This is a genomic window from Paraburkholderia sp. BL6669N2, assembly GCF_003387275.1.
In the GTDB taxonomy this organism is placed as follows: Bacteria; Pseudomonadota; Gammaproteobacteria; order Burkholderiales; family Burkholderiaceae; genus Paraburkholderia.
Genome location: NZ_QUNA01000002.1, coordinates 1842560 through 1899603 on the forward strand (window position 1 = coordinate 1842560; position 57044 = coordinate 1899603).

Genomic DNA, 57044 nt, shown 5'->3' on the forward strand with positions numbered 1-57044 from the left:
CGCGCGCTTCGGCAACGCGGGCTGCGATGCCGGGGCCACCACGAACGCGCGCACCATCTCATGCGCTGTCGCTCATCGGCGCGCGCGGCAGCGACCGCGCGTTGCTTCGCCTCGCGCGCAATCTACGATCTATACTCGCGACACGTTTTCGCGAACCCTCAGTAGCGGAGCATCGATGCACGATCCACAACCCGCCGTCGCGCGAGGCGGCATGGTCACCAGTCCGCACGCGTTAGCCAGCGAGGCCGGCCGCGAGGTCCTGCGCGCGGGCGGCAATGCCATTGAAGCGGCCATCGCGATCGGCGCCGCGCTGTGCGTGACGTACCCGCATTTCACTGGCCTTGGCGGCGACGCCTTCTGGGTCATCGGCGACCGGCAAGGGACGTTGCGCACGTTATCGGGCATCGGCCAGGCCGCGGCGCAACTGCCGGCGTTCGACGCTGCGATTCCGGTACGCGGTCCGGCTTCTGCGATCACCACCGCCGCGACCGTCGATACATGGCATCAGGCTTACGAAATCAGCCAAAGCGTTTGGGGCGGCGAGCAGTCGTGGTCGTCGCTGTTCGACCGTGCACTCGAACTTGCCGCCGACGGCTTCCCCATCACACCGTCGCAGCATTTCTGGCAAACCCTGCGCGCCGGCGAATTGCAGGCGTTGCCCGGCTTCGCGGCGACCTTCGCGCCGCACGGCCACATTCCCGCGATCGACGAGCGCTTCGTTCAACCCGCGTTGGCAAAGAGCCTCGACCGTATTGCGCGTTTCGGCGCGCGTGAGTTCTATGAAGGTGAACTGGCTGAGCGGATCGCCCACGGTCTCCGGCAGGCCGGTCCGCCACTCAGCGCGAGCGACCTGGCCCGCACGCACGCGCGCAACGAAGCACCGCTGCGGGTCGCCTATCGCGGCGGTGAACTGGTGAGCTTGCGGCCGCCCACGCAAGGCGTCACGACCTTGCAGATCATGGGCACGCTAGAACGTTTCGATCTTGCCGCCATTCCGGAAGGCAGCGCCGATTACTATCACCTGCTGGTGGAAGCGGTGAAATGCGCGTTCGTGGATCGTGACCGCTTCGTCTGCGATCCGGAGTTCAACCTCGTGCCGGTCGACGAGATGCTTTCACCCGCACGCTCGACGCCCACGCCCGCGCGATCCATCCGCGTAAAGCGCGCGCATGGCCGCATGTGTTCCGTCCGGGCGATACCGTGTTCATCGGCGCGACGGATCGCGAAGGCCGCAGCGTGAGCGTGCTGCAAACGGTCTACTTCGATTGGGGCAGCGGCGTGGTGGCGGGCGACACCGGCATTCTGTGGCACAACCGCGGCGCGTCGTTCAGCACGAACCCCGCACATCACAATGCCGTGCAGCCGGGCAAGCGGCCTTTCCATACGCTCAATCCCGGCATGTATGTGAAGGACGGCCGGCCGCAACTGCTGTTCGGCACGCAAGGCGCGGACGGTCAACCGCAAACGCTGGCGGCGATTCTCACGAGGCTGATCGACTACGGCATGGATCCGCTGACCGCCCTCGCCCGTCCGCGTTTTCTGCTCGGCAAGACGTTCTCCGACACGCGCGACGCGCTGAAACTCGAAGCGGACGCCGGCGCCGACGTATTCGCGGCGCTCGCCGCACGCGGACATGAAGTGAGCGCGATTGCGGCGCAAAGTCCATTGGCGGGGCATCCGGGCGTGATCCGCATCGAGGCGGACGGCTCGGCCACCGGCGCGCACGATCCTCGCAGCGACGGCCGGGCGCTCGCGGTGTGATCCGGCATAACGTGTCGTGACGTGGTGCGCGGCTATGTGATGGACGCTGGGGCCTCACCCAAGGGTGAACCGGTCCCGCGTCGTCACATAGTCGCTCGCGCCGAAGCGGCCCACCGGGAAATAATGCTGCAGCCGGACACGCCACGTTTGCGTGTCGATCAACTCGTCGCGCGCGTGCAGCCGATGCACGCGTCCGATGAAAATCTGCCGGCTCGTCGTCTCCAGCGTCTCCCATGTCGTGCACTCGAACGCGACGGGCGCTTCGGCGATGCGCGGCGGCTTGACGTGCGAACTCGGCACCGGCGTCAAGCCGACTTCGGCGAGTTCGCTCACGTTCGGCGGCAATCTTTCTCCGCAACGGTGCATTTTTTCCGCGATGGCTTCGTCCGCGAGATGGACCACGAACTCGCCGGTGCGCACGATGTTCACCGCCGTGTCCTTCAACGTCCCGTCGGCCACGCGGTTGACGCTGATCATCACGATCGGCGGCTCCTCGCCGAGCATGTTGAACATCGAGAACGGCGCGGCGTTGATGGTGCCGTCGGCGCCAAGCGTGGTGACGAGCGCGATCGGGCGCGGCACGATCAGGCTCGCCATCAGCTTGTAACGCTGGTATTCGGTGATCGCTTCGAAATCTATTTCCATGTCGGCGCCTGGTTGGGAGTGACGGATGCGGTAATGCCGAGCAACTGGCCGAGGCTCTTTTCGCCGCGCATCCGCGAGGTTTCGATCCGTTCTTCGAGGTCGCGCAAATGCGCTTCCATATGCGCCATCGCGCCTGCCGCATCGCGGGCCTCGATGCAATCGACGATCGCCGCGTGCTCCGCGTGTTCGCACGGCGCATGCCCCGGCGGTTCATACACGCCGACGATCAGCGAGCAGCGCGACACCAGTTCCTTCAGATAGTTTTGCAGGATCGAATTGCCGGCCAGTGCGGCGATACGCATATGAAAGCCGCTGGCGAGCGTCGCCCAGGAAGGCTGATCGAAGCGATGCATCGCCTCATGTTCGCTAGCGAGCTGTTGACGCAACGCCTTGATGTCCTTGGCGTTCGCGCGCTGCACGGCCAGTTCGACCAGCATGCGTTCGACGGAGCGGCGCGCTTCGAAGATCTCGCGCGTTTCCTCGGGCGTGGGTTCGGCAATCACCGCGCCCTTGTTCGGCCGCAAGACGACAATGCCGTCATACGCGAGCTTTTCCAGCACGCGCCGCACCACCGCCCGGCCCACGCCGAACAGCTGGCACAACTCGGGCTCCGGCAGCTTCGTGCCCGGCGTCAGACGATGATTCAGCACGCCGTCGAAGATCGACTGATAGATGCGCGCGTCGAGATCCGTGTCGTCTTTCAAGGGCTTTTTCGCGGTGGCCGCGCCGGCTTTCGCGTTCATGCGATGACCGGGCGCACCACGCCGTCCCGCTCCAGCACGTCCATATGATCCGCAATGGCGCCCGGCGTGGTGATCCACACGTCGCCGCGGGCGCGCGCCGCGGCGATATGTTCGAGCGCGCGGCGCAGATGCCGCAGGCGATACGGCTGCCCCACCAAATACGGATGCAACGCAATGCCCATCACCAGCGACTGCGGCTGCGCACCGCGATTGGCCTGTTCGAGCATCTCGTCGAACTGGTCGACGATCATGTCGGCGAACGCGCGGCCGTCCATATGGCGGCCCACCATCATCGGCAGATCGTTGAGTTCCTGCGGATACGGAATCGACCAGAGCGGCGCACCGCGTGTGGCCATCCGCACGGGACGGTCGTCGTGACACCAGTTCAGCGTGTAGCGATAACCGGTCTCGGCAAGCAAATCGGGCGTCAGATGCGACTCCGAAATCCACGGCGACAGCCAGCCGTGCGGCGCTATACCGGACACTTCGGCGATCCGTTCCCGGCAATGCAGAAGCAGTTCACATTCGCCGGTTTCGTCGAGATCGCTCTGACGGTGCGCGTTCGTATGGCCATGGCCGATCAGTTCGTCGCCGCGCGCCACGCAGGCCGCGATCAACTCCGGGCAATGATCGTAGAGCGCGGTGTTGATCAGCGTGCCCGCAGGCAGCTCGAGTTGATCGAACAGTTCGATGCAGCGCCACGCGCCGACCCGATTACCGTACTCGCGCCAGCTATGGTTCAGCACATCCGGCTGCGGCGAGATCGGACCGAGCGCGGCGCCCAGCCCTTCGCCAAAGGCAAAGTGTTCGATGTTGAAACCCAGATAGACCGCGAGCCCGCTGCCGCCGGGCCAGCGGTACGCGTCGCTGTCGGTGATCGGGCGATACGCGAAGCGACCATGCGTGGCAAGCAATTGACGCGCGCGACTCGCCGCGGCGGGCATGTTCCGTATGTCGTTCATTTGAAGAAGCCGTGGGTGAGAAAAAGCGCCGCGCCGCGTGAGCGCATGAACCGGAATGGCCAGTTCATGCCCCGCGACGGACCCGGCGCGCACTGCGATCGCGCAAAAGAATCGTTGGAATCGCTAACGATCGACGCTGCGGATCGTTTGCAATATGTGAGCCAACTCGTAGACGTTAAGCACACTGGCGCGTCGGCAATCAATCGGCTACCGCAATGCAAACGATGGCACATGTCTTGCATTTGCCTAGTCTCGTTCAGGCGCCGCGTTGCTTTTTGCGTCCCTCGCTTTATCGTCGCTCACGAGGACACCCCTTCATGATTCAGCCTGCTTCAACGGTGCTCGAAACCAAAGCCGCCGATATCGAACTGGTGCACGTGTCGAAGCAATACGGCGACTCGCTTGCCGTCGACGCGATCGATCTGCGCATCGACGGTGGCCAGTACTGCTGTCTGCTCGGGCCGTCGGGGTGCGGCAAGACCTCGACCTTGCGCATGATCGCCGGGCATGAATCGGTCACCGACGGTGACATTCTGATTGCCGGCCGCAATGTCACGCGCGCCGAACCCGCTGCGCGCGGCACAGCCATGGTGTTCCAGAACTACGCGCTGTTTCCGCATCTGAGCGCGCTCGACAACGTCGCGTTCAGCCTGAAAATGCGCGGCGTCGCCAAGGACGCACGGCGCAAACGCGCCGCCGAATTGCTCGAACTGGTCGCCATGTCGGCGTACGCCGAACGCAAACCGGCTCAGTTATCCGGCGGCCAGCAGCAACGGGTCGCGCTTGCCCGCGCGTTGCTGAATCAGCCGGGCTGCCTGTTGCTCGACGAACCGCTTTCCGCGCTGGACCCGTTCCTGCGTGTGCAGATGCGCGCCGAACTCAAGCGCTGGCAGAAAGAACTCGGCATTACCTTCGTGCACGTCACGCATTCGCAGGAAGAAGCAATGGCGCTGGCCGATCTCGTCGTGGTGATGAGCCATGGACGTATCGAGCAAAGCGGCACGCCGCACGAAGTGTTCAACCGTCCGCGCACCGAGTTCGTGGCGCGCTTTCTCGGCGGTCACAACGTCTTCAATACCAATGGCCGCGCGTTCACCGTGCGCGCCGATCATCTGCGTGTCGTGCCGCATGGCGTTACTCCGGTGCAGAACGCGAGCGGCGACAACGGCATGACGCGCATCGGCGGCGTGCCCTGCACCGTGCGTGAAGCTGAATATCAAGGCACGCATCTGCGCGTGACGCTCGACCCGCTCGACGGTTCGCCCGAACTCGTCTCGCTGGTGAGCGACGGCGATTACGATCCGGCGCGGCTCGGCCCCGAGGCGCGCGTGGTGGTCTGGTGGGAAGAGCGGGACGCGCATCCGCTCGCGGCGTGAGTAACGAACCGAGTCGTCCAGACGTGGCTGCAACTTCGAACAAGCGATAACCACACGCCAACCAAACGTCAATCGAACGTCAACTGAGGAGAAAGCAATGAGTGAAGCGAACGAAAGCCCGGCAGCGGCCGCAACGGATGTGAAGGAAAAAGGCCTGTCGCGCCGCACGTTCATCAAGGGCGCGGTGGCGGCGGCCGGCATTGCCGGTTTTCCGTACGTGCACGCGCAGGAAAAAATCACGTTGCGCTACCTCGGCACGGCGGTCAATCAAAGCGCCGACATCGCGAAGAAGTTCAAGGAAGACACCGGCATCGAAATTCAATACGTGCCGGTGACCACCGACGACGTCGCCAAGCGCATCATCACCCAGCCCAACTCGTTCGACATTGTCGACACCGAATACTTCGCGCTCAAGAAGCTGATTCCGGCCGGCACGCTGGCCGGCATGGACGCGAAGCGTATCAAGCTGGCCGACAAGATCACGCCGGTGCTCACGCGCGGCGAAGTGAACGGCAAGAAGATCGGCGATCAAGGCACCGCGCCGAAGAAGGTGATGTTCCTCACCGGCCCGCGCTCCACGGAATTCTCCGCCACGCCGACCGAATGGATGACGCTGATTCCCACCACCTACAACGCGGATACGCTCGGCATTCGGCCCGACCTGATCAAGCGGCCCATCGACAGTTGGGCGGAACTGCTGAATCCGCAGTTCAAGGGCAAGGCGGCGCTGCTGAACATTCCCGCGATCGGCATCATGGATTCGGCCATGGCGATCGAGGCGATGGGTCACGTGAAATACGGCGACAAAGGCAACATGACCAAAGCCGAGATCGACCAGACCATCAAGATTCTGATCGAAGCAAAACGCGCCGGCCAGTTTCGCGCGTTCTGGAAGGACTTCAACGAGAGCGTGAACCTGATGGCCTCGGGCGAAGTGGTGATCCAGTCGATGTGGTCGCCGGCGGTCACGAAAGTGCGCACCATGGGCGTCGCCTGCAAGTTTCAGCCGCTCAAGGAAGGCTATCGTTCGTGGGCGTCGGGCTTCGGTTTCCCGCGTTCGCTGCAAGGCAAGAAGCTCGACGCCGCCTACGAGTTCGTCAACTGGTTCCAGGACGGCTGGGCGGGCGCGTATCTGATGCGTCAGGGCTATTACTCGGGCGTGCTGGAGACCGCGAAAACGCACATGCAGCCGTACGAGTGGGACTACTGGATCGAAGGTAAACCAGCCGCGCAGGACATCAAGGCACCGGACGGCCAGTTGCTCGAAAAAGCCGGCACCGTGCGCGACGGCGGCTCGTACAACCAGCGCATGGGCGCGATTGCCTGCTGGAACGCCGTGATGGACGAGAACATCTATATGGTCCAGAAGTGGAACGAGTTCATCGCGGCCTGATCGCGGCCGTGGTTCGCCATGACAGCCGGCACGCGACACGCCGGCTGTCACCACCTGTCCGAATGAACGCATAGTCCATTCCTTAGAAATACGCACATGGCAACGATCGACCTTCCCTCGCACGCGCAGGACGAGCCCGTCAAACATCGCCGCGCGCCGGCGTGGTTGCAGGCGACGCCGCTCTCGCTGACCTTCCTGCTGTTTTTCATCGTGCCGCTGGTCATCACGCTGATCGTCAGTTTCTGGGACTTCAACGAATACCAGATCATTCCCGCATTCACGCTGAAGAACTACGCGGCGATCTTCAACGGCTGTTCGTCGCTCACGGACGTTTGCGTCACCTTCAAGACCTACTGGTCGACGCTCAAGTTCTGCGCGATCGTGTGGACAGTGACCCTGCTGCTGGGTTTTTCGATCGCTTACTTTCTCGCGTTCCATGTGCGCACCACGAGCATGCAGACCGTGCTGTTTCTCGTCTGCACGATTCCGTTCTGGACCTCGAACGTGATCCGCATGATTTCGTGGATGCCGCTGCTCGGGCGCAACGGTCTCGTCAATCAGGCGCTGCTCGGCGCGCATCTGATCGACCAGCCGCTGGAATGGCTGCTGTATTCGAACTTTTCGGTGGTGCTCGCCTTCGTTCACCTCTACACGTTCTTCATGATCGTGCCGATCTTCAACGCGATGATGCGCATCGACCGCTCGCTCCTCGAAGCCGCGCGCGACGCCGGCGCGAGCGGCTGGCAAGTGGTGCGCGACGTGGTCCTGCCGCTGTCGAAAACCGGCATCGTGATCGGCTCGATCTTCGTCATCACGATCGTGATGGGCGATTTCCTGACCGTCGGCGTAATGGGCGGCCAGCAGATCGCGTCGGTGGGCAAGATCATTCAGGTGCAAACCGGCTACCTGCAATTTCCCGCCGCGGCGGCCAACGCGATCATGCTGCTCGCCGTGGTGCTGATGATCGTGTGGGGTTTGACGCGGGTGGTCGATATCCGCAAGGAGTTGTGAAGATGCAGGCCATTCGCGTCAAACATCGTGAGCGCCGTCCGGCGAGTTTCTATTGGCTCGCGCTGCTGTTCGGCCTGTTCGTGTTGTTTCTTTATGGTCCTGTGATCACGATTTTCATTCTGTCGTTTCAAGGCCCCGAAGGCGGCCTCACGTTTCCGATGCGCGGTGTGTCGCTGCACTGGTTCGCCATGTTGCGCGATGGTGTGGGCGATGTCGATATCTGGGGTGCGTTCGGACGTTCCGTGCGGCTCGCGCTGGCAGTCACGGTGCTGACGGTGCTCTTTTCCGTCGCGGCGGGTCTCGCGTTTCGCAGAAAATTTCGCGGCGATACCGCGGTGTTCTATGTCTCCGTGGCCAGTCTGATCATGCCGTCCATTATCGTTTCGCTCGGCATCGGCTTGACGTTCCGCCTGCTGGATAACGGCGTGAAGTACTTCGCCACCGCGTGGGGCTATCAGTCTTTCGCCGACAGCTATACCACGTCGATGGGCCTGTTCACCTCGGCACTCGGTGCGCATCTGACGTGGACGCTGCCGTTCGGTCTGCTCGTCATGTTCGCGGTGTTCAACCGCTTCAATCCCGCTTACGAAGAAGCCTCGCGCGATCTGGGCGCCACCCCATGGCAAAGCTTCCGGCACGTGGTGCTGCCGATCATCGGTCCGTCGGTGGTGGGCGTCGCCATGTTCGGTTTCACGCTCTCCTGGGACGAAATCGCCCGCACCTCGCAGGCGATCGGCGACCAGAACACCTTGCCGCTCGAGCTTCAGGGTCTCACCACATCGGTGACCACGCCGGTGATCTACGCACTGGGCACCATGACGACGCTGTTGTCGCTGACCGTGATGGGCGTGTGCCTGCTTGCCGTGCGCATACTCGCGCGCAAGCGCGTGGCGGCGGGACTGAAATAAGCCGCGCGCCTATCGCGGCGCGCGCCACTAGCATTTCACTCCTGCTGCTAAGAATCGGCCAAATACTTCGTTGCTAGCACCCAGCGGCGTCCCTTAACGTTCTCTGATTGCGCCTTGCGCGCACCCGTTTCGGAGAACCCATGTCCGCAGTTCAAGCAACGAATCCCGATCACAGCATCGCCGACGCCGCGCAACTCTTCGGCGACGACCCGCTGACCCGGCGCTTCGCACCGGTTTTCGCGCGTATCGCCGAGGGCGCGGTCGAGCGCGAGCAGAATCGCGAACTCGCTTATGCGCCGGTCGAGTGGCTGCGCGAAGCCGGCTACACCAAACTGCGCGTGCCGAAACAATACGGCGGCGAAGGCATCTCGCTCGCGCAGTTCTTCGCGCTGGTCACGCGCCTCGGCGAAGCGGATTCGAATCTGCCGCAAATCCTGCGCGTGCATGGCGGCTTTATCGAATCCCTGCTGGAACAAGGCGACGAATCGTTGCGCGACCGCTGGCTCACACGTGTCGCGCAAGGTCAGATTGTCGGCGGCGCCGTGTCGGAGCGCACCGGTGTCACCAACAACAGCGTGCGTCTCACGCAAACCGGTGGCGCCTGGCATCTCGATGGCGAGAAGTACTACACCACCGGCACGCTCTACGCGGATTGGGTCGACGTGACCGCGCATGACGGCCAGAGCGACGTGCGCGTGCTCGTTAAAGCCGACACGCCGGGCCTCGAACGTATCGACGATTGGGATGGTTTCGGGCAACGGCTCACGGGCAGCGGCACGGCGCGCTTCACTCGTGTGGCGGTTGCACCCGACAATCTCTATCGGCGCTACAACGCCTCCGAGCCGCGTCGCAACAGTCTGCTCACCGCTTACTACCAGGCGCTGCATGTCGCGAACCTCGCGGGCATCAGCCGCGCGGCGCTGCGCGACGCGGTCGCGTTCACGCAAACCAAAACGCGCACGTTCGGTGTGCCGGGCGAATCGAGTCCGCGCGACAATCCGCTTGTGCATCGCGTGGTCGGGCGGCTGGCGAGCCTGGCGTACTCGACGCAGAGCATCAGCGCGTCGCTCGCGCGCGCGATCGACGAGGTTTCGGTCGCGCGACAGGAAGGCCGCACCACCGAACAGACTTACATCAACCTCGACATCCAGACCTTCCAGGCGCAACAGATCGTCATCGAGCAGACGTTGCAGGCCGCGACGCTGCTGTTCGAAGTGGGCGGCGCATCGGCGACCAGCGAGACGCGCCGTTTCGATCGCTACTGGCGCAATGCCCGCGTGCTGGCGTCGCACAATCCCGCGATCATTCGCGAGGCCGCGATCGGGGATTTTTACCTGAACGGCAACGCGCATAACGAGCGCTTCGGCGTGGCGCGCGAAGCGGTGCCGGCTGCCGAAGCGGCCACGGCAACAGCATAGGACCGCTGTCGCGCGGGCCGCCGGCGTCATGTGGCACAGTATCGTCAGGCGCATGCGCTAAGCTTGCGCAACCGAACAGCCCTGACGAGCGACATGAAGAACCTGCCTGCCTACGAGCCGCCGGTCGACGAGAACCAGCTTCTGCTGAAATGGATCCGGCGCGCGCGCGAATCCCAGATGAGCCACTACGACATGGCCGACCTGCTGTCGGCGCGCGACCGCAAGGTCGGCTGGCTCGTGACCGCCCTGACCGCTTTCGTGGGCACGGCGGTGTTCGCATCGCTGAATCTGTCGGCGGTTTCGCCGGGACTCAGGATTTTCGTCGGCCTCGTGAGCGTGACGGCTGCGGTCTCCGCCGCGTTGCAGACGTTCCTGCGCTACGCCGAGCGCGCCGAAAAGCATCGCGCGGCCGGTGCGCGCTATGGCGCGGTGCGCCGCAGGCTCGAAGCAATTTTCGCGGGCGATGCCGATGCGCGTGACGGCCACTACCTCACGGCAATTCGCGATGAACTCGACCGGCTGGCCGAAGATTCGCCCAATGTGCCGCCGCGCGTTTTCTACCGGACGCAGCGGACGCTGTCCACGGATCCGCAGCGTCAGCGCGGCGACTAATGCCGTGACTTCAACGGGTCGCGCAGATGAGCAGCATGATCGGCCGTTCGCGCTCTTCCGCGGCGTCATTCGCCCGCGGTGAGATCCCCCGCATCGATGCCCAACTCCGCCGCCATGCGCCGGACCACGATCTGCAGGCGGCTCACTTCATCCGCAAGCCGCTTCTGTTCGGCCTTGAGCGCCTCGAACGCGGACAGCGGCACCGAGTCGTCTTCATCGCCCGGCTGCGCCAACTCGCTCGCGCTCACTTCACCGCATAGCAGATGCGTCCAGCGGTTCTCGCGCTCGCCCGGCGTGCGCGCGAGTTTGACGACCCGTGGCGGGTCGTTGGCCGCCAGTTCGTCGAGAAACGCTTCGACCGACGAGATATCCGCAAAGCTATGTAGACGCGCGCTGTTCAGGCGCAATTCGGCCGCGGTTTGCGGGCCGCGCAGCAGCAAGGTGGTCAGCAACGCCGCCGACTGGCTCGGCAGCCCCAGCACGCGATTCATGTTGTGCTCGAAGCGCGGCACGCGGCTGCTGCTGCCTTCCATCACGAGGCTGAGCCGCTTCAGGCCGTCGACGGCGGTCAGCACCTCGGCTTCAGTGGCGTTCATCACCGGCGCGCGGCCGGTTTTCTGGTTGCAACCCAACGTCAGCGCGTTGAGCGAAAGCGGATAGCTGTCCGGCACCGTGTGCTGCTTTTCGACGAGCACGCCGAGCACGCGTCCTTCGAGCAGGGTCAACGCGCGGATCGAAGGACGGGAAGAAGCGTCGGGAGTGGAATTCATAAGTGATGTCGCGGCAAAAGCCGCCGGGTCTCGTGGATGAGGTGCCTTACCGTTGCACAGCCGGACGGCGTTTTCTGGTTTGTGGGCACTATGATAAACGGCCCAGGGCGCGCAAGTGTGCGAATCTCGGCTGCATCGTGGCGCGCGCGGCGTCGCCTGGCATGTCGCGTGCTGCCACAGGAAGTCCTTCATTCATGGAGTCAGTCAATGGCCCTACGCCGACAATCGGTGCTGCGCGTGAGCGCCCTTTCCCTTGCGATAGGCGCGGTGTGCCTGCTCGGCGCCTGCGCGTTCAGCCCCGCCGGCAAGAGCGGCAACGCGCACGTGCCGGAGCCCGCCAAGCCGGTCGACCTGAACCGCTATCTCGGCCGGTGGTACGAACTGGCGCGCTACGAAAACGGCTTCGAGCGCGATTGCGAAGCCGTCACCGCCGACTACGCCACGCGCGAGGACGGCCTGATTGACGTCACCAACAGTTGCCATAAGGGCGGCGTGAGCGGAGCGCTCGACGTGTCGAAGGGCCGCGCGAAAGTGGTCGCCGGCTCGGAGAATGCCAGGTTGAAGGTGTCGTTTTTCGGACCGTTCTTCGTCGGCAACTACTGGGTGCTGGATCACGCGGACGACTATAGCTGGTCGATCGTCGGCGAGCCGAGCGGCCGTTATCTATGGATTCTCACGCGTGAAGCCATTCCTGCTGCGAGCGTCAAAGACGCGCTGATCGAGCGGGTTCGCGCGCTCGGCTACGACACGTCGATGCTGCGCATGACCCGGCACGAGTAAGCGGGCGCGCTGCCGCGGTCGAAGCGCCGCCTTTTTTCCATTTGACGAATTTCCATATTCGAGATAATTTTCCGAATATGGAAACCATACTCGCGCCCTCGGACGACAACGCCATCGACCGCCGCATCGCCCAACGGCTGCGGGCCTTGCGCGCCGAGCGCAACTGGTCGCTCGACGATCTCGCCAAACTCAGCGGCGTCAGCCGCGCGACCTTGTCACGCCTCGAAAACGCCGCAGTCAGCCCGACCGCCAGCGTGCTCGGCAAGCTCTGCGTGGCCTACGGCCTGCCGATGTCGCGCCTCATGCACATGGTCGAGGAAGACTTCGCGCCGCTCGTGCCGCGCGCCGCCCAGCCGCTCTGGACCGACGCCCGCGTCGGCTTCCGGCGGCGCTCCGTCTCGCCGCCCGCGCAGGCGCTGAGCGGCGAGGCGCTCGAATGCGAACTCGACGCGGGCGCGCGCATCACTTACGACGCGTCGCCGCGGCCTGGGCTCGAACATCATCTGATTTTGCTCGACGGGCAACTGCAAATCACCGTCGACGGCCAGCGCCACGACCTGCAACCGGGCGACTGCCTGCGCTATCAACTGTTCGGCGCCAGCGCATTCGTGACGCCCGCGCACAGCGGCGCCCGCTACTTTCTGTTCATCGTGTGAGCCAGAGCATGAGCGAGACCACCATCAGCACCTTCACCGCCGACGACCTCCTGCGTCACCTTCCCGAACTCGGCGCACTGCTGCGTGCCTGCGTGCATGACGGCGCCAGCGTCGGCTTCGTCATGCCCTGCGATGTCGAGGAAAGTGAAGGGTTCTGGCGCGGCAAAGTGCTGCCTTCGCTGCGTGCCGGCGGCCTGGTGCTGTGGTCGCGCGTCAAGGCGAAACGATTGCCGGCACCGTGCAACTCGATTACGACACGATGCCGAACCAACGGCATCGCGCCGAAGTGCGCAAGCTGCTGGTTCATCCTGGCTTTCGCCGTCAAGGCATCGCGCGGGCGCTGATGACGGAGCTCGAACGCCATGCTTCTGCACTGCAACGCAACCTGCTCACGCTCGACACCCGCACCGGCGACCACGCGGAGCCGCTTTATACCGAACTGGGTTATCGAACCGCGGGCGTGATCCCAGGATACGCGCGCGGCACGCACACCCATGAGTTCGATGCGACCACCATCATGTACAAGGCGCTATGAGCGGGTGCCTCTCAAGCCGGCCGTGAATACTTGAAGGTGCCCTGGGCGCTTGCGATCAGCAGCTTGCCGTCCACCCAGGCCTCGCCGCGCGAGAAGAAAATCGAGCGGCCGGCGCGCTCCAGAAACCCCTTCGCGGTGACGGACTCGCCAAGTCCCTTGTCGAGATAGTTGGTGGTCAGCGAGAGCGTGAAAGCATGCCGCGCCGGTGCGCCGCTTTCCGCAAAGATTCCCGCATAGCCCGCCGCCGCATCGAGCAGCGTCGCGATCGCGCCGCCTTGCAGCACGCCTTGGCGATTGAGCTTGCTCGCATCGATCGGCATGAGCAGTTCGGCGTAGCCGTCGCGCCATTGCGTGAGACGAACGCCGAGCGATTCGAGAAACGGGTTGTCGATGGGAAAGTCGGACATGGGTGGGCCTTTGTGTTCGAGACAAGAAATGCGCCGCGCGGATGGCGCGCGGCCGATCATCAGTGCACTCAGCATACCCCGCCCATGGCAACCCACCATTCAGGATGGAATCAGAACCGCGCCGACCGACGTTACCGGCTTGCTCTCTTTGCGTCGCCCGAAAGCCCTCGGATCGGCCGCGCCCTGCCCGCTTCGTCGATCCAGTTGCCCGCTCTCGGGCACAATCGGTTCTTCGCCGCTCGCTGCGGCCCGACGTCATTCGCCCGCTTGCCATCCTGCCTCGATGAGTTCAGCCACTCCCCGCCGACGGTGCGCCGCACTGGCAGCGCAATCTCTATGTCTGCCTGTTCGGCTCGTTCACGACCATCGTGGCAATGACCCTGCTGCTGCCATTCCTCCCGCTCTATGTGCAGCAGCTCGGTGTCGATTCGGCCGCGGCCGCCGTGCAATGGTCCGGCGTCGCGTTTGGCGCGACCTTCCTCGCCGCCGCGCTGGTGTCGCCGCTGTGGGGCCGCATGGCCGACCGCTACGGACGCAAGCTGATCCTGATACGCGCGAGCCTCGGCATGGCCATCGTGATGTCCTTGTTGGGGCTCGCGCAGAATGTCTGGCAACTGGTGGGGCTGCGGTTTCTGGCGGGGCTGGTCGGCGGCTATGCGTCGGGCGCGACCGTGATGATCGCCACGCAGACGCCGCGCTCGCGCACCGGATGGGCGCTCGGCACGCTGGCCTCGGGCGTGATGGCGGGCAGCCTGGTCGGCCCGCTGGTGGGCGGCGCGCTGCCGCCGCTGATCGGTATCCGCAACACGTTTTTCATTGCCGGCGCGATGATCTTCTGCGCGTTCGTCGCGACCACGCTGCTCGTCAAGGAGCAACCGGTGGAACGGACGCGCGGCGGGACGCACCACGCGGACGCGGCAACCGGCCGGGCCAGCGTGCCCGATCTGCGGCCGGTGCTGGCGATGCTGTTCACCTCCGGCTTGCTGATGTTCGCCAACATGTCGATCGAGCCGATCATCACCGTGTATGTCAGCCAACTGGTGCACGACACACGGCATGTCACGCTGGTGTCGGGCTTCGTGATGTCGGCCTCGGCGCTGGGCAGCGTGCTGGCGGCTTCGCGGGTCGGCCGTCTGGCCGACCGCATCGGCGCGCCCAAGGTGATCGTGGCGTGTCTCGCCGTGTGCGCGGCCTTGCTGGTGCCGCAGGCGTTCGTCACGAGCGGCTGGCAACTGGTGGCGCTGCGTTTTTTGATGGGTCTCGCGCTGGCCGGCCTGCTGCCGTCCATCACGAGCGTGATCCGTCACAACGTGCCCGACCGCTCGGCCGGCTACATACTCGGCTATGCGACCTCGGCGAATTACGCGGGACAGGTGGCGGGGCCGCTCGCGGGCGGCTTTGCCGGCGCGCATCTCGGCATGCCTTCGGTGTTTCTCATCACCAGCGCGTTGATGCTCTGCGGGGCGCTGTTCAACGGCTGGGTGTTCAGGGCGCGCAACGAATAGCGCGCCTCGACACAACTCAGCGGCGCGAATCGAGCGCGATGCGTACCGCGAGTCCGGCGAGCACGGTGCCCATCAGCCAGCGCTGCACCTGCAGCCACACCGGCCGGCCGCCGAGAAACACGGCGATCGAACCCGCCATGCTGGCGATCAGCGCATTGATCGTTACGCTGATGACGATCTGCACGCAGCCAAGCGCGATGGACTGCGCAAGCACACTGCCGTGCCCCGGTGAAATGAACTGCGGCAGCAGCGACAGGTACATCACCGCGATCTTCGGATTGGCGAGATTGGTGACGAGGCCCATGGTGAAGAGCTTGCGGCGGCTGTCGTGCGGCAGATCGCGGACCTGGAACGGCGAACGGCCGCCCGGCTTGACCGCCTGCCACGCCAGATACAGCAGATACAGCGCGCCGCCGAAGCGCAGCGCGTCGTACGCGTACGGCACCGTCAACAGCAGCGCGGTGATGCCGAACGCGGCGCAGAACATGTAGAACACGAAGCCGAGCGCGACGCCGCCGAGCGAGATGAGACCCGCGCGCCGCCCCTGGCAGAGCGATCGCGAGATCAGATAGATCATGTTCGGACCCGGCGTGAGCACCATGCCGAGCGAAACCAGGCCGAAAGCGAGCAGCGTTGTGAATGCGGGCACGGCATTCTCCTCTGTGAGCGGAAGTTGGGCAGTGGCGTCGAATATAGCCGATCCAGCCATTCCGGCGCGGCATACGGGTTCGAAAATCCGTAGCGGCGCATGGCCTCTGCCTTCATCTCCATTCAGGCCGTTTCAGACCGCCGCTGCGCCGCGCATCGCACGAAAGACTTGCGGCAAAATATTTTGAACGGTATTGTCGAGCCGTTCTGCAATGCAGCGCGGGAGAGATCGTCAGACGTTCGTGACGACGCCGACGGAGCAACCGCCCCGGAAACTCTCAGGCAAAAGGACCGCGCAGCAGGAACATCTGGAGAGCGGCGCATTGCACTACCCTATGCGCCCACCGAAGGGGATTCCCCGCACACGGCTCGAATCGGGCCCGGCTGGCGCGGGGAAGAAACTCTCAGGTACATGGACAGATGGGGCATCAACGCCGGTTTCGACACGAAATCGACACCGGTGATGCTCAACTACTCTGGACCATGTCATGTCACGAATCGCCATTATCGGCGCCGGCATTACCGGCGTCACGACCGCTTACGCCCTCGCCCGGCGCGGCCATCACGTCACGGTTTTCGAGCGCCATCGCTATGCGGCGATGGAGACTTCGTTCGCCAACGGCGGCCAGCTGTCCGCCAGCAATGCCGAAGTGTGGAACAGCGTGGCCACCGTCATGAAAGGCCTGCGCTGGATGCTCACACGCGACGCCCCGCTGCTGCTCAACCCCGCGCCGAGTTGGCACAAGTACTCGTGGATGGGCGAATTCCTGCGCCAGATTCCACACTACCGGGCCAACACCGTCGAAACCGTACGGCTCGCGATTGCCGCGCGCGAGCACCTGTTTTCGATTGCCGAAACCGAGGGCATCGACTTCGATCTGGAGCGGCGCGGCGTTCTGCACATCTACAAGACCCGCAAGGAATTCGACGCCGCGAGCAAGGTGAACCAGTTGCTGCGCGAAGGCGGCCTCGACCGCAATCCGGTGACGTCGAGCGAACTGCATGACATCGAGCCCACGTTGCACGGCGATTTTTACGGCGGCTTCTTCACCCCGTCCGACTCGACCGGCGATATTCACAAGTTCACGCGCGGCCTTGCTGAGGCGTGCGTGCGGCACGGCGTCGAGTTTCATTACGACGCGCAAATCACGTCGATCGAGCAGCCTGCCGAGGGGCGCTTTACGCTGATGGTCGATCTCGAAGGCGAGTCGCAGCGGTTCACGTTCGAGCGGATCGTCGTGTGCGCCGGGGTGAAAAGCCGGGACTTCGCGTCGATGCTCGGCGACCACGTGAACATCTATCCCGTCAAAGGTTATTCGATCACGGTCTGTCTCGACGACGAACTCAGTCAGCAGCGCGCACCGTGGGCGAGCGTGCTCGACGACAGCGCGAAGATCGTCACGAGCCGCCTCGGCGCGGATCGATTTCGGGTAGCCGGCACGGCGGAGATCAACGGCTTCAACCGCGATATCCGTTCGGACCGGATCGCGCCGCTGGTGGACTGGACGCGGCGTCATTTCCCCGAGGTGTCGACCTCACGTGTGATTCCGTGGGCGGGCTTGCGGCCGATGCTGCCGAGCATGTTGCCCAAGGTGGGCCGTGGCAAACAGCGCGGCGTGTTCTATAACACCGGGCATGGGCATCTGGGCTGGACGTTGTCGGCCGCGACGGCGCAGGTGTTGGCGGGGGCGATTCAGTAGCACCAGGTTCAGGTTGGCGGGCGGCGGCCATTCGCCTCGTCGAGGCAGTCAGAACATCACAAAACCCCTGCAAGTCCAGTTGCTCAGGGGGTTTGTGTTTCTGGCTAATCAATAAACACCGTCTTTTGGTTTTGTTGAGCCGCTCGTCAGTTGCAAATGCATAACGCGCAGTCTGTCCCAATGTGGAACTTCGACGCGACCTTCCGGGAAGGCGGTCTGACCTGGGGCGCGTGATTGCATTGGGCAACCTCAAACTTTATGAAATGCCACGCTATTTTGCGGATAACTCTGATATCCGTATGTGGCACCATGAAGACACGGTACGCGTTAACACTCGTTTCGGAATACACGGAAGAGCCCGTATACATAATCGGACCCGGGATGGCGGACATTTTTTTAAAAATCAATGGTATTGCAGGTGAATCGCAAGATGCTGTGCACACTGGTCATATAGAGGTGAGCAGTTACCGATGGCGGATGGCGCAGCAGTCGTCCATGATGTCAGGATCGGGAGGTGGCGCGGGAAAGGCGACGATTAACGATCTCCATTTCGTCCACCAGATTGATCGGGCAAGTCCCAATCTCATGCGTTACTGTCTGACGGGACGGCACATTCCAGAGGTTATCCTCACTGTACGGAAATCCGGCGGCGTGCCGCTCGACTTCCTCAAGATCACGATGGGCGATGTCGTCATTACTTGCGTCGAGCCTATCGTATGCGACAGCAGCTACCACGAGCACGTCAGTCTTTCCTTTGCGCGCGTAGAACAGGAATACACAGTGCAAAGCCAACTTGGGGCAAGCGCCGGGATGGTAACGGCGAGTTTCGATATCAGAAAGAATGTGGAGCGATGAGGCCCGCGCGCAATTATCTTGCCTTCGTGATAGGTGCCTGCCTTCTGCTCGCGTTGATTTTTTGCGTCACGGCGAAGATCGAGTATCTCACTACGTCAGAAATCACAAAAGGCAAAGTTGTACGCCTTAATTCCGGCGTACATCACCCTGAGGTTTCGTTCGAAGCGCGAGACGGTCAAATTTATGTACTTTCAATGAGCAGCTTGTCGGGAGTCAATCCCGGCGAGTCTGTACGGGTCCGTTATACGGAAGATGATCCGGTTACGTCAGCGAGCATCGACTCATTGGCGGATATTTGGATGGGCATTCTGCTTCTCGCGATTCTTACGGCCTGCTTTATTGTTGGAGGGATGCGTGGCCTGCCATTTAAAGGAGATACGCGGGAATGATCTTAAGGAGAAGTCACTGGCGCTTCAATACCAGCGCGGGGGCGGCGACGGGGCTGGGCCCATTCAATGTGGAAACAGGCATGTTCGCCGTAAAAGATCAGGCCGGTATGTCTCACAAGTACGCCTTCACTGGATTCGGAATGGGGAAGACCTGGGCGCTTTCCTCGGCGCTTCATCTTTCGAAATTCGCTTTGCCGAAGATCATGGTAAAGAAAAACGAACTGGGCGGCGCGGGGGCGACGACAGATTTTCCAAGTTGGGGAACTGTGTTTCTGACGGACGCGTTCAAGGGAACGGACTTGACGGACCCCAAATCACTTAAAGGCGGGTCGGTCTATCTGGAGGGCGCGGGGGGTTATCTGTTCGGCGCTTCTGGCTCGCTTATGATATTAGGCATCAATCGGTCGCTTCTCGTGATGGGTATCGCAAAGCCAGATTTCATTGGTACGGCGATCAGGACCGCACCGGCTGCGCTGATATCCGGCGGCTTCAATGAAGGCTTGCAAGATTCGGCAGGCGGAGCGTACCTATTTGGGCAGGTAGATTACAAGGGCCTTTATTCTGACAACCCAGCGATGGCTGGATCGAACTAAAGACGCGCTCAAGCCATTTGATGCGAAGGGTTCGATCGGGTAATGGGCGAATGTGGCCGACGAGCTCGCGGCGTGCCCTGCGGCTGCAAAATGCAAAATCCTCCGCATCTGCTAGTGTGCTCTCACCCGTACCCTTCTGTGGAGAATCAACCCATGCCTCACGCCCACTCCGCGAAGCACAAAGCGAACAGCGCGCGTTTGAGCGACGCACAAATCGCCGCAGAGGCGACCCGCCGTCTCGCCTGGGACGCCGCGGTCCCCGAACACGCCGTAAAAGTCCATGTCTCGCGCGGCCGCGTCACGCTGCGCGGCGAACTGCAGCGCGATCAGCAACGCACCGCCGCGCTAGAAGACGTGACGCGCCTGTTCGGTGTAACCGGCGTATCGGATCACACCGTCGTCAAGGCCGAATGAAGGTCAGCCCTTCGTTGCCTGGTGCAATAGCGCGCGGCAATGCCGCGCGATCTGCTTTTCCTCTTCCGTGTGAATCGCTCTCACCTTGCTGGCCGGATCACTTTCCGTCAGCCCCATGAAAGCCAACCCGTCGCATACGCGCTTACGGATCTCCTGACTGTGTTCGCCGATACCGCCGGTGAACACCAGCAAATCGATTCCACCCAGCAGCGCCGCGTAGCCGCCAATCGTCTTGCGCACGGCAGTCGCAAACGCATCGAGCGCCAGCGACGCATTCGCATCGCCCGACGCTGCGCGTTTTTCTAGCGCCTGCATATCGCTCTCGCCGTCCGCGTAACCGGCGAGACCGCTCTGGCGGTTCAGCAGCGTCTCCAATGCGTCCGCGTCGAGCTTCTCCACGCGCATCAGATACAGCAGCACGCCCGGATCCAGATCGCCGCTGCGCGTGCCCATCGGCACGCCGCCGGTCGGCGTCAAACCCATCGACGTATCGATCGATTGACCGTCGCGCAACGCGCACACGCTCGAACCGTTGCCGAGATGCGCGAACACCGCGCGCGCCGGCAAGTCGGCGCCGAGCCGCGTCACCAGCGATTCATACGAGAGCCCGTGAAAGCCGTAGCGCATCACGCCGGCTTCCGCGTAACGGCGCGGCAACGCAAGTTGCGCCGCGCGCGGTGGCAGCGTAGCGTGAAACGCCGTGTCGAAACAGGCGAAATGCGGCGCGTCGTCGAAAATCTTCTCGGCCTCGTCGATCAACGCAAGCGCTGGCGGAATATGCAGCGGCGCGAAGTGCACGGCCTCCTGCAATTGACGGCGCACGTCCGCGGTAACGCGCTGATGCGCGCGCAAATGCGGTCCGCCGTGCACCACCCGATGCCCCACCGCCGCAGGTCGCGCATGACGCTGTTCCTTGAGCACCTGCGCGAGCTTTTGCAACGCGTCGATCTGCGATTCGAGCACGCGCTCCTGCTCAACCAGCACGCGGCCATCGGGCGCCTTGATCCGCAGACTGCCGTCGTCGCGCCCGATGCCCTCGGCACTGCCTTCCAGCAGCAGTGATTCGTCACCGCCCGCGTGCCTGAACAGCCCGAACTTCAGCGACGACGAACCGCTGTTCAACACCAGAATCGTTTGATCGTCAGCGCTGTTATCAGTGTGCATGGTCATGCCTCGCTCAGCCTTTCCACGTCCAGTTGCGGATTTCTTCCTTATCGATGCCCTCGGCATGCGCATATGCCAGGTGCTCGATGATCTGGCCACGCAGCCATTCCTTCGCATGGTCGCCGACACCGCGCAGCTTCGGCACGCGGTCGATCACGTCGATCGCCAGCGAAAAACGATCGACCTGATTGATGATCGCCAGTTCGAGCGGCGTGTTGATGTTGCCTTTCTCGTGATAGCCGTGCACATGCAGGTTGTCGTGGTTCGTGCGGTTATAGGTCAGCTTGTGTACCAGCGAAGCATACGAGTGGAAGTTGAAGATCACCGGCTTGGTCGCGGTGAACAGCGAATCGAAATCGCGGCTGGACAGGCCGTGCGGATGCGCATGCTCGGGCATCAGGCGAAACAGGTCGACAACATTGACGAAACGGATCTTCAGATCGGCGAACTGCTCCTTCAGAATTTGCACGGCGGCGAGCGCCTCCATGGTCGGGATGTCGCCGGCGCAGGCCATCACCACGTCGGGTTCGACGCCCTGATCCGTCGACGCCCAGTCCCAGATGCCGATACCCTTGGTGCAATGCGTGACGGCGGCGTCCATGTCGAGATACTGCAGGTGCGGCTGCTTGTCGGCGACGATCACGTTGACGTAATCGCGCGAACGCAGGCAATGATCCGCGACGCTCAACAGGCAGTTCGCGTCCGGCGGCATATAAATGCGCACCACGTCCGGGCTTTTATTCGTGACGACATCCAGAAAGCCGGGGTCCTGGTGCGTGAAGCCATTGTGATCCTGACGCCACACGAGCGACGTGATCAGCAGGTTGATCGACGGCACCGGCTGACGCCAGCCGAGATCGCGTTTGGCTTTCTCCAGCCACTTGGCGTGCTGGTTGAACATCGAATCGATCACGTGGACGAACGCCTCGTACGTGGCGAACAACCCGTGGCGGCCGGTCAGCACATAACCTTCGAACCAGCCTTCGAGCGTATGTTCGCTGAGCATTTCCATCACGCGGCCGTCCACCGCGAGTTCGCCGCCGTCGGCGTCGCTCGGCACGGTTTGCGCGAGCCAGGTTTTTTCCGACGCCTCGTAGATCGCGGTCAGCTTGTTGCTCGAAGTCTCATCCGGGCCGAACACGCGGAAGTTCGTCATGTTGTTGCGCATCACGTCGCGCAGGAACTTGCCGAGCACCTCGGTCGGCGACGTGTACGAGCCGCCTGGCTTTTTCACCGCCACCGCGTAATCGCGGAACGGCGGCATGTCGAGCGTCTTGCAAAGCAGACCGCCGTTCGCATGCGGATTGGCGCTGATGCGGCGCGCGCCTTCGGGCGCGAGTTCGCGCAGTTCTTTCACGAGCCGCCCTGCATCGTCGAACAGCGTTTCGGGCTCGTAGCTGCGCAGCCAGTTCTCGACCAGCTTCAGGCTCTTGCTATTGGTCACCGGGTCGAGCACGGGCACCTGATGCGCGCGCCACGAGCCTTCCACCTTGTGTCCGTCGACTTCCTTCGGACCGGTCCAGCCTTTGGGCGAACGCAGCACGATCATCGGCCAGCGCGGCCGCGACGCGTCGTTGTTCTCGCGCGCATGCTGCTGGATCGCGCGGATTTCGCCGACGCATTGTTCCAGGGTCGCGGCCATCTGCTGATGCATGACGGCGGGATCGTCGCCTTCGACGAAATAAGGTTTGTGGCCGTAGCCGGTCAGCAAGGCTTCGAGTTCCTCGCGGGGGATGCGCGCGAGAATGGTCGGGTTGGCGATCTTGTAGCCGTTCAGATGCAGTACCGGCAACACCGCGCCGTCGCGGATCGGGTTGAGAAATTTGTTCGAATGCCACGAGGTGGCGAGCGGGCCGGTCTCCGCTTCGCCGTCGCCGATCATCACGGCGACGATCAGGTCGGGATTGTCGAACGCGGCGCCGTAGCCGTGCGAAAGGCTATAGCCGAGTTCGCCGCCTTCGTGAATCGAGCCGGGTGTCTCCGGTGTGCAATGCGAACCGATGCCGCCGGGAAACGAGAACTGCCGGAAGAAGCGCTGCATGCCGGCTTCGTCTTCACTGCGGTCGGGATAGATTTCCGAGTAGTGGCCTTCCAGATAACAATTGGCCAGCGTGGCCGGCGCGCCATGACCGGGACCGGCTACGTAGATCACATTCAGATCGAGCTTTTTGATCAGCCGGTTCAGATGCACGAGCAGGAAACTCTGCCCTGGGTCAGAACCCCAATGGCCCAGCAAGCGGTTCTTGATGTGTTCGGGTTTCAGCGGTTCGCGCAGCAGCGGATTGTCGCGCAGATAGATCATGCCGGCAGAGAGATAGTTGCAGGCCCGCCAGTAGCGATCCATGTTGCGCAACGTGTCGGCGTCCAGGGTTTGCGGCGGTGTGGGTGGGGAGGTTGCTTCAGCCATGGTGTCACTCCTCGAAAAGGACTGTCAGGCAGGTTGGCGAATGCGGCAACGGTGGTTCGTCGGGAAAAGGCGCGAAAGAAATCAGCGGCGGCGCTCGTCCTGTCACGCGAACGACACAAGAGAAGCGTACGGGTAGCAACCCGTGTTGGCGGCGGGCTTGAGCGCCCTTGTTCAGCGAGCCCCAGTGTGACAGGAAGCGCGCCGCATGGTTCGACTCGATCGTCAAACCTTGATCCAACTGCGACTTCGCGACGGTGGCAAGCGTCCACCTCACGCCGCATGCGCTAGACTTTAAGCGCATATTAAGTGGATGCCGTTAAGCTTCCGGTGCCGCATGCGCGACGGCGGACCGCATCTGGCGCATCCCGCCTTGCTCGCCTCTTACCTGAACACTCGATCATGCCGACACCCAGCCGCCTCAAAGCGCCGTTGATCCTCGTTCTCACCTGCGTGTTCCTGTTCGCGGGCGTCGCCATCCTGATCGGCGTGTTCGGCTTGCTGGTCAAGCTGTTCGGCCACGCCTGAGCGCCGCCGCGTGGGCGTCGCCGGCGCAAAATGTGTATCCTGAGCAATCTTCCCGGCGCCTTCACACAGGGTCTCCTGACTTCCCCAGACCCGGGGCGCCCGGCTTCATTGCAAGGAGTTTCATTTGACGGACCACGTTGATACTTCCCCGCCCCCCGGCCAGCCGATCGACCCCGAGTTGCTCGAACTGGCGCATCAGGTTTTCGACCTCGCGCGCAGCGGCGACGCCGCCATGCTCGCGGCGGTGATCGAAAAAGGCGTGCCGCCGAATCTGCGCAACGACAAAGGCGATAGCCTCGTCATGCTCGCCAGCTACCACGGTCATGCGGACGCCGTGCGCACGCTGCTCGAACGCGGTGCCGATCCGAATCTGCGTAACGACAACGGACAGACGCCGATTGCGGGCGCAGCCTTCAAGGGCTTCGACAAGGTGATCGAAAGCTTGCTCGCGCATGGCGCGGATGTGGAAGGCGCGTCGCCGGACGGACGCACCGCGTTGATGATCGCCGCGATGTTCAATCGCACGGCGATCATGGAGTTGCTGATTGCGCATGGCGCGGACCCGAAGGCCCGCGATGCAAACGGCGTGACGGCCATGGATGCGGCCGGCCGCATGGGCGCCGGCGAAGCGCAAGCGCGCCTGAAGGAACTCGGCTCATAAAGCGAACCGTGATTGGCGCGCGGCGCTCTCGCGTCTCCTATGCATGACCTTCACATGGAGACGCGCGAGCGCCACCAACCGCTAGCCTTTCTCCGCCACCAAAGATTCGACATCGATCTCCGCCAACTCGCCGATCCTCTCCACCGTCACGTCCGCAGGAGGATTACTGGCGATCTCTTTCGGATCGAGCGCATAGTGCCCCTGGCGGGGAAACACCGTCGTCAGCTTCGCGCCCCAGGCCTTTTTCATTGCCGTGAGAATGCGCAGCTTGTCGTCCACCATCACATAGTGGCGCGCGGGATAACACTCCATCACCTGATCCAGCATCAACTCTTTGTGGATGTAGATCAGCACGCGTCCTTCGACCTCGTCCCACAGCCCCGAGCGGGCGATCTTGCGCGGCTGGAACACCACGTCGCCGTCGGAGAGGATCACCGTGGGGCCGCGCTTGCCCACATGATCGAGCGCATCCAGCGCGCCCGGATACAGGCGGTTCGCAAACGGATACTCGATCAGGAATGACGACATCAACAGCAGCCGCGTGTCCCGCGGACGCTCCGAGCGATAACGCTGCAACGCGCCCAGGTAGTCGGCATAGCCGAGCTCGGCGCGCAGGTTCTCGAAGATTTCCCAGTACCGTGCGCTGTTTTCCGCGCCGAACTCGCGCATCATGTGCGCGCGCAGATCCGCGAGCACATGGTCGTTGTCCAGCAAGGTGTTGTCGCAGTCGAACAGAAAGACGACGTCGTGCGGCGTAGAGGTGGTGGCTGGCATCGCGGCTCCGTGGAATCAGGTTTTCGGCTTGTCGGACGGCGCGGCCGCTTTCTCGGCGTGGCCACCGAAATCAGCGCGCATGGCCGAGAGCACCCGGTTCGCGAAATCCGCCTCGCCGCGCGAGCTGAAGCGCGCAAACAGCGCCGCGCTCAGCACCGGCGTAGGCACACCCTCGTCGATGGCGGCCGCCACGGTCCAGCGCCCCTCACCCGAATCGGATACGCGTCCCGCGTAGTTCTTCAGATCGACGTCGCTCACGAGCGAGCCGGCGATCAGATCGAGCAGCCAGGAGCTGATCACGCTGCCGCGCCGCCAGACCTCGGTGACGTCGGCGAGATTCAGGTCGTATTGATACAACTCGGGGCGGCGCAGCGGCGAGGTTTCGGCGTCGGCCTCGCGCGCGTGCTTGCCGGCGTCGGCGTGATGCAGAATATTCAGGCCCTCGGCATACGCGGCCATCATGCCGTACTCGATGCCGTTGTGAACCATCTTGACGAAGTGCCCCGCGCCCTGCGGCCCGCAATGCAGGAAGCCCTGCTCCGCGGTGCTCGAGCCGGCGACACGGCCCGGCGTGACCGGCTCTGAGCCAGCACCCGGCGCGAGCGTCGCGAAAATCGGTTCGAGCCGCTTCACGATTTCCGGCTCGCCGCCGATCATCAGACAGTAGCCGCGCTCGCGGCCCGCCACGCCGCCGCTCGTGCCCACGTCCACATAGTGAAGCTTGCGCTCGGCCAGTTCGGTGCCGCGGCGGATGTCGTCGTGGTAATAGGAGTTGCCGCCGTCGATCACAATGTCGCCCGGCTCCAGCAAGGGCACGAGTTTCTCCAGCGTCATGTCGACCACGGCGGCCGGCACCATCAGCCACACGGCGCGCGGCTTGTCGAGTTGCGCGACGAGGTCTTCCAGCGATGCCGCGCCCGCCACGCCGTCCTGTTTCAGCTTCTCGACCGCCGCCGGCTGCACGTCGTAGGCGATACACTGCTGACCGCCCTTCGTCAGGCGCCGCACCATGTCGGCGCCCATGCGTCCCAATCCAATCATGCCTAGCTGCATATCTCGCTCCGGAAAGTGCCTCGTTGCGCTGCTGGATGTGCTTCGACGATTTGCTTCGTTCTACTGCCGCTTCGCTACGTTTTCGCTGAGCGCTTCAGTCGCGGCGCCAGGGATCGCGCGTGGCTACGCTCACTGTAGTGGTGTTTTTTCGCGCGCGCCGGACACACGGTAGCAGCCCTGAAGCGCTCTTGCAGCGAAGCGGGCAGCGCCCGCATGCATCGAAAGACGATACGCCCTTTTGCAGAGGTTTTGCGCGGCGTAAAGTTCCTGGCGGTTGCGGTTGCACTGGATTGTCAGGCGTGGCGCGCCCCGGCTTAGATTCGGCCGACTGCCTTCTTACAGTTCGTTTTGCCTTGCCGCCCGCGCGTCTATCGCTGCCGTTGCCGCTGTCTGGCCTGGAGCTTGCCATATTGCGAACGCGCAAAACGCCTGGTGGCGTTCCACATCAACGGATAGCGATCGCCCGGCACGGCGAACAGCACCAGCGCGCACAGCGCCAGCAAGCCGCAGAACAGAAACGTGCCGCGATAGCTGAACGCCTGCACCAGCAAACCCGACAACACGCCCGACAGAATCGAGCCGACGCGCGCCGCGTTGAAGAACAGCGCGGTGGCGCGGCCGGGTGCGTGCGGCATCAGATCCTGCACGTAGGTCATGCCGAGGCACGAGGTCACGGCGACCACGAAGGCGTTGAGCATCTGCATCGGAATCAGCACGTGGACGCTTCCCGCCAGCGACATGCCGACGAAATACACCGCGTGCACCGCGGCGCAGGCGGCCAGCCAGTTGGGCTTGTGCAGCGCCGACGACTTCGCGCCGAGCGCAAGCATCATCGGAATCTCCATCAAGGCGCCGAGGCCGAGCATGACCGACACGTCCAGATGCGTGCCGTTCAGCCCGTGCACGATATAGAGCGGCAGCACGATCATGGTCGCGTTGGCGGCGAGGCCGAGCAACGTGAGCGCGGCGACCGCGCGGCCGATGTCGTTGGCCGAGGCGACGCCCGGCAAATCCTCGTGCGCGTCTTCGCCGGGCGTGGTGAGCGGCGGCACGGTGATCGAAGCCGACGGCTCCGACGCGGTGTCTTCCACCGTGTGATCGCCGAGGTGGCCTTGCGGCTCGCGCATGCGCCAGACGATGGTCGCGCAGGCGCCGAAACTGGCCGCGGCGAACAGGAAAAGTCCGTAAAAGCTGCTGGCGGCGAGCACCAGCGCGCCCACCGACGGCCCGAACACCCACGCCGCCGACAGAATGGTCCGCAAGGTCGCGCTGGCGAACACGCGCTCCGCCGGATCCGCCACCGGCAAGGCGGCGCGGCTGAACGAGAACACCATCGAAATGGCCGAGCCGCCCGCGCCGATAAAGACGATCCCGACCACCAGCAGCAGCCGGTAATCACGCACCACGCATAAACACAAATAGCCGAGCGCCGCGGCGATCAGTGCCGCCAGCAGCAAGGGCCGGTGCCGTCCGCTCGCGTCGCTCCAGCGGCCCGCGAAGGTGCTGGCGAGCACCCCGCTCGCCGCGATCAGCGTCATGAACACGCCGAGCCTGAACGGCGTCATGCCGGCGCGCTCGACGCCGAAGAGTGAGAGATACGGAGCGGTGAACGACATCGCCACGCCGAGCATGAGCGTCGCGGCAGCTAGCGGCTTGAAGCCGGGAATGCGCAGTAGATCGAAAAAACGTGAGGTCTTTAACACGAGGGGCGGTGGGTCAGGGAAAGCGAGTCTGCGACGCGCAATGCACGCCGCACACTTCGTGGCCGGAACGACCGGGGCATTATCGGCTTAGCTCGCGGGCGCGTAAACCCGTGCCACCGCGTCCCAAAATTGCACGCCGCAAGCTTTCCGCACGGCTGACGGCGTGGAGCATTCCCCGAGCGCGCGTTACAGCACGACGTAACCGCGTTTCTCCAAGGTCCAGCGGTGCCATTGATTGCCATACATACCGCACGCGATACCGAACAGCACCGAGAGCACGAGTCCGATCAGGTCGGCGGTTTCGCCCCATAGACCCGAGCAGAAAAGCAGCAGGTTGATCGCCAGCATGACGAAAGCGGCAAACCACATCTTCTTCGACAACGCCCATACGAAGCCCAGCAGACACGCGCCCCAGCTAAAGCCGGTGGCCACCGCGACGGTTTCTTCCTTGCCGGGGCATCGCAGATAAATCTTTTCGCCCATTTCTTCCCTTTCCGACCTCGATGATTCGCCGCACGACGGCGACACCCGGACGAATATTTAACACGCCATGCCGGCAAGACTATGAGTTTGCGTGAAATTCACAGCGACGCGCATTCGGGCAAGGCCACGCTCACTGACGATTCCAGGCATAGCTGCTACTCTTGCCAAATCCGCCCGCAGGGGACGCCACGACGGCGCAAACCCTTGCCCGTAAAGGTTAAACCGCTCCGGAGCACGCATGGCAACCCAGACAGCCTATTCTTCTCACGCCCCCTCGCGAGCCCAACTCGACGCCTTGCCGGGTGCCACCCTCGTCGAATTCGGCACGGACTGGTGCGGCTACTGCCAGGGCGCGCAGGCGTCGATTGCCCAGGCCCTCGAACCGCACGACGGCCTTAGGCATCTGAAGATCGAGGACGGCCCGGGCCGGCCGCTCGGCCGCTCGTTCAAGGTCAAACTCTGGCCCACGCTGATCCTGATGCGCGACGGCGCGGAAGTCGCGCGCGTAGTACGCCCGGCCAACGCCGCAGCAGTCGCCGACGTTCTGACGTCGCTCTAGTTCGCACGGTGCATGCCGCGCTTGATGCGCGGCGCCATCCCAACCCGACACGGATCATGCGACAAGCCATCCATCACCTGAGCGTCAAGGCCCGCAGCCGCGGCCTGGTCGAATTCACCGACGAAGCGCGCCGCTTCGTCGCCGCGCAGGCGATCGACACCGGCCTGCTGACGCTGTTTTGCCGGCATACGTCCGCCTCATTGCTGATTCAGGAGAATGCCGACCCGTCCGTGCAGCGCGATCTGGAGCGCTACTTCGCGAGCCTCGCGCCCGAAGACGCCGAGCGCTACGAACACGGCGCCGAAGGCCCGGACGACATGCCGGCTCATTTGCGCACCGCGCTCACGCAAGTGCAACTGTCGGTGCCGGTCGAGCATGCGCAGATGGTGCTCGGCACATGGCAAGGCTTGTATCTGTTCGAGCATCGCCGTCACACGCAGCAGCGTGACATCGTGCTGCATCTGATCGGCGAATGACGACCCGCTCACCGCCTCACAGCGGCGCTCCGCCGAATGCCTGGCGCTGCGCGAGCGATACGAAGGCCTGCGCGTCGCGCGCCGCCTGCACCACCGCCGCCATGCCGAAGAACTCGTGCGTCGCGCCCCGATAATTGCGATGCTCGACCGGCACGCCCGCGCTGTGCAGTTTCTGCGCGAGCTTCTCACCGTCCGAGCGCAGCGGATCGATGCCCGCCGTCACGATCACGGCCGGCGGCAAGCGTGACAGATCCACGCTCACTACGTCGATTAACGGACTGGTGAGATCGCTCTCGCTGTTGATCACGTTATGCATGAACCACAGCATCATCGGCTTGTTCAAGGGTTTAGCGTTACGGTTCTCTTCATAAGAGATCGACACGATGTTGTTGCTCGCCACCGGATAGATGAGCGCCTGGTGCATCGGCATGCGGACACCGCTGTTGCGCGCGCGGATCGACACGTTGATCGCCAGATTGGCGCCGGCGCTCTCGCCCATGATCGCGATCTTGCCGGGGTCGCCACCGAGGTTCGCCGCGTTCCCGATCAGCCAGTGCCACGCGGCGAACGCGTCGTCATGCGCGGCGGGCAAACGGTGTTCGGGCGCCTGCCGGTAATGCGCGGACACCACGATGGCCCGGCTGAGCGCCGCCATCGAACGCGGCGTGGCGTCGTAGGTATCGAGGTCGGCAATCACCCAGCCGCCGCCGTGAAAATACAGAATGAGCGGGAACGGCCCTTCGCCTTGCGGCGTGTAGACCCGCGCCGGATTGCTGCCGGCCGCGCCGGGAATCATGATGTCCTGGGTGCGCACCGCCTCCAGTTCGAGCGCGGGTCGCGCACTGAATGCGGGGTCCTGCATCAGCTTTTTGACGGCGTCGGCGGGCGTTGGCTGGCGCCTTGCCTCCTCCACCGTGCACTCTTCGATGGGCTTCGGGTTCAGACTCGCGAACGCGTCGAGCACCGCCTTCATGTCGGGGTCGGCATGTCCCGTTGGATCCATGCCGACCATGCCTTTGATCGTATCGCCGAGTGTCATGTCCATGCTCCTGCAAAAAATGAAGGGGCACGGACTCATCGGAGGCTTTCAGGACCGGCGCTCGACAACCGTGCATGCGGTCGAATTCAGCAAGCGCTATACCTATGGACGAAGTGCAATTCGGGCTATGTCTGCGCTACTGCCCCTTTGTATCGCTGCTCGCGTCGGCGCCCGGCATATTGGTCGAATCGGTTGCCGGCTTCGTCTTCGACGACTTCATGTGATGCTTTTTAGTCGACTTTGAATGCGCCATTGCGCCCGATGCCTGCATGTCGCCGCCTTCACGCGTCGCGCCGGCATTGGTGCCCGCGCTCGGGTCGTTGCCTGCCGGACCGCCACCGCCGCCTCCGCTGCCCTGTGCCATCGCGATCGAGGAAGCGGCGAGCATCGCCGAGATAAGGATTGCGCTGCGAGTCTTGTTTCCGAGGTTCATGACTTTCTCCCGTGCGAAAAGAAGCGGGTTGCGCCAACCGGTTCGACCAGATGCGCATACCTCGTCTTTCTCTCAGCAAGGGGTGTGCCGCGAGTCATGGAGCACTTCGAACATCCCACGCGGGGTACCGCCAACAGCGAGCCTATGGTTCACACGCCACCAGCGCGTGCAATTCGTCGATGTTGAATGGCTTGGCGAGTATCGCCACGCCGAGCCGGCGTGCACGTTCGAGTTCGTCGGCGTAGCCGGTCATCAGGGCGATCTTCTGCGACGGCCACGCGCTGCGCACCTTCTCGGCGAGGTCGATGCCGTTGAGCTTGCCGGGCATCTGGATGTCGGACAGCACGAGTTCGAAGCGTGCGCCGCCCGTGAGGACGTCGAGCGCCTGGTCGGCGGTGGGTTCATGGCGCACCTCGCAACCGAAGGTCTCCAAGACCGCCGCCACGCCTGCCGCGACATCTTCGTTGTCTTCGACCAGCAGCACGACGCCGCTCGGCGCCGGCACCGGCGCTGGGACTGTCCCGCTCTGCACCGTCGCCGCCTTCTGGCGTTCGCGATAGCGCGGCAAATATAGCCGCACCGTCGTGCCGCTGCCCGGCACACTGTCGATCTTCGCTGTACCGCCCGCCTGCTCGCACATGGAAAGCACCTGTGCGAGGCCGAGGCCCGTGCCCGAACCGTGCAGCCGGGTGGTGAAAAGCGGCTCGAAGGCGCGCCGCGCGACGGCTTCGGGCATGCCCTCGCCGTCGTCGGAACAGGCAATCAGCACGTATTCGCCGTCGGGCAGCAAGGTATCGCTTGCGACCAGCCGGTTGTTCTGGCAACGAATCACGAAGCGTCCGCCGCGCGGCATCGCATCGCGCGCGTTGACGGCCAGGTTCATGATCGCGAATTCGAGATCGGTCGGATCGGCCAGCACCTGCCAGACCTGATCGACCATGTTCAAGGCCAGCTCCACCTTATCGCCAAGCGCGGCGTCGATCAGTGGCACGGCGGCGGGCAGCCACGTGGCGAGTTCGAGCGGCCGCTGTTTGAGCGGCTGCTTGCGCGCCACGCTCAGAAGGCGTCGCGTGAGCGATTCGGCGGTGGCGGTGGCACGCTCCACCGCCAGCACTTCTTTCTCAACGTTGTTGAAGCGCTTGAGCCGCGCGAGTTCCGTGTTGGCGGACACCACCATCAGCAGATTGTTGAAATCGTGCGCGACGTTGGCGACAAGATTGCCGAGCGCGCCCATGCGCTGAAGTTGCCGGCTCGCGGCTTCGGCGGACAGACGCATCGCCACTTCGCCCTGCCAGCGTTCCCAAGCCCGACGCTCGCCTTCGAGCTGACGCAGTGAGTAGACCACCAGCAGCCAGATGGCGAGGCAAGGCAGCGCAGTCAATGCCGCGATCATGATGAAGTGCCGCCGCCATGCTTCGCCGATCGACGAAGTGGCATAGGCGCTCATCACATAGAGCGGATAGTCGCCGACACGGCGAAACGCCAGCAGCCGCTCCACGCCATCCACGCTGGAATTCAAACGGACATGGCCGGACAGTTGTTTGTCTCGCAACGCCTGCGTGAATTTGCTCTGCGGACTGGGCTTCGCGCCCGCCGGCCACGGCGGGTAGCGCACCAGCAGGTTGCCGTCCTGGCGATACAGGCCGAGCGCCAGCGACGCATCGCCGTTGGTCAGTTCACGATAGAAGCGCGAGAAGTATTCGTTGCGCAACGCCACCGAGACCACGCCAAGAAACTGGCCGTTGGCGTCGGAGCGGCCCGTCGCGGTGGTGAACACATTGGTCTGTGATAGCGGGCCGAACATCGGCAGCGAAAAATACGGCTGCGGGCGCATCGCTTTCGCGCTGGTGAAGTCTTCGCGCTGGGCAATCGACAGGGCGGGCGCGGGAAACGTGCGGCTCGACACCAGTAGGTCGCCCTTCGCGCCGAGCAGATAGATAGACGAGACCTGCGGAAAGTCGCCGCCGATTCCACGCAGACGGTCGTGCAGCATCGCTTCGCGCGCGCGGATTTGCGCGTCGTCGTCGTTGCCGAGCAGTTCGACGATGCGCGATGACATCTGCTGGTTCAGGTCCAGCACCTTGGCGGCCTGTTCCTCCGCGACGCGCGCGAGCCGGTCGATCATGTCGTTCGAATCGGCGATCCGGCGCTGGTAATCGAAGTAGCCGTAGCCCGCAAGGCAGATCAGAGGAAACACAATCGAAACGGCGAGAACGATCAGCAGCATGCGCCGCGTTGCCGCGAAATTGCGCGACGGCATGGGGAAATCGACTGCTGCACGTTCCGCACGTTGCACGGTCACGATCTCCATAAGGTTCAACACAGGTCAGGGACACCATGGCGCGGCACGCTCGCCGCATGTTCGTGCGCTATTTCCTTTTCCCCGAATTTACCGCACTTCGGCCGTTCTCCATAGTGCGGCGGCCGAGCAAGAGCGCGCTTGCAGCGGCGCGTGCGGCTAGGCACATGGATTGCTGCTGCGTAAGAGTTCGGCGGCCTGCAAGGCGTGCTGTATCGCGGCGTGATCCTGCGCTTTGCACGGCTCGCGCTGTTCTACGCTGTGTTTTCTTATTCCATCGTCCGCGAGGAACCGGCCATGCCCACGACACCTCTATGCGTCGCTCAGCTCTCGCAATTGCGAACCGACCGCGCTGAACGTGTCGTGGTGAACGACGAAAAGATTCTGCTGGTGCGCGACGGCGATACCGTGCACGCCTATTCCGCCGATTGCCCGCACGCCGGCGGTCCACTCGAAGAAGGCGCGCTCTGCCACGGCCGGATCATCTGTCCATGGCACAAGGGGACGTTCGACGTCGCCACCGGCAATGTGCGCGAACCGCCCGCGCTGGTCGCGCTCGACCGCTATCCCGTGGTGGTCGCAGGCGACGACGTGATGGTCACGCCGGAAAAAATCCTGCAGCCGGTGCGCAATGCCAGCGACAAACAACCGCATTACGTGGTGATCGGCGCGGGCGCGGCAGGCGCCGCCGCTTGCGCGGCTCTGCGCGAGTGTGGCTTTGGCGGCCGCATCACGCTCGTAGGCTATGAGGCGCATGCGCCCTACGACCGCACTTCGCTAAGCAAATTCGTGCCGTCCGGTGAAATGGCGCCCACGGATGTACCGCCGCTTCTGGCGCCGGACTGGCTCGAGCGGCACGACGTCGAACGGATCGTCCAGAAGGTTGCGCGGCTCGATGTGCCCGCCCGCACGATTCATTTCGAAAGCGGCGCCGCCCTGACTTACGACACGGCCTTGCTTGCGACTGGCAGCGTGCCGAAGCTTCCCCACATTCCCGGTGTGGAGCTCGGCGGCGTACACGTGCTGCGCAGTCTCGACGATGCCGCCGCGCTCGTCGACGCCGTCGGCGACGATGCCGCCCAGACTCAGGTCGTCATTCTGGGCAGCAGCTTCATCGGACTCGAAACGGCTTCCGCGCTACGCAAACGCGGCACGCCGGTGACCGTCATATCGCCCGAGAAAGTACCGTTCGCCAGGCAATTTGGCGAGCGCGCGGGCGCGATGTTCCGCGAGCTTCACGAGCGCAACGGCGTGGTGTTCCATCTCGAAGCGAAGGTCGCTTCGCTCGAAGGCGAAGAAGGCAACGTGCATCAGGTGATGCTCGAAAACGGCGAGCATGTCGCCGCCGACATCGTGCTGTTGGGCACGGGCGTAACGCCGGCCACAGGTTTTGTCGAAGGCCTGCCCCTGCAGAAAGACGGCGGCGTGCTCGTCAATGCGGGCATGCAGGCTGCGTGCGGTCTCTACGCGGCGGGCGATATCGCCGTGTTTCCTTTGCATGAAGATCAGGAACCGGTGCGTATCGAACATTGGCGCGTCGCGCAGCAGCACGCGCGCATCGCCGCGCAAAACATGTGCGGCGCGCGTCATCGCTATGTCGGCGTGCCGTATTTCTGGACCTATCACTTCGGCAAGAACTTCGAGTATCTCGGCCATGCGAGCGAGTGGGACGAGATCGTGACCGATGGCGACCTCGATCGTCAGCAATTCGTCTCGCTGTATGTGAAGAACGACAAGGTGGTCGCCGTGCTCGCCTGCGAACGCGAAGCGCACACCGCGCGGCTGATCGATGCGATGAGAGGCGGCGTGTCGCGCGCGGAAGCGTTGGCGATTGTCGGCGGCGCTTCGTGTGTCACGAAATGAATAACCGGTAACCTGAAGGAGAAACGCGATGACAGAACACAAGGAAAAGCACCCGCACTCGAACAAGAGCGAGAAGCAGATTGACAAGCAGGTCGAAGACAGCTTCCCCGCGAGCGATCCGCCTTCCACCGGCGGCACGACGAAGATCGTCCCCGACAAGGAAGCCGCTACGAAAGACAAATCGGACGCAAAGAAACCGGCTGCGCACTAGGCCGCGCCAAGCGGAGATGAACCGCCCAGCCGGATTGCCGGCGGGCGGTTTTTTTAATGAGGTATCGCACCGTTCAGACGCCCCGCAATAGCATTGCCGCGCAAAGAGAACCACCGTCAATGGCATCGTGGCGAGTTAACCATTGACCGCGACGACGGATAGTTCTTCCTCGGTCCGGCTTCTCGCTGTCTCCACACGCCCGCAAGCCGTGAGAATTTCCTGCAGCGTGCTCGCATAACACTCCGCCCCGATTGCGCTTTGCAGGTCCGCGCTCCACTTCTCCGTATCTTCCGCCGCCCACAATCCGACCACGATCGACACGTTCGGCAAGCGTGCGCGAATGCGCCTGACCAGATAGCGCAAGTGCGACGGAATGCCGTCGATCTGCAAGTAGAGAATGCAGACGATGCCGACATCGTCCGCGTCGAGCTGATCGATCGACGAGCGCGATGCGGCCTCATGCGGCAACGCACGCGAGATGAACCCGTGTTTGCCCAGCAACTGCAACAGGATGGTTGTCGCCAATGCGTCGAGCGGGCCGCGTCCGGGAATGCACAGCACGCGACTGCTCGCGGGGAGCGAAGACTGGTTCGTGCCGGCTTCTGCCAAATTGCCTGGCGTAACGGGCCGTGGATTCGCTGCTTCAGCTTGTGCATCATCGGAGGCGCCGGAAGCTGAAGGCGCCAGCGGCCCCACCGCGGTCCAGGTTTCGCCCGTGGCAGAGGTCGCCGGCTCGTTGTCGTCATAACCGTCGAGGCCGTCCACGAGGTCGTTCGTCGTCGCCTCGATGCGTGCAAGCTGCGTCGCCGTGACGCTGCCACGCATGACATCGTTGGCCGCGAGTTGCAGGCCCTTGATCGCCACCTCGTCGTAATATGCCGACAGGGAGCGCTCGCGCAGCAGCAGTTCGGCTTGCTCGATCGCTTCGTCCGGGTCGCCGGCCAGCGCACGCTGATAAAAGTTTTCGACCGGCGTCAACGCCGGCTGGTCGCCCAACAGCACGTCGAGAAATTCCAGGCGCCGCACATGCCGGCCGAGCACCAGCAGGCAAAGCGTCAACGGCGTCGACAGAATCAAGCCTATCGGCCCCCAGATCCAGCTCCAGAAAATCGCGGCCACCACGACCGAAAACGGCGAGAGGCCGGTGCTGCGTCCATACAGCAGCGGCTCGACGATTTGCCCCACCAGCACTTCCACGCTGACGAACAGCGCCATCGACCAGATCGCCATCGTCCAGCCTGGACTCACGGCGGCGGCGAGCGCGGTGGCCAGCGTCGCCGAAATCCAGATGCCGACGTAAGGCACGAGCCGAAGCAGCGCCGCGAGAATGCCCCACAGAATCGGACTCGGCACACCGATCATGAACAGCCCCGTGCCGATGATCACGCCGACGCCCGCATTCAGGCCGAGTTGCGAAACGAAGTAGCGGCTCAAACGCCGCGCGGCTTCGTCCATGACTGTGGTCGTGCGGTGCAGGTCGCGCGAGCCGAACAGACGGATTGCGCGGTCGCGCAAATCGTCGCGTTGCAGCAGGATCACCACCATCACGACAAAAACGATAAAGGCCGTTTCGAGCGGACTAATTGCCGGCGACAACACGCGTCTCGCGAGCTCGAACGGCGTCGGCACCGGCTCGCGCACTTCGACCGGCACGGCGGCGGGTTCGCCAGATGTCGAATGCGCCGTGCCGCGCGACACCGGGCCAGGCCGCGGCGCGATCTGCGGCGGCTCGACCGTCGCGCGTTGCAGCGCCTGGCCGGCGGCGCTTGCAAACCCGTTCAGTTTGCCGATGGTCAGGCTGTGCATCGTTTCCATCTTCTGCTCGATGGTCGCCTGATAACGTGGCATGCCGGCCGCCAGATCGGTCAGTTGCGTGGCGATCACCGCGCCGAGCAGGCCGATCACCGACACCGAGATCACCACGGCGGCGAACACGGACGCTACATGTCCGAGCCGCAAACGCATCAACGCGTTGGCGAGCGGCGCGACAAGAAAGCTGAGCAGAATCGCAAGCGTGATTGGAATTAGCACGGCGCTCGCGAAATACAGGCAAGCGACCACGGTGATGCCCACCGCGAGTGAGATCAGGCTGTCGAGGCCAAAGGCCGTGGCGGGCGCGCGAATGTGGGTGGCCGGCCTCACGCCGCGCGGTTCGGGGATGTCCTTCATGTGCGCCAGTCTGTCCGGTTCTGCTCAGTTCGCATTCCTGTCAGGCGAGACCGACGAGGCGAGTTGAGCACGTCGATACTGTCGACGTGCCGACGCCATGTCGTGCCTCGCTCATGCGTTCAATCTTTGTCCCGTCGCGATAGCTCACTTACTTCGATGGCTCGCCAGAGACCGGCCCACTTTCCACTGGTGGTGCTTCCTTCTCGATGTCGGCGCGTGCCTGGTCCCAATACTCGTCAGGCGTGCCTTTCGGTTCATCAGCCTGCTCCCACAGGTAATAAGCGCGCGTGCGAATCTGTTCCTCTTGAGAGGTTTGTTCCTGTTCCATTTGATCACCTCGGTTGACCTGGCGTGGGCCGATATCGGCTGCGCTGCACGCAACCCGCCGCCCAACAGCGGCATGCGCGCAGTCCTTGCAATCGAGCAAGCGCTATACCCGGCAGCGCGAGCTCGACAGCGTTTCAGGCCTTATTGCGTCAAGCTCCCGCGGCGGGTTCGCTTTCGTCAGTGGTGAGCTGCTCTTCGAGGCGGTCGAATACACGCTGCGTCGCGCGGTTCGGTGTGTCGAGTGCGAACAGCAGGAGTGAGCGTCCCGTCACCTGATACGCGTCGCCGGTGCTGAACAGCGGCAATTCTGAACGCACCGGCATGTTGGTATCGAGCAGGCAGGTCCACTGATCGCCGTCGGGAATGTCGGGCAGCGTAAAGTTGACGACATCGTGGTGAGCGTTCAGCACCAGCAGCAAGGTCGCGTCCGAAGCCGGACGGCGAATGCCGCTCGCCTGCGCGCGGCCGTCTATCACGAGGCCGAAGCAGCGCATCGACGGATCGTCCCACTGTTCCTGCGAGAGATCCGTGCCGTCGGGCGAGAGCCAACGCGCGTCGGTCACGTCCAGCGCCTCGTTATATTCACCGATGATAAAGCGGCCACGCCGCAAAACCGGCAGACGGTGGCGCAACGTGGTCAGATTCTTGACGAACTCGATGAGCGCGCGGCCGTCGTCGTCGATGGCGTCCCAATTCACCCAACTGATCTCGTTGTCCTGACAATAGGCGTTGTTGTTGCCCTGCTGCGTACGGCCGAATTCATCGCCCGCGAGTATCATCGGCGTGCCTTGCGAAAGCAGCAACGTGGCCAGCAGATTGCGTTTCTGGCGCTCGCGCTGTTGGCGAATGTCCGGGTCGTCGGTCGGACCTTCCACGCCCATGTTCCAGGACTTGTTGTCGGAGTGGCCGTCCTTGTTGTCCTCGCCGTTGGCTTCGTTGTGTTTGTCGTTGTACGAGACCAGATCGTTCAGCGTGAAGCCGTCGTGCGCGGCGATGAAGTTCACGCTGGCCCACGGCCGGCGGCCGCGATGATTGAACTTGTCGCCCGAACCGGTGAGACGCGTGGCGAGATCGGGCACCTTGCCTTCGTCACCCTTCCAGTATTCGCGCACCGTGTCGCGAAAGCGGTCGTTCCATTCGGCCCAGCCGGGCGGAAAGCCACCGACCTGATAGCCGCCCGGGCCGCAATCCCACGGCTCGGCAATCAGCCGCACGCTAGAGAGCACCGGGTCCTGCCGGCAACTGTCGAGGAAGCCGCCGCCTTCGTCGAAGCCGTGCTGCTCGCGGCCAAGAATCGTGGCGAGATCGAAACGGAAACCGTCCACCTTCATTTCCGTCACCCAGTAGCGCAGGCTGTCGGTCACCATCTGCAGCACGCGCGGGTGCGACAGATTCAGCGTGTTGCCGGTCCCGGTATCGTTGATGTAGTAGCGCGGCTCGTCGGGCATCAGGCGGTAGTACGATGCGTTGTCGATGCCCTTGAACGAGATCGTCGGGCCACGCTCGTTGCCTTCCGCGGTGTGGTTGTAGACCACGTCGAGAATGACTTCGAGATTGTTGTTGTGAAAGCGGTCCACCATCTCCTTGAACTCGCCCACCGAATCAGTCGACGACGCGAAGAAACGTGGGTCGGCCGCGAAGAAACCTATTGTGTTGTAACCCCAGTAATTGGTGAGGCCCTTCTCCAGCAGATAACTGTCGTTAACAAAGGTCTGGACGGGCATCAGTTCGACTGACGTCACACCGAGGTTCCTGATGTAGTCGAGCACGACCTGCTGACCGAGTCCGGCGAACGTGCCGCGCAGATCTTCCGGTACTTCTGGATGCCGTTTGGTAAATCCCCGCACATGGGCTTCGTAAAAAATTACGCGCTCCCACGGCAACGCGTTCCGTTCAGGATGACTCCACGAAAAGTTGGCATCGACCACCTTGCACTTGGGCACGAAGGGCGCGCTGTCGCGCTCGTCGAAAGACAGGTCGCCCTGTTCGGAATCCAGCGTATAGCCGAAGATTTCCGGCGCCCATTTGAGCTCGCCGATATGCGCCTTTGCATAGGGATCGAGCAACAGCTTGTTCGGATTGAAACGATGGCCCTTCTCCGGTTCATAAGGGCCGTGCACGCGATAGCCGTAAACCGCGCCCGGTTTGAGGTTCGGCACGAACACGTGCCACACCTCGTCGGTATATTCCGGCAGTTCGATGCGTTCGATTTCGTTTTCGCCGGTTTCATCGAACAGACATAGTTCGACCTTGGTGGCGTGCGCCGAGAACAGCGCGAAATTGACACCGCTTCCGTTCCATGTCGCGCCAAGCGGAAAAGGCGTGCCTTCCGAGATGCGCGTCGAGTAATTGGTCTGGGATGACATAGGGGTTCCTGTGGAAGCTAGAGGCGCGGGCGCGCGTGTTTGTTTAGTGCAAGCGTGATTCAGTCGATGCAGGCGTCTCCGGCGACATGGAATGCGCGATCGGAGCTTCGAACAGCAGCCCGCTGATTTAGCAAATTCCAGACCTGAAAGGTTCGACACGGCTGCGTGCGCGGCGCGGCACAACTCTTGCAGCAGCAGGGTGAAAACTGATTCAGTGAAGCGGCGGCATGAGAAGCGCCGCATATGCCATCAGGGAGAAATCATCATGCAACGAATACAGATCAAACCGCTGGCCGCCACCGCCCTGCTTCTCGCCACGCTGGCGTCGTACGGCAACGCGTACGCTCAGGGCGCGCCTCAGGCCATCACCGAAAGACGTACGGACGTGGTGCAACTCGCCAGCGGCTACCGCGCGTCGAAGCTGAGTGGCGCCGATGTTTACAACAAAACGAAGGACACGATCGGCACGCTGGACGATCTGATCGTCTCGCCGAGCGGTGATCGCAGCACATACGCCATTCTGTCGGTAGGCGGATTTCTGGGCATGGGCAAACATCTAGTCGCCGTGCCGTTTAACGACTTACAGATCAACAACCGCCGGGTGGTACTGCCAGAGGCCACGAAGAAATCGCTCGAGGCGCTACCTGAATTCAAGTACGCACCGGATTGAGAGAGGGTTTTAATTTCGTTGACCGGCTGCAAGGGCCCGGCCTTGCAGACCGGTGCAAACCATGGGCTCTCTACGACGGGCCCGTCGCATGCAGCGCCGCCGCTGATTCGAGCACCCGCAGCAGGCGCTCGGGCGTCAACGGTTTCGCGCAATGCGCATCAAACCCTGCGGCTTTGGCGCGCGCCCGGTCGTCACGTGAGGCAGACGCTGTACATGCCACCAGCAACATATGCGAAGTTGAAGGATCGGCGCGCAGCCGCCGAGCCAGTTCGAGACCATCCAGACCCGGCATCCTGATGTCCAGCACGACTGCAAAGGGCTGCCAGTCGCAGGCCATCTCGCAGACGGCGAACGGATCCTCGAGCGCCCGGCACTCGAAGCCGTCCGCAGCGAGCAACATCTGCAATGCATCTGCCGCTTCCCGGTAATCGTCCACCACGAGGACGCGCCGGTGCGATGCCATCGCGTACTGGATAGGCCGCCACACTACGACGTCTTCGTTATCGTCCATCCGGTCGTCGAACCTCACCATTCTCTCCTTGGCTTTTTCCCTTGTGCCACTCGCGGGCACTTCGAAACCTGCGCGCAAGATTCGCTCCTGACACGCGGACAAAACTCATCGTTCGCCACACGATGGTTTTCCGGTTGCGTCGCGTTCGCGTACGCCCTCACCTCATCACCTTAGCTCAGGCAATAAAATGCCGCTGACTAAAAACCCAGCACCGTTTTAGGGATTTGTACTCAGCGGGTTATCCCGCACGGTTGTCGATGAAGCCCTTCAGCATGGCGAGCGTGTCGGCGTCGTCGATGTGTTTATCAGTACGCCAACGCAACATGCGTGGAAAACGCACTGCCACGCCGGACTTATGACGCGGACTCGCCTGAATGCCTTCGAAGCCGATTTCAAAAACCAGCGTGGGGGTGACGCTGCGCACGGGGCCGAATTTTTCGATCGTGGTCTTGCGCACGATCGCGTCGACCTGACGCATTTCTTCGTCGGTTAGACCGGAATAAGCCTTCGCGAAGGGCACCAACGTGCGCACGCCGTTCGCCTCGTCCCATACCGCGAAAGTGAAATCCGTGTAGAGACTCGCGCGACGGCCGTGGCCGCGTTGCGCATAGAGCAGCACGGCATCGACTGCATACGGATCGATCTTCCATTTCCACCATGTACCGGAGGCTTTGGTACGGCCCACGCCGTACATCGATTCGCGCTGCTTGACCATGAGCCCTTCCACGCCACGCGAACGGCTCTCGTCGCGCAATGCGGCAAGCGCCTCCCAGTCCGCTGCACGAACGAGCGGCGACACGCGCAGCAGATCGTGCGCGAGTGTGCCTTCGATTGAAACGGCCAACGCCTCCAGTTGCGCGCGCCGCTCGACGAGCGGCGTCATGCGCAGGTCCCGGCCGTGCGCTTCGAGCAGATCGTACGCAAGCAGCGTGGCCGGCGAATCGGCGAGGATTTTTTTAGTCAGCGTTTTACGGGCGATGCGCGGTTGCAGCCGCGCAAACGGTAATGGCGCGATGGCGCCGGGTTCCCACGCGAGAATCTCGCCGTCGACCACGAAACCGTCCGGCAAGGCATCGCCCAACGCCGCCACTTCGGGGAAGCGATCCGTGATCAGATCCTCTCCGCGTGACCATAACCAGACACGTCCACCGCGTTTGACGAGTTGCGCGCGAATGCCGTCCCACTTCCATTCGATCTGCCATTGCGAGGGATCGCCGAGCGTTGTGGGATCGGCTTGCAATGGATGCGCGAGAAAGAACGGATACGGCAGGCCGAGGTCGCTCTGCTGCTGGTGCTCGCCAGGCTGCATCTCGTCGCCAGTCGCTTCGGGTGCGATCAAACGCAGATAGCGCGCGGCATCGGGCTTCTGTTGCGAATCGGTCCAACCGACCATGCGTTGCGCGATCCGCTTATGATCGACGCCCGCGACTTCCGCTAGCGCCCTCACCACCAGTTGCCGCGCGACGCCCACCCGAAACCCGCCGCCAATCAGTTTGGTCAGCAGAAACCGGCCGCCCCAATCGAGTTCGTCCCAGTAGCCGATCAAACGCGTGCGCAACTCTTCCGGCGCCACACCGCGCAAGGTCAGCACACGTTGCTCGATCCATTGTGTGAGGCCCAGTTCGGAACTACGTTGCGCGGGCGGCAGGATATGGGCGATGGTTTCGGCCAGATCGCCCACTGCGTGATAGGACTCTTCGAACAACCACGCCGGCAATCCCGCGCGTTCGCGGGCAATCTCGGTGAGCAGACGCGTCGGCACCGATTGGCGCGGTTTGCCGCCGGCAAGAAAATACGACGCCCACGCCGCATCTTCCGGTTCGGCCACGGCGAAGTAGCTGGTCAATGCTTCGAGTTTGTCGTGCGTGGACGTGGTCGCGTCGAGCGCGGTGTAGAGAGCGGCGAAGCGTTTCATGCGCGGCTCGACGGGTTGGCCGTGTGGCCCTGGTCATCAGCCGACACAGCCTGCTCTGCTGCTGTCTGATCGAACTCGAGCGGCACGCTGCGCGCCGCGGCGGTTTCGTCCGCACCCGCGGCATCCGCTTCGACTGTATCGTCGCCATATTGCGTTTCAAACGCACCGGCCTCGAGGCCTTGCTCGCGCAACCAGCGCACCATCGGTTCGACCGAGCCATGCGTGACGATCACGCGTTCGGCGCCCGTCGCCTGTATGGCTGTTTGCAGGCTCGGCCAATCGGCATGATCCGACAGCACGAAGCCGCGGTCGACACCACGCCTGCGGCGCGCGCCACGCAGACGCATCCAGCCGGATGCAAACGCATCGCTATAGTCGCCGAAGCGCTTGAGCCATGCGCTGCCTTGCGCGGATGGCGGCGCCACGATCAGTGCCTGACGGAACGCCGCCTTGTCCTTGACCGGTATCTCGCTGACAGGCCGCACAGGCGGCAAATGCACGCCGGCGTCCCGATACGCGCGATTGAGCGGTTCCACGGCGCCTTGACAGAAAATCGGCCCAATGCCGGCATCGACACTGGCGAGCACGCGCTGCGCCTTGCCGAATGAATAGCAGAACAGCACGGACGCGCGTCCTTCGGCAGCGTTATGACGCCACCACGAATCGACGCCGTCGAATACGGCTTGCGGCGCGTCCCACCGGTAGATCGGCAGGCCGAAGGTCGACTCGGTAATGAAGGTGTCGCAGCGCACCGGTTCGAAGGCATCGCAGGTCGGGTCGGGGTCGAGTTTGTAGTCGCCTGAAGCCACCCACACGCGCCCACGATGTTCGATCCGCACTTGCGCCGAGCCGAGTACATGCCCTGCGGGATGCAGCGACACCGTCGTGCCGTTAAGATCGAGGCGCTCGCCATACCCCAGGGTTTGCAGCGATATGCCGGGCAAACGCGACAGCAGCACGTTCGCCCCGGCTTGCGACGCAAGGTAGTGCCGGTGCCCGAAGCGCGCGTGGTCGGAATGCGCGTGCGTGATCACCGCCCGGTCGACGGGACGCCACGGATCGATATAGAAGTCGCCAGGCGGACAATACAATCCCTCTGGCCGTGCCACCACGAGGTCCGCGAGGTCTGCTTCGTCAGAGGCTATAGTCAATGGGGGTTCCAGTGGAAAAGCGGGCGCGTTGCAGCAGGTCGATGCAAGCTCGACACATCGGCCAAGCAAACTGCATTCCCGGCGTGTGCTATTGAACCGAAGCGCCGAAGAGAAGCGGCAATCGCCGAAAAGAAGCGGCAATGTCAGCGTGGCTGCATTCTTGCTTGAGTATGCAGGAGCAACAAGGTACGCGCATCGGCAAAGCCCGCATTCCGGCAGGTCAGCCACGCGCGTTGCGAGGTCCCATGCAAACCATCATCGATGACCACGCGTTATATGTGGCGAAACATCCCGGCGCATTCGTGCTGCAAACCCTGAAGGCATTTCGCGCCAACCAGGGCTTGCTGCTCGCCGGCGCGGTCGCGTATTACGCGTTATTGTCGATCGTACCGCTCATGATCCTGATCGTGATCGCCCTGTCGCGCTTCGTGCCCCAGCACGTGTTGCTCGCGGCGCTCGCGCATCTGTTGCAATGGCTGGTGCCGGGCCAGTCGAACGCGCTGGTGCGCGAGCTGGCCAATTTTCTGTCGCATCGCGCGGTGATCGGCTGGGTCTTGCTGCTGACGATGATCTTCTTCAGTTCGCTGGCCTTCACCGTGCTCGAGAACGCGATGTCGCTGATTTTCGTCCATCGTGTGGTGGTCCGGCGGCGGCACTTCCTGCTCTCGGCGATGCTGCCGTATTGCTACATTCTGTGTCTCGGCGTCGGCATCCTGATCGTCACCTTCGTGTCGAGCGGACTCGAAGCGATCGGCGCCGAAGGCATCGATCTGTTCGGATTGCATGTTTCGTTGCAGGGACTCTCGCGCGTCGTGCTGTATCTGCTCGGCCTCGCGGGCGAGGTCTTCGTGCTGACCTCGATCTATATGGTGATGCCGGTCGGTCGCCCTTCGCTCAGGCATGCGCTGTTCGGCGGCGTGGTCGCCGCCGTGCTGTGGGAGATTACGCGGCACGTGCTGGTCTGGTACTTCGCCACCCTCTCGCAGGTGAGCGTGGTCTACGGATCGCTGACCATGGCCATCGTCATCCTGTTCAGCCTTGAATGGCTCGCGACCTTGCTGCTGCTCGGGGCGCAGGTGATTTCGCAATACGAACGCTTCGGGATCGAGCCGCTTCAGGCGCCGCAGCCCGACATCAAGACCGGGTGAGTGCTCGCCGCGAGGCGTGCTACGGCCAGGGAACAAGGCCGTGGGGCAAGACTGCGGTAACATTCTGCTGAATACCGGCCGAGGCGCACGCCTGGCATAACCGCCTCTTCCAGCCGGCAGGCTTCAGGATCCCACCATGAGCATCACCCAGCGCAACAACATACAGATTTCCGGCAACGGCAAGCGGACCATGGTGCTGGCGCACGGTTTCGGTTGCGATCAGAGCATGTGGCGCTACCTCGCACCGTCGTTTCAGGACGAATACCGGACCGTGGTGTTCGATCATGTCGGCAGCGGCTCGTCGGATCTGAGCGCCTACGACATCGACAAGTACGACTCGCTGTACGGCTACGCCAGCGACCTGATCGAGATCATCCGTGAAGTTGCCGACGGCCCGGTGGTGTTCGTCGGCCACTCGGTCAGCGCGATGATCGGCCTGATCGCGAGCCTCAAGGCGCCGCAACTCTTCTCCGCTCTGATCATGGTGGGCCCGTCGCCCTGTTACGTGAACGACGGCGACTACGTCGGCGGCTTCTCGCGCGAAGACATCGAAGATCTGCTGCGTACGCTCGAAAGCAATTACCTCGGCTGGTCGAGCGCAATGGCGCCGGCCATCATGGGCGCGCCGGAGCAGCCGGAACTCGGCGTCGAACTGACCAACAGTTTCTGCCGCACCGATCCCGAGATCGCCCGGCAATTCGCGCGCGTCACGTTTCTCTCCGACCAGCGCGCGATACTCTCGCGCGCCACCACACCCACGCTGATTCTGCAAAGTAGCGACGACATCATCGCGCCGTGCGTGGTCGGCGAATACCTGCACCGCACGATTCCCGGCAGCACGCTGCATCTCATCGAGAACGTCGGCCATTGTCCACATCTAAGCGCGCCGAGCGCAAGCGCGGCCGCGATGAATTCCTTCCTCGCGCCGATGAGCCTGTAGCACGATGCATAGCACGGACCGCCCGCTGCCCTCAGCCGACACGTTGTTCGAGCACGCCGCCTGCGGCCTGCTTGTCACCGACGCCAATGGCCGCATTGTGCGCGTGAACGCGACCTTCTGCGGCTGGCTCGGCTATGACAGCGCGGAGCTCGCCGGGGCGAGGCAAATCCAGGATCTGCTGAGCGCCGGCGGCAAGGTGTTCTATCAGACGCATTGGGCGCCGCTTCTGCAAATGCAGGGTTCGGTGGCCGAGGTCAAGCTGAACATGCTGCATCGCGACGGCCACATGGTGCCGATGCTGCTCAACGCGGTGCGCCGCCGTCATGGCGAGGTGACTTACCTCGAAGTGGCGGTGCTGATCGTCGCGGACCGTCACAAGTACGAGCAGGAGTTGCTGCTCGCGCGGCGCAATGCCGAGGCGTCCGTGGCCGCGCATCAGCTCGCGCAGCGCGAGTTGCAGGAAAGCCGCGACGTGCTGAGCCTCGCCATGCGCGGCGCGCGCATGGGCGCGTGGTCGCACGAGCCGAAGTCGGGCAAGCTCTGGTGGAGCCGCGAACTCGAAGCGCTCGCGGGCTATGCCGAAGGCCGCTTTGCCAACACGCCCGGCGGCTTTTTCGAACTGATTCATCCGGGCGATCTGATCGCGCTGAACGAGGCCGTGGACCACGCGGTGGAAACCGGTGACGACTATGTCGCCGAGTTCCGTTTTCTGCACGCAAGCGGCGACTGGTGCTGGATGGAAGGCCGCGGGCGCGCCACTTACGACCGCCAGGGCGAGCCGCTGACGATCTACGGCCTCGGCATCGACATCACCGAACGCAAGGAAGCGCAGACGGTCCTGCTGCGCCAGGCGGCAATCTTCGAACACCTGAGCGACGCGATCGTGATCACCGATCTGCGCGGCAATATCACGGACTTCAACGTGGGCGGCGAACGCATGCTGGGTTATCGCATGCGTGAGATTCTCGGCAAGCCGGTCGCGCTCCTGCTGCCGCCGGACCAGGCGTTGAGCATTCGCCGCGAAGCGCTCGCGGCACTGGCCGCCGAAGGCACATGGCGCGGCGAATTGCCGTTCGTGCGGCGCGACGGCTCGCGCGGCGTGTGCGAAACCGTGATCAAGCCGCTCGCCAACGCGCGCGGCGATATCTACGGCGCGGTCAGCATCAATCGCGACATCACCGGGCGCCGGCACGCGGAGCAGCAACTCACGCGGCTGAACCGCGAACTCTCGAATGCCGATCGCCGCAAGGACGAATTTCTCGCCACGCTCGCACACGAACTGCGCAATCCGCTCGCGCCGATGCGCAACGTGCTCGAAATTCTGCGCCTGAAAGAGTTTGCCGATCCGCAATTGAGCTGGTCGCGCGACGTGTTCGACCGGCAACTCCAGCACATGACGCATCTGGTCGACGATCTGCTGGAAGTCTCGCGCATCACTCAGGGCAAGCTCGAGTTGCGCAAGCAGCGTCTCGAACTGGCACGCGCGATGCAATCGGCCATGGAAGCGGCGCGGCCGACCGTGCAGGCCTCGTCCCATCATCTGAGCGTGACGCTGCCTCGCGAGCCGCTCTATCTGGTCGCCGATCCCACACGGCTGTCGCAGATGATCCTGAATCTGCTGAACAACGCCGCCAAGTACACGCCGCCCGGCGGAACCATCTCGCTCGCGGCGGAACGCGAAGGCGACGAAGCCGTGATCGTCGTGCGCGATTCCGGCATCGGCATTCCAGCCGAGCATCTGGACAACGTGTTCGAAATGTTCTCGCAACTCGCGCCGGCGTTGGACCGCTCGCAAGGCGGACTCGGCATCGGCCTCGCGCTGGTGCGCGGCCTCGCGGAACTGCACGGCGGCACGGTCGCGGCCTTTAGCGACGGTCCCGGCAAAGGCAGCGAATTCGTGATCCGGCTGCCGGTGACGACAACCGCGGCGCTGCCGTCCGACAGCGCGCCGCCCGAGGCACCACATGCGGGCGGCCTGCGCGTCGTGATCGTCGACGACAATGCGGACGCCGCCGAGAGCCTCGCGATGGTGCTCGAACTCGAAGGCCACGAAGTCCGCACGGCCGGTGACGGCATCGCGGGTCTCGAACTGATCGGCGCGTTCGCGCCGCAGGCGGTGATTCTCGACATCGGCTTACCGCAACTGAACGGCTATGAAGTGGCGCGGCGGATTCGCCAGGATTACCAGCACGCGGGCATTGTGCTGATCGCCGTCACCGGCTGGGGCCAGCAGCAGGACAAGCAGACTGCTCTCGCCGCGGGATTCGACCATCACTTCACCAAGCCGGTCGACCCCGGCGAGTTGCAGCGGGTGTTGAGCCCGCAGCGTGCGTGAGTGAGTGATCAACGCGCCTTGTTAAACTGACGCGATTTCCGCCCGCCTCTCTTTATGCCCTTCGACACCGTTGCCGCTTTCGCCGCTGCCTCGTGCGAAACCGTTTCGCCCCGCACTGGCGCAGCCGCCCATGCTTGACGACGCCCAGGTCACACGCACCCTCGCCGCGCGCGGCATCGTGCCCGACGCGAACCAGCGCGAAGCGATCGCCGCGCTCGTCACATTGCTCGGCGCGAACGGCCCGCGCGCGCGTTCCGCCGCGACAGCGCCGCATCAGGGCGTGTATTGCCATGGGCTGCCTGGGCGCGGCAAGAGTCTGGTGGTCGATACTGTGTTCGAGTTGGCGACCTGCCGCAAGCGGCGTCTGCACTTCCACGAATTTCTGCGCGAGATGAACCGGCGGCTCGTCATCGAGCCGAGCGGCGACGACCGCCTCGGCTCGGTCTCGCGGCAATGGCTCGACGGTATCGAGCTGCTGTGCTTCGACGAATTCCACGTACACGATATCGCCGATGCATTTCTGATGGGCCGCTTTCTCGATACGGCGATCGGGCTCGGCACGCGCATCGTGCTCACCTCGAACTATGCGCCGGAAGGTCTGCTGCCCGACCCGGAGTTTCACGAGCGCTTTTTGCCGACCATCGAGCAGATCAAACGCTGCTTTACCGTGATTCATTTCGACGGCGCGCGCGACTACCGCTTCGGCGGTGAACAAGCGCAGGTGCCGCATTTCTTCGCGCCACTCGATGCCGCCACCCGCGAGGCATTGCTGCGGATTTTCGTGCGCTATGAAGGCAGCGAAACGCTCGATCCCGTCACGGTGAGCGCGGCGGGCCGACCGCTTGTCGCACGCGCGGCGGGCGCGGCTTTGCTATGGGCGGACTTCGAGAATCTGTGCGTGGCGAGCCGCTCGCATCTCGACTACCTGGACCTCGCCGAGCAATGGCACGGTCTGATCCTGGACAACGTGCGCAACGAATGGTTGAGTACATCTCACACGCTGCAACGGCTGATCTGGCTGGTCGATATCTTCTACGACCGCAAGCGTGCGCTGTTTATCGCGTCCGATGAACCAATCGAGACGGCGCTCAGCGGTCTGCAAGGCGCGCACGATCTGTCGCGCACACTGAGCCGGCTCGCCGACATGCAATCGCGCGCATATCGCAACACGCTCGACGGAACGCGCGAGGTTTCAGCGGACACGCCGGCCGATGCGCTGGACGATTCCGCGTAAGCCAGAGCACCCTGGGCGCGTTTCCATAAAAAACCGGCGGTTTTCATCAAACCGCCGGCTTTTTCGCTGCGCACCTTTTCGTGCCCTCACTCCTGACTACGCTTCGACTTCACCCGCTCGATCTGCTGCTTCGCCGCTTCATACACACGCTCCGGCGTGAAGCCGAACTTCTTCTTCAGATCGGCGAGCGGCGCGGATGCGCCGAACGTATGCATCACCACCTGCGCGCCGAGCCGACCCACATAGCGGTCCCAGCCGAGCGAGGCAGCCTGTTCGACGGCGACACGCGCGTCGACGTCCGAGGGCAGCACCGATTCCTGATACGCCTCGTCCTGGCGCTCGAAGATGTCCCACGACGGCATCGACACCACGCGCGCCGCGATCCCCTCGCCCTTGAGCTTCTCGTACACGTCGACGCAGATCGAGAGTTCGCTGCCCGTCGCCATCAGGATCACTTGCGGCTTTTGTCCATCGGCTGCGTCGGCGAGCACATACGCGCCCTTCTGCGTACCGCTGGCGGCGGCATAGCGGCTGCGGTCCAGCGTGGGCAACGCCTGGCGCGACACGACGATGCACGACGGCCGGCGCGGATCCGACAGCGCCACGCGCCAGGCCTCGGCGACTTCGTTGGCATCGCCCGGACGCAGCACGGTGAGCCCGGGCACGCCGCGCAATGAGGCCAGCTGCTCGATCGGCTGATGGGTCGGACCGTCTTCGCCCACGCCGATCGAATCGTGCGTGAACACGAAGATCGACGGCACTTCCATGATCGCCGACAGGCGAATCGGCGGCTTCATGTAGTCGCTGAAAATCAGGAACGTGGAGCCGAACGGCCGCAGATTCGACAGCGCGAGGCCGTTTACCGCCGCGCCCATCGCGTGTTCGCGAATGCCGAAGTGCAGATTGCAGCCGCCGTAGCTATCGTGCTCGAAGCTGCCGGCGCCCTCGAATTTCAGGTTGGTTTTGGTGGACGGCGAGAGATCCGCCGAGCCGCCGATCATCCAGGGCACGCGGGCGGCGATCGCGTTGAGCACCTTGCCCGACGAATCGCGTGACGCGACGCCCTTCGGGTCGGCGTCGAACGTGGGGATGTCGCTGTCCCAGCCCGCCGGCAATTCGTGCGCTTCCATCTGCGCGAATTCACGCGCGAGTTCCGGATACTTCCTGCTGTATGCGTCGTACTGGGCCTGCCATGCCTCGCGCGCCGCCTTGCCGCGCGCGCCGATGCCGGCCGCGAAGCGCTCGTGCACGCCGTCGGGCACATAGAAGAACTTGTCCTCCGGCCAGCCATACGCCTTCTTGGTGAGCGCCACTTCTTCGACGCCGAGCGCCTCGCCGTGGGCCGAGGAACTGTCCTGCTTGTGCGGCGAACCCCAGCCGATGATGCTGTGCACGACAATCAGCGTCGGCCTGTCGGTGATGCTTTTTGCCTCGACGAAAGCGGCCTCGAGCGCGGCGGCGTCGTTGGCGTCGTTCACGCGCAGCGTGTGCCAGTTGTAGCCGCGGAACCGGCTTTCGACGTTGTCGCTGTACGCGAGGTCCGTGTGGCCCTCGATCGTCACGCGGTTGCTGTCGTAGATCCAGATCAGATTGGACAGTTTCAGATGCCCGGCGAGCGATGCCGCTTCGTGCGAGATGCCTTCCATCATGTCGCCGTCGCCGCATAGCGCGTAGACGCGATGGTCGAAGAGCGGCGCATCCGGCTGGTTGAAGTGGCTCTCGCACCAGCGCCCCGCCATCGCCATGCCGACGCTGTTGCCGAGCCCCTGGCCGAGCGGGCCGGTGGTGGTTTCGACGCCGGTGGTCATGCGGTACTCGGGGTGTCCCGGCGTGTTGCTGTCGATCTGGCGGAAATGCTCGATGTCGTCCAGCGAGACGGAGGGCCTGCCGGTCGGCTTGCCCTCGTCGTCCACCGCTTTCACGTTGGCCAGATGCAGCAGCGAATACAGCAGCATCGACGCATGCCCCACCGAGAGCACGAAGCGATCGCGGTTCGGCCACAACGGCTCGTCCGGATCGTAAACAAGATGGTTTTGCCACAGATGATAGGCCACGGGTGCCAGTGCCATCGGCGTGCCGGGGTGACCGGAATTGGCCTTTTGCACAGCGTCCATCGACAGCGTGCGGATCGTGTTGATGCACAGCTGATCGAGGGCGGGATCGTTTTGCATGGGACACTCCTTGTTCGGCGGTTGAAGAGAAAGCCGGAACGCGCTGTGTCGGCGCACCCGGCGAACCGTGTTACGTGGAAGAACGCATGAGGAACCGCTGCGAGGCTCAACGATGATGCGCCGATGCGCGCAAATCTGCACGGAGCGTTACACGCGGCATCGGGCGGGTCTACTGCGGGAAGCGGTTATTTCAGCGGGCTTGCGACTGGAACCCGTCCGGAGCGGCGCTGACACGAAGAAAAAACCGGCGTGCGCCGAGATCAAGCCGCGCGCAGCCAATGCTCGACCAGGGGCCCGTGCTTGCCGTCGATTGGGTCCAGCGGCGGAAAAGGCAACGCCTCCATGGCCGCCAGTTCGTCCGGCGTGAGCGCCTCGCGGCGGATGTCCCACTGCTGGTCCTCCGGATAGCCGGCGACGACCCGGAAGTGCCGCGCGAACGATTGCAGACAGTGGCCAGTGCCGGCCGGCAGCAGAATCGCGTCGCCGGCGGATAGCGACACCACCCTGCCGCCCGGACCGCCGATGATCACCTGCGCGGAGCCGTCCGTTACGCCGAGTACTTCGTGCGCTGTGGCGTGAAAATGGTGGTAGTCGAAGATCCCGTCGCGCCACTGCGGCGGCCATGCGTTGCGCTCGAAAAGGATTTCGAAGGCGGCCGCGAGGTCGCCGCTATCCGGCATGAGGGCGCGCCGGTAAATCACGACCGGCAGATTGCGGTTATTCGGCACCCAGTCGTGCGGTTTGAGCATGAAGGCTTCGTATTCGGTTTTGGCGGCGTCGAATCCATGCTTTGAATCGTTGAACATGGTTTGCTCCTTAGCGTCCTGCGGATCGCGGTGCGCCGTTGGAGCCGGCGTGGAAGACGCTGCGCTGGCCGGCTCGGGCGATCGTTTCAGCGCCGCATAAAGCGCGCCTGCCTTCGCGTCTGCTTCTTTTCGGGCATGTTTAGACGCGCTGCCGTGACGGTGGACGAATTTCGCAAACATATGAAGTATCACTCGCCTTGGTTACGTTGCTGCGTCATTCCTTGCGCTGCGATTCACGCCCGCCGCCTCCGGGCGGCTCGGCATGCGTGCCGGTGCCGAGCGGCACTTCGGCGCTGTGTGCCGGCCGCTCGTTCGAGCGTGGCGGATTGGTCGCCTTGTCGACGCCGGTCTGCTCGACCGGCTCGATGCCGAGCGGACTGGGTTCGATATAGTGCGTGCCGCTTGGCTTGTTGCGCTGTTTCACCTCATCAGTAACCAATGCGTCCAGCTCGTCCTGCGATTTGGTGCCCTGCATGTCGCTCTCCTCGTGACGTGGGATATATCTCCGCTGAAGCAACATCCGGTCCCTCCCGGTCAACGCTCCCGCACTACGCAGGAACGTATGGCCGGGCACGGCCGTTGCGAAAAACGAGGCGAAGGTCTGGACCGACATTTGTAAAAAGGAGAACTTCATGACGATGACGACGATTCGCGTGTCCGCTACCGAAGTGCAGGTCGAACGCACTTTGTTTACATTCGCGCAGAAGAGCGACGCGGACGCATTCCAGCGCTGCCTCGCCGATTCCTCGATCGACAGTTGCTACCGCACCTATCCACCCGTCTCCGCGCAGCCCACCCTGCCCGACGAACACCCCAACGATCCGGGCCGCGGCAGCACGATTTCACCGTCGCTCGGCGGCATGCTGTAAGGAATTCCGTCTTTCCGGCAAGCGGCGCGCGTGCGCCGCCCTCCTCCACCTCCTCCACCTGCCTCCTTGCTCCCTCACTTCTCAGGGCTTGCGCGATCGGCGGCCACGATCTCGCGCCCATAGTCGATCGCGGCGCGGCGCGCCTCGTCGGCGGTCGCGTAGGGCCCGAGTTCGGGAGCGCCATCGAATGGGAACAGAATTTTTCTGTCCGCTTTTCTGACAACCTTCAGTCCACCTACGTAACGGCCGTCGCCTGTTCCGTGATAGCTGGCGTAAATCTCGAACTCGTCGTCAGCAACGTCGGCCTTATGTCGCGCCATTTGTCTTTCCCTTATCCCTGCACATCAGTGCGTCATGTCCGGTGTGATATCGCGGCGCGTACCGCCGCTGCGGGGTACGCGCCTGCCGTGGTCGAGCAATAGCCGTTCCACGCGGCGCGCCCGCGTCGGCGGCGGTTCGAGCCGGTGGCATGTCGGTTGCGTTTCACATACATAGCCACCACGGAACCCACCATGACGACGAAGACGACAACCACGAGTTGCATGCCGGATCTGCATCTGCATACGCCGATGCCGCCGGAAGTCGACCCCGACGCGCCGCCGCCGACCAGCGATCCCGATCCGTCGCCGCCGCCCGACGATGTGCCGCCGAACGACCCGGATCGTGCGCCCGACGGCGATCCGCCTGGCAGGCCGCCGCCACAGAGCGTCGCGTGCCTTCGCGTGCCTGTCTCACGCGCTTGCGCACACCGAAGGTCCGGCGGGATGGTTGTAAGCGCAAATTAATCCAGCGGTCCGGTAATTGCGGGGCTTCGGTTAAACCGGTGCGCAAGCACCGCCAACCGTTGAGGAGCCAGCATGAGCACCGACCCTACTGTCGAACCCGCGTCCGGAAGTGCAGTGCAACGCGCATCCGCTACAGCCGATAGCGCGCCTATCAAGCCATATCGCCACGCCGCCGGCGGCTGGGGCTCGGTCAAAGCGGTCGCGTCGATCCTCGTGCAGGAACACGTGACGTTGAACGGCAGCCGCATCCTTGCGCAGCAGAACAAGCCTGACGGCTTCGCCTGCGTGAGCTGTTCGTGGGCCAAACCCGCGGACCCGCATCTTTTCGAATTCTGTGAGAACGGCGCGAAGGCGACCGCGTGGGAAATCACCAGCAAACGCGTCGACGCCGATTTCTTCGCCAGCCATACGCTGAGCGAATTGCGCTCGTGGAGCGGCCTCGAACTCGAATCGCGCGGACGGCTGACCGCGCCGATGCGCTGGGACCCCGTCACCGACCGCTACGTGCAGACCACCTGGCAACATGCATTCACCGAAATCGCGAGCGAACTGCAAGCAATGGATCCGAATGAAGCGGTGTTCTATGCGTCAGGCCGCGCATCGCTCGAAACGTCCTACATGTACGCACTGTTGGCGCGCCTCTACGGCACCAACAACCTGCCGGACAGTTCGAACATGTGTCACGAAAGCACTTCGGTCGGCTTGCCGAAGTCGATTGGCGTGCCGGTCGGGACCGTGCAACTCGAAGATTTCAAGCACACCGACTGCATGCTGTTCTTCGGCCACAACACCGGCACCAACGCGCCGCGCATGCTGCATCAGTTGCAGGATGCACGCAAACGCGGCGTGGACATCATCACCTTCAATCCGCTCAAGGAACGCGGGCTCGTCACCTTTGCGAATCCACAGTCGCCGCTCGATATGCTCACTCCGGCCGACACGCGGATCAGCACGCAATATCATCAGGTGAAGATCGGCGGCGACGCGGCAGCGATTGCGGGACTCTGCAAGCTGCTGATCGAATGGGATGACGACGCGCAACGCAACGGTGAGCCACGCGTGCTCGATGCCGCTTTCATCGCGGAACATACACATGGCTTCGAAACCTTCGCCCAGGCCATGCGCGCGACTTCATGGGAGGAGATCGAACACCACTCGCACCTCAGCCGCGCCGCGCTCGAAGACGCGGCACGCGTCTACGCGAAAGCGAATGCCGCCATGGTGCTGTACGGCATGGGCATCACCCAGCATCGCAGCGGCGTGCACAACGTGCAGATGCTGTCGAACCTGCTGCTTCTGCGCGGCAATATCGGCCGCCCGGGCGCGGGCATCTGCCCGATTCGCGGTCACTCGAACGTGCAGGGACAGCGCACGGTCGGCATCACGGAAAAGCCGGAACTCGCGCCGCTCGACAAGCTGAAGGAGCTCTACGGGTTCGAGCCGCCGCGCGACAAAGGCATGACCACGGTCGATGCCTGCCGCGGCGTGCTCGACGGCAAGGTCAAAGCGTTCATCGGCCTGGGCGGTAATTTTCAGGTGGCGATTCCCGACCACCATGTGATGGACCCCGCGTGGCGGCGTCTGCGGCTCACGGTGCAGATCGCCACCAAACTCAATCGCAGCCATCTGCTGCACGGCGAGGTCGCCTATCTGCTGCCATGCCTCGGGCGCATCGAGGTCGACCGTCAGGCGAGCGGCGAGCAATGGGTCAGCGTGGAGGACAGCACGGCCTGCGTGCATGGCTCGCACGGGCTCGCCGAGCCGGCCGGCGACATGCTGCTGTCGGAGCCCGCCATCGTCGCGGGTCTTGCCAAGGCGCTGTTGCCGCGCAACCCGAAGATCGATTGGGATGCCTGGGTCGGCGACTACTCGCTGGTGCGTGACGCAATCGAGCGCACCTATCCGGATCAGTTCAA

At 63.5% G+C, this 57044-nt stretch carries 52 protein-coding genes, 3 pseudogenes and 1 riboswitch (1 of these 56 cut by a window edge); of the genes and pseudogenes, 30 read left to right on the forward strand and 25 right to left on the reverse strand.

Translation table 11 applies throughout. The features are described from left to right. Window positions 1-175 precede the first annotated feature (175 nt). Window positions 176-1761: pseudogene (locus tag B0G80_RS30740) on the forward strand (gamma-glutamyltransferase family protein). 54 nt (window positions 1762-1815) lie between these two features. Here the strand turns inward: B0G80_RS30740 and B0G80_RS30745 are convergent. From B0G80_RS30745 to B0G80_RS30755, 3 genes are read right to left on the reverse strand one after another with little or no spacing between them, the layout of a single operon-like run. Further along, complete coding sequence (locus B0G80_RS30745; RefSeq protein WP_106278030.1) at window positions 1816-2406, reverse strand: flavin reductase family protein; 591 nt, start codon at window positions 2404-2406, stop codon at window positions 1816-1818. Beyond that, window positions 2397-3149, reverse strand: a complete 753-nt coding sequence (locus B0G80_RS30750; RefSeq protein WP_116121696.1) for a GntR family transcriptional regulator — start codon at window positions 3147-3149, stop codon at window positions 2397-2399. The genes B0G80_RS30745 and B0G80_RS30750 overlap by 10 nt, the downstream gene beginning before the upstream one ends. Beyond that, complete coding sequence (locus tag B0G80_RS30755) at window positions 3146-4111, reverse strand: polysaccharide deacetylase family protein (RefSeq protein ID WP_116121697.1); 966 nt, start codon at window positions 4109-4111, stop codon at window positions 3146-3148. Before B0G80_RS30755 ends, B0G80_RS30750 begins: the two co-directional genes overlap by 4 nt. 317 nt (window positions 4112-4428) lie before the next feature. On the opposite strand from B0G80_RS30755, the gene B0G80_RS30760 reads away from it, so the two are divergent. The 6 genes from B0G80_RS30760 (at window position 4429) to B0G80_RS30785 (ending at window position 10829) form a co-directional block, all read left to right on the forward strand. Next, entirely contained in the window at window positions 4429-5487 is a 1059-nt protein-coding gene (locus tag B0G80_RS30760) for an ABC transporter ATP-binding protein (RefSeq protein ID WP_116121698.1), read from the forward strand. Between the two features lie 97 nt (window positions 5488-5584). After that, window positions 5585-6880 (forward strand): PotD/PotF family extracellular solute-binding protein, encoded by a 1296-nt coding sequence (locus B0G80_RS30765; RefSeq protein WP_116121699.1) that lies wholly within the window; start codon window positions 5585-5587, stop codon window positions 6878-6880. 96 nt (window positions 6881-6976) lie between these two features. Then, window positions 6977-7891 (forward strand): ABC transporter permease, encoded by a 915-nt coding sequence (locus B0G80_RS30770; protein WP_106278039.1) that lies wholly within the window; start codon window positions 6977-6979, stop codon window positions 7889-7891. A 2-nt stretch (window positions 7892-7893) separates the two neighbouring features. Continuing rightward, a complete protein-coding gene (locus B0G80_RS30775; protein ID WP_116121700.1) occupies window positions 7894-8799 on the forward strand; it encodes an ABC transporter permease in 906 nt (301 codons plus the stop codon). Between the two features lie 140 nt (window positions 8800-8939). Further along, window positions 8940-10217, forward strand: a complete 1278-nt coding sequence (locus tag B0G80_RS30780) for an acyl-CoA dehydrogenase family protein (protein ID WP_116121701.1) — start codon at window positions 8940-8942, stop codon at window positions 10215-10217. A 93-nt stretch (window positions 10218-10310) separates the two neighbouring features. Further along, entirely contained in the window at window positions 10311-10829 is a 519-nt protein-coding gene (locus tag B0G80_RS30785; protein ID WP_116121702.1) for an SLATT domain-containing protein, read from the forward strand. A 65-nt stretch (window positions 10830-10894) separates the two neighbouring features. On the opposite strand, the gene B0G80_RS30790 is transcribed toward B0G80_RS30785, so the two are convergent. Then, window positions 10895-11599, reverse strand: a complete 705-nt coding sequence (locus B0G80_RS30790) for a YceH family protein (RefSeq protein WP_116121703.1) — start codon at window positions 11597-11599, stop codon at window positions 10895-10897. A 207-nt stretch (window positions 11600-11806) separates the two neighbouring features. Between B0G80_RS30790 and B0G80_RS30795 the strand changes: the two genes are divergently transcribed. From B0G80_RS30795 to B0G80_RS30805, 3 genes and pseudogenes are all read left to right on the forward strand, one after another. Further along, on the forward strand, window positions 11807-12379 hold the full coding sequence (locus B0G80_RS30795) for a lipocalin family protein (RefSeq protein WP_116121704.1): 573 nt from the start codon (window positions 11807-11809) through the stop codon (window positions 12377-12379). A gap of 77 nt (window positions 12380-12456) precedes the next feature. After that, window positions 12457-13035: a helix-turn-helix domain-containing protein gene (locus B0G80_RS30800; protein WP_116121705.1), complete on the forward strand. Its 579-nt coding sequence runs from the start codon at window positions 12457-12459 to the stop codon at window positions 13033-13035. Window positions 13036-13043: 8 nt separating this feature from the next. Continuing rightward, window positions 13044-13570: pseudogene (locus B0G80_RS30805) on the forward strand (N-acetyltransferase family protein). Window positions 13571-13581: 11 nt separating this feature from the next. Here the strand turns inward: B0G80_RS30805 and B0G80_RS30810 are convergent. Further along, a complete protein-coding gene (locus B0G80_RS30810) occupies window positions 13582-13977 on the reverse strand; it encodes a PaaI family thioesterase (RefSeq protein WP_106278392.1) in 396 nt (131 codons plus the stop codon). A 374-nt stretch (window positions 13978-14351) separates the two neighbouring features. Between B0G80_RS30810 and B0G80_RS30815 the strand changes: the two genes are divergently transcribed. Continuing rightward, a complete protein-coding gene (locus tag B0G80_RS30815) occupies window positions 14352-15482 on the forward strand; it encodes an MFS transporter (RefSeq protein ID WP_408969456.1) in 1131 nt (376 codons plus the stop codon). Window positions 15483-15498: 16 nt separating this feature from the next. Here B0G80_RS30815 and B0G80_RS30820 read toward each other — a convergent pair whose 3' ends face one another. Beyond that, window positions 15499-16131 carry a LysE family translocator gene (locus B0G80_RS30820; RefSeq protein WP_116121707.1) on the reverse strand — a complete coding sequence of 211 codons (633 nt, stop codon included), beginning with the start codon at window positions 16129-16131 and terminating at the stop codon, window positions 15499-15501. A 209-nt stretch (window positions 16132-16340) separates the two neighbouring features. After that, window positions 16341-16434: riboswitch (glycine riboswitch) on the forward strand. 184 nt (window positions 16435-16618) lie between these two features. Here B0G80_RS30820 and B0G80_RS30825 point away from each other — a divergent pair. The 5 genes from B0G80_RS30825 (at window position 16619) to B0G80_RS30845 (ending at window position 20081) form a co-directional block, all read left to right on the forward strand. Continuing rightward, window positions 16619-17830: a D-amino acid dehydrogenase gene (locus B0G80_RS30825; protein ID WP_116121708.1), complete on the forward strand. Its 1212-nt coding sequence runs from the start codon at window positions 16619-16621 to the stop codon at window positions 17828-17830. 381 nt (window positions 17831-18211) lie between these two features. Further along, on the forward strand, window positions 18212-18685 hold the full coding sequence (locus tag B0G80_RS30830) for a type VI secretion system tube protein Hcp (RefSeq protein WP_116121709.1): 474 nt from the start codon (window positions 18212-18214) through the stop codon (window positions 18683-18685). Then, window positions 18682-19074, forward strand: coding sequence for a DUF3592 domain-containing protein (locus B0G80_RS30835; RefSeq protein ID WP_116121710.1), 393 nt, complete (start codon window positions 18682-18684; stop codon window positions 19072-19074). Before B0G80_RS30830 ends, B0G80_RS30835 begins: the two co-directional genes overlap by 4 nt. Window positions 19075-19154: 80 nt before the next feature. Continuing rightward, complete coding sequence (locus B0G80_RS30840; RefSeq protein WP_147309945.1) at window positions 19155-19667, forward strand: hypothetical protein; 513 nt, start codon at window positions 19155-19157, stop codon at window positions 19665-19667. A gap of 153 nt (window positions 19668-19820) precedes the next feature. Beyond that, window positions 19821-20081, forward strand: coding sequence for a BON domain-containing protein (locus B0G80_RS30845; RefSeq protein ID WP_116121712.1), 261 nt, complete (start codon window positions 19821-19823; stop codon window positions 20079-20081). 3 nt (window positions 20082-20084) lie between these two features. On the opposite strand, the gene B0G80_RS30850 is transcribed toward B0G80_RS30845, so the two are convergent. Together B0G80_RS30850 and B0G80_RS30855 are read right to left on the reverse strand one after the other, a co-directional pair. Further along, entirely contained in the window at window positions 20085-21245 is a 1161-nt protein-coding gene (locus B0G80_RS30850) for an acetate/propionate family kinase (RefSeq protein WP_116123780.1), read from the reverse strand. 13 nt (window positions 21246-21258) lie between these two features. Continuing rightward, window positions 21259-23652 carry a phosphoketolase gene (locus B0G80_RS30855; RefSeq protein WP_116121713.1) on the reverse strand — a complete coding sequence of 798 codons (2394 nt, stop codon included), beginning with the start codon at window positions 23650-23652 and terminating at the stop codon, window positions 21259-21261. 399 nt (window positions 23653-24051) lie between these two features. On the opposite strand from B0G80_RS30855, the gene B0G80_RS47345 reads away from it, so the two are divergent. Together B0G80_RS47345 and B0G80_RS30860 are read left to right on the forward strand one after the other, a co-directional pair. Continuing rightward, entirely contained in the window at window positions 24052-24177 is a 126-nt protein-coding gene (locus B0G80_RS47345) for a hypothetical protein (protein WP_012427141.1), read from the forward strand. A gap of 124 nt (window positions 24178-24301) precedes the next feature. Next, the gene (locus B0G80_RS30860) at window positions 24302-24838 is read left to right on the forward strand and encodes an ankyrin repeat domain-containing protein (RefSeq protein WP_116121714.1); all 537 of its coding nucleotides are present in this window, start codon (window positions 24302-24304) and stop codon (window positions 24836-24838) included. A gap of 81 nt (window positions 24839-24919) precedes the next feature. Here the strand turns inward: B0G80_RS30860 and B0G80_RS30865 are convergent, their stop codons facing one another. From B0G80_RS30865 to B0G80_RS30880, 4 genes and pseudogenes are all read right to left on the reverse strand, one after another. Then, entirely contained in the window at window positions 24920-25612 is a 693-nt protein-coding gene (locus B0G80_RS30865; RefSeq protein WP_116121715.1) for an HAD family hydrolase, read from the reverse strand. A gap of 15 nt (window positions 25613-25627) precedes the next feature. Continuing rightward, window positions 25628-26668 (reverse strand): annotated as a pseudogene (gene gnd / locus B0G80_RS30870) (phosphogluconate dehydrogenase (NAD(+)-dependent, decarboxylating)); the annotation flags it as partial. Window positions 26669-27033: 365 nt separating this feature from the next. Then, complete coding sequence (locus tag B0G80_RS30875) at window positions 27034-28368, reverse strand: sugar efflux transporter (protein WP_116121717.1); 1335 nt, start codon at window positions 28366-28368, stop codon at window positions 27034-27036. Window positions 28369-28554: 186 nt separating this feature from the next. After that, entirely contained in the window at window positions 28555-28851 is a 297-nt protein-coding gene (locus B0G80_RS30880) for a DUF2628 domain-containing protein (RefSeq protein ID WP_116121718.1), read from the reverse strand. Window positions 28852-29089: 238 nt separating this feature from the next. Here B0G80_RS30880 and B0G80_RS30885 point away from each other — a divergent pair, with 238 nt between their 5' ends. After that, window positions 29090-29410, forward strand: coding sequence for a thioredoxin family protein (locus tag B0G80_RS30885; protein WP_116121719.1), 321 nt, complete (start codon window positions 29090-29092; stop codon window positions 29408-29410). Between the two features lie 56 nt (window positions 29411-29466). Continuing rightward, window positions 29467-29886: a secondary thiamine-phosphate synthase enzyme YjbQ gene (locus tag B0G80_RS30890; RefSeq protein ID WP_116121720.1), complete on the forward strand. Its 420-nt coding sequence runs from the start codon at window positions 29467-29469 to the stop codon at window positions 29884-29886. 16 nt (window positions 29887-29902) lie between these two features. Here the strand turns inward: B0G80_RS30890 and B0G80_RS30895 are convergent, their stop codons facing one another. From B0G80_RS30895 to B0G80_RS30905, 3 genes are all read right to left on the reverse strand, one after another. Next, on the reverse strand, window positions 29903-30925 hold the full coding sequence (locus B0G80_RS30895) for an alpha/beta hydrolase (protein ID WP_116121721.1): 1023 nt from the start codon (window positions 30923-30925) through the stop codon (window positions 29903-29905). Window positions 30926-31061: 136 nt separating this feature from the next. Continuing rightward, a complete protein-coding gene (locus tag B0G80_RS30900) occupies window positions 31062-31358 on the reverse strand; it encodes a hypothetical protein (RefSeq protein WP_116121722.1) in 297 nt (98 codons plus the stop codon). Between the two features lie 142 nt (window positions 31359-31500). Continuing rightward, on the reverse strand, window positions 31501-33654 hold the full coding sequence (locus B0G80_RS30905; protein ID WP_181920100.1) for a hybrid sensor histidine kinase/response regulator: 2154 nt from the start codon (window positions 33652-33654) through the stop codon (window positions 31501-31503). Between the two features lie 300 nt (window positions 33655-33954). Here B0G80_RS30905 and B0G80_RS30910 point away from each other — a divergent pair, with 300 nt between their 5' ends. Next, complete coding sequence (locus B0G80_RS30910) at window positions 33955-35520, forward strand: FAD-dependent oxidoreductase (protein ID WP_116123781.1); 1566 nt, start codon at window positions 33955-33957, stop codon at window positions 35518-35520. Between the two features lie 28 nt (window positions 35521-35548). After that, entirely contained in the window at window positions 35549-35731 is a 183-nt protein-coding gene (locus B0G80_RS30915) for a hypothetical protein (protein WP_116121724.1), read from the forward strand. 135 nt (window positions 35732-35866) lie between these two features. Here the strand turns inward: B0G80_RS30915 and B0G80_RS30920 are convergent, their stop codons facing one another. The 3 genes from B0G80_RS30920 to glgX all read right to left on the reverse strand — a co-directional run bounded on the left by B0G80_RS30920 (window position 35867) and on the right by glgX (window position 40593). Further along, window positions 35867-37900 carry an AI-2E family transporter gene (locus B0G80_RS30920; RefSeq protein ID WP_116121725.1) on the reverse strand — a complete coding sequence of 678 codons (2034 nt, stop codon included), beginning with the start codon at window positions 37898-37900 and terminating at the stop codon, window positions 35867-35869. A gap of 148 nt (window positions 37901-38048) precedes the next feature. Then, window positions 38049-38228, reverse strand: coding sequence for a DUF2934 domain-containing protein (locus B0G80_RS30925; protein ID WP_106278084.1), 180 nt, complete (start codon window positions 38226-38228; stop codon window positions 38049-38051). A 148-nt stretch (window positions 38229-38376) separates the two neighbouring features. Next, window positions 38377-40593 carry a glycogen debranching protein GlgX gene (glgX, locus tag B0G80_RS30930; protein ID WP_116121726.1) on the reverse strand — a complete coding sequence of 739 codons (2217 nt, stop codon included), beginning with the start codon at window positions 40591-40593 and terminating at the stop codon, window positions 38377-38379. Between the two features lie 265 nt (window positions 40594-40858). Here glgX and B0G80_RS30935 point away from each other — a divergent pair, with 265 nt between their 5' ends. Further along, window positions 40859-41263, forward strand: a complete 405-nt coding sequence (locus B0G80_RS30935; RefSeq protein WP_181196487.1) for a PRC-barrel domain-containing protein — start codon at window positions 40859-40861, stop codon at window positions 41261-41263. 70 nt (window positions 41264-41333) lie between these two features. Here the strand turns inward: B0G80_RS30935 and B0G80_RS30940 are convergent, their stop codons facing one another. From B0G80_RS30940 to B0G80_RS30950, 3 genes are all read right to left on the reverse strand, one after another. After that, complete coding sequence (locus B0G80_RS30940) at window positions 41334-41795, reverse strand: response regulator (protein ID WP_116121727.1); 462 nt, start codon at window positions 41793-41795, stop codon at window positions 41334-41336. Window positions 41796-42012: 217 nt separating this feature from the next. Further along, window positions 42013-43689: an ATP-dependent DNA ligase gene (locus B0G80_RS30945; RefSeq protein ID WP_116121728.1), complete on the reverse strand. Its 1677-nt coding sequence runs from the start codon at window positions 43687-43689 to the stop codon at window positions 42013-42015. Further along, window positions 43686-44840: a ligase-associated DNA damage response exonuclease gene (locus B0G80_RS30950; protein ID WP_116121729.1), complete on the reverse strand. Its 1155-nt coding sequence runs from the start codon at window positions 44838-44840 to the stop codon at window positions 43686-43688. The genes B0G80_RS30945 and B0G80_RS30950 overlap by 4 nt, the downstream gene beginning before the upstream one ends. 245 nt (window positions 44841-45085) lie before the next feature. Between B0G80_RS30950 and B0G80_RS30955 the strand changes: the two genes are divergently transcribed. The 4 genes from B0G80_RS30955 (at window position 45086) to zapE (ending at window position 50497) form a co-directional block, all read left to right on the forward strand. Next, window positions 45086-45988 carry a YihY/virulence factor BrkB family protein gene (locus B0G80_RS30955; protein ID WP_116123782.1) on the forward strand — a complete coding sequence of 301 codons (903 nt, stop codon included), beginning with the start codon at window positions 45086-45088 and terminating at the stop codon, window positions 45986-45988. A 136-nt stretch (window positions 45989-46124) separates the two neighbouring features. After that, window positions 46125-46928 carry an alpha/beta fold hydrolase gene (locus B0G80_RS30960; RefSeq protein ID WP_106278093.1) on the forward strand — a complete coding sequence of 268 codons (804 nt, stop codon included), beginning with the start codon at window positions 46125-46127 and terminating at the stop codon, window positions 46926-46928. A gap of 4 nt (window positions 46929-46932) precedes the next feature. Then, complete coding sequence (locus tag B0G80_RS30965; RefSeq protein WP_116121730.1) at window positions 46933-49263, forward strand: PAS domain S-box protein; 2331 nt, start codon at window positions 46933-46935, stop codon at window positions 49261-49263. Between the two features lie 130 nt (window positions 49264-49393). After that, window positions 49394-50497: a cell division protein ZapE gene (gene zapE, locus B0G80_RS30970; protein ID WP_116121731.1), complete on the forward strand. Its 1104-nt coding sequence runs from the start codon at window positions 49394-49396 to the stop codon at window positions 50495-50497. A gap of 86 nt (window positions 50498-50583) precedes the next feature. On the opposite strand, the gene tkt is transcribed toward zapE, so the two are convergent. The 3 genes from tkt to B0G80_RS30985 form a co-directional block, all read right to left on the reverse strand. After that, window positions 50584-52668 (reverse strand): transketolase, encoded by a 2085-nt coding sequence (tkt, locus tag B0G80_RS30975; protein ID WP_116121732.1) that lies wholly within the window; start codon window positions 52666-52668, stop codon window positions 50584-50586. A gap of 260 nt (window positions 52669-52928) precedes the next feature. After that, window positions 52929-53474: a cupin domain-containing protein gene (locus tag B0G80_RS30980; protein ID WP_116123783.1), complete on the reverse strand. Its 546-nt coding sequence runs from the start codon at window positions 53472-53474 to the stop codon at window positions 52929-52931. Between the two features lie 214 nt (window positions 53475-53688). Then, window positions 53689-53949, reverse strand: coding sequence for a hypothetical protein (locus B0G80_RS30985; RefSeq protein ID WP_116121733.1), 261 nt, complete (start codon window positions 53947-53949; stop codon window positions 53689-53691). A gap of 157 nt (window positions 53950-54106) precedes the next feature. Between B0G80_RS30985 and B0G80_RS30990 the strand changes: the two genes are divergently transcribed. Then, a complete protein-coding gene (locus tag B0G80_RS30990; protein ID WP_116121734.1) occupies window positions 54107-54343 on the forward strand; it encodes a hypothetical protein in 237 nt (78 codons plus the stop codon). A gap of 74 nt (window positions 54344-54417) precedes the next feature. Here B0G80_RS30990 and B0G80_RS30995 read toward each other — a convergent pair whose 3' ends face one another. Then, on the reverse strand, window positions 54418-54663 hold the full coding sequence (locus B0G80_RS30995) for a DUF6723 family protein (protein ID WP_116121735.1): 246 nt from the start codon (window positions 54661-54663) through the stop codon (window positions 54418-54420). Window positions 54664-54855: 192 nt separating this feature from the next. On the opposite strand from B0G80_RS30995, the gene B0G80_RS31000 reads away from it, so the two are divergent. Then, on the forward strand, window positions 54856-55128 hold the full coding sequence (locus B0G80_RS31000; RefSeq protein WP_181920101.1) for a hypothetical protein: 273 nt from the start codon (window positions 54856-54858) through the stop codon (window positions 55126-55128). A gap of 72 nt (window positions 55129-55200) precedes the next feature. Continuing rightward, a protein-coding gene (locus tag B0G80_RS31005; protein WP_258879082.1) for an FdhF/YdeP family oxidoreductase crosses the window boundary here: on the forward strand, window positions 55201-57044 show its 5' portion. 526 nt of this gene lie beyond the right edge of the window; the window shows 1844 of its 2370 coding nt (coding positions 1-1844); it begins with the start codon at window positions 55201-55203; its stop codon lies off the right edge, out of view.

Coding starts and splice junctions, on each gene's coding strand:
- B0G80_RS30960 (WP_106278093.1), top strand. CDS start 46,125: ATGAGCATCACCCAGCGCAACAACATACAGATTTCCGGCAACGGCAAG.
- B0G80_RS30780 (WP_116121701.1), top strand. CDS start 8,940: ATGTCCGCAGTTCAAGCAACGAATCCCGATCACAGCATCGCCGACGCC.
- B0G80_RS30815 (WP_408969456.1), top strand. CDS start 14,352: ATGACCCTGCTGCTGCCATTCCTCCCGCTCTATGTGCAGCAGCTCGGT.
- B0G80_RS30790 (WP_116121703.1), bottom strand. CDS start 11,599: ATGAATTCCACTCCCGACGCTTCTTCCCGTCCTTCGATCCGCGCGTTG.
- B0G80_RS30980 (WP_116123783.1), bottom strand. CDS start 53,474: ATGTTCAACGATTCAAAGCATGGATTCGACGCCGCCAAAACCGAATAC.
- B0G80_RS30835 (WP_116121710.1), top strand. CDS start 18,682: ATGAGGCCCGCGCGCAATTATCTTGCCTTCGTGATAGGTGCCTGCCTT.
- B0G80_RS30755 (WP_116121697.1), bottom strand. CDS start 4,111: ATGAACGACATACGGAACATGCCCGCCGCGGCGAGTCGCGCGCGTCAA.
- B0G80_RS30935 (WP_181196487.1), top strand. CDS start 40,859: ATGCAACGAATACAGATCAAACCGCTGGCCGCCACCGCCCTGCTTCTC.
- B0G80_RS31000 (WP_181920101.1), top strand. CDS start 54,856: ATGACGACGAAGACGACAACCACGAGTTGCATGCCGGATCTGCATCTG.
- B0G80_RS30940 (WP_116121727.1), bottom strand. CDS start 41,795: ATGGTGAGGTTCGACGACCGGATGGACGATAACGAAGACGTCGTAGTG.
- B0G80_RS30810 (WP_106278392.1), bottom strand. CDS start 13,977: ATGTCCGACTTTCCCATCGACAACCCGTTTCTCGAATCGCTCGGCGTT.
- B0G80_RS30840 (WP_147309945.1), top strand. CDS start 19,155: ATGTTCGCCGTAAAAGATCAGGCCGGTATGTCTCACAAGTACGCCTTC.
- B0G80_RS30900 (WP_116121722.1), bottom strand. CDS start 31,358: ATGAACCTCGGAAACAAGACTCGCAGCGCAATCCTTATCTCGGCGATG.
- zapE (WP_116121731.1), top strand. CDS start 49,394: ATGCTTGACGACGCCCAGGTCACACGCACCCTCGCCGCGCGCGGCATC.
- tkt (WP_116121732.1), bottom strand. CDS start 52,668: ATGCAAAACGATCCCGCCCTCGATCAGCTGTGCATCAACACGATCCGC.
- B0G80_RS30850 (WP_116123780.1), bottom strand. CDS start 21,245: ATGCACACTGATAACAGCGCTGACGATCAAACGATTCTGGTGTTGAAC.
- B0G80_RS30775 (WP_116121700.1), top strand. CDS start 7,894: ATGCAGGCCATTCGCGTCAAACATCGTGAGCGCCGTCCGGCGAGTTTC.
- B0G80_RS30880 (WP_116121718.1), bottom strand. CDS start 28,851: ATGGGCGAAAAGATTTATCTGCGATGCCCCGGCAAGGAAGAAACCGTC.
- B0G80_RS30955 (WP_116123782.1), top strand. CDS start 45,086: ATGCAAACCATCATCGATGACCACGCGTTATATGTGGCGAAACATCCC.
- B0G80_RS30925 (WP_106278084.1), bottom strand. CDS start 38,228: ATGGAACAGGAACAAACCTCTCAAGAGGAACAGATTCGCACGCGCGCT.
- B0G80_RS30985 (WP_116121733.1), bottom strand. CDS start 53,949: ATGCAGGGCACCAAATCGCAGGACGAGCTGGACGCATTGGTTACTGAT.
- B0G80_RS30995 (WP_116121735.1), bottom strand. CDS start 54,663: ATGGCGCGACATAAGGCCGACGTTGCTGACGACGAGTTCGAGATTTAC.
- B0G80_RS30845 (WP_116121712.1), top strand. CDS start 19,821: ATGCCTCACGCCCACTCCGCGAAGCACAAAGCGAACAGCGCGCGTTTG.
- B0G80_RS30745 (WP_106278030.1), bottom strand. CDS start 2,406: ATGGAAATAGATTTCGAAGCGATCACCGAATACCAGCGTTACAAGCTG.
- B0G80_RS30750 (WP_116121696.1), bottom strand. CDS start 3,149: ATGAACGCGAAAGCCGGCGCGGCCACCGCGAAAAAGCCCTTGAAAGAC.
- B0G80_RS30915 (WP_116121724.1), top strand. CDS start 35,549: ATGACAGAACACAAGGAAAAGCACCCGCACTCGAACAAGAGCGAGAAG.
- B0G80_RS30885 (WP_116121719.1), top strand. CDS start 29,090: ATGGCAACCCAGACAGCCTATTCTTCTCACGCCCCCTCGCGAGCCCAA.
- B0G80_RS30800 (WP_116121705.1), top strand. CDS start 12,457: ATGGAAACCATACTCGCGCCCTCGGACGACAACGCCATCGACCGCCGC.
- B0G80_RS30895 (WP_116121721.1), bottom strand. CDS start 30,925: ATGACACTCGGCGATACGATCAAAGGCATGGTCGGCATGGATCCAACG.
- B0G80_RS30770 (WP_106278039.1), top strand. CDS start 6,977: ATGGCAACGATCGACCTTCCCTCGCACGCGCAGGACGAGCCCGTCAAA.
- B0G80_RS30830 (WP_116121709.1), top strand. CDS start 18,212: ATGGCGGACATTTTTTTAAAAATCAATGGTATTGCAGGTGAATCGCAA.
- B0G80_RS30865 (WP_116121715.1), bottom strand. CDS start 25,612: ATGCCAGCCACCACCTCTACGCCGCACGACGTCGTCTTTCTGTTCGAC.
- B0G80_RS30855 (WP_116121713.1), bottom strand. CDS start 23,652: ATGGCTGAAGCAACCTCCCCACCCACACCGCCGCAAACCCTGGACGCC.
- B0G80_RS30945 (WP_116121728.1), bottom strand. CDS start 43,689: ATGAAACGCTTCGCCGCTCTCTACACCGCGCTCGACGCGACCACGTCC.
- B0G80_RS30965 (WP_116121730.1), top strand. CDS start 46,933: ATGCATAGCACGGACCGCCCGCTGCCCTCAGCCGACACGTTGTTCGAG.
- B0G80_RS47345 (WP_012427141.1), top strand. CDS start 24,052: ATGCCGACACCCAGCCGCCTCAAAGCGCCGTTGATCCTCGTTCTCACC.
- B0G80_RS30765 (WP_116121699.1), top strand. CDS start 5,585: ATGAGTGAAGCGAACGAAAGCCCGGCAGCGGCCGCAACGGATGTGAAG.
- B0G80_RS30990 (WP_116121734.1), top strand. CDS start 54,107: ATGACGATGACGACGATTCGCGTGTCCGCTACCGAAGTGCAGGTCGAA.
- B0G80_RS30825 (WP_116121708.1), top strand. CDS start 16,619: ATGTCACGAATCGCCATTATCGGCGCCGGCATTACCGGCGTCACGACC.
- B0G80_RS30760 (WP_116121698.1), top strand. CDS start 4,429: ATGATTCAGCCTGCTTCAACGGTGCTCGAAACCAAAGCCGCCGATATC.
- B0G80_RS30785 (WP_116121702.1), top strand. CDS start 10,311: ATGAAGAACCTGCCTGCCTACGAGCCGCCGGTCGACGAGAACCAGCTT.
- B0G80_RS30920 (WP_116121725.1), bottom strand. CDS start 37,900: ATGAAGGACATCCCCGAACCGCGCGGCGTGAGGCCGGCCACCCACATT.
- B0G80_RS30795 (WP_116121704.1), top strand. CDS start 11,807: ATGGCCCTACGCCGACAATCGGTGCTGCGCGTGAGCGCCCTTTCCCTT.
- glgX (WP_116121726.1), bottom strand. CDS start 40,593: ATGTCATCCCAGACCAATTACTCGACGCGCATCTCGGAAGGCACGCCT.
- B0G80_RS30910 (WP_116123781.1), top strand. CDS start 33,955: ATGCCCACGACACCTCTATGCGTCGCTCAGCTCTCGCAATTGCGAACC.
- B0G80_RS30890 (WP_116121720.1), top strand. CDS start 29,467: ATGCGACAAGCCATCCATCACCTGAGCGTCAAGGCCCGCAGCCGCGGC.